Raw genomic sequence first — 57671 nt, 5'->3', positions numbered from 1 at the left:
CCTTCATCGGACCTGAAAATAGACGTTTCAGTGCACACCTGTACTTCTTTCACCGGGTGCACTGTGACTTTCACCACAACGCAATAGTCTACCTGTAGGCTGCCGTCTCGGACGCGATGCGTATCGGGCCGGCCGGGAAGATTCATCCCCTGCCGCAGGGGGTTATTGAGGAGCTCGCATGACCAAACAACACGCCTTTACTCGGGAAGACCTGCTGCGCTGCAGTCGCGGTGAGCTGTTCGGCCCAGGTAATGCGCAACTGCCCGCGCCGAACATGCTGATGGTCGATCGCATCACCCATATCAGCGAAGAAGGCGGCAAGTACGGCAAAGGTGAATTGGTCGCCGAGCTGGATATCAATCCGGACCTGTGGTTCTTCGCCTGCCACTTCGAAGGCGACCCGGTAATGCCGGGCTGCCTGGGCCTCGACGCCATGTGGCAGCTGGTAGGTTTCTTCCTCGGCTGGCAGGGCCTGCCGGGCCGCGGTCGCGCCCTGGGTTCGGGCGAGGTGAAGTTCTTTGGCCAGGTACTGCCGGAAGCCAAGAAAGTCACTTACAACATTCACATCAAGCGCGTCCTGAAGGGCAAGCTGAACATGGCCATCGCCGATGGCTCGGTCAGCGTCGACGGCCGCGAGATCTACACTGCCGAAGGCCTGCGGGTCGGCGTGTTCACCTCCACTGACAATTTCTAAGGGTTATTCGCATGCGCCGCGTCGTTATCACTGGTCTGGGCATCGTATCGTGCCTGGGCAATGACAAAGCTACCGTCACCGAAAACCTGCGCAACAGCCGTCCGGGTATCCGTTACAACCCGGAATACAAGGAAATGGGGCTGCGTAGCCAGGTTTCCGGGTCCATCGACCTCAACCTCGAAGAACTGATCGACCGCAAGGTCTACCGCTTCGTCGGCCACGCTGCTGCCTACGCCTACTTGGCGATGCAGGACGCGATCAAGGACGCCGGCCTGACCGAAGAGCAGGTTTCCAACCCGCGTACCGGCCTGGTGGCTGGCTCCGGCGGCGCCTCGACCCTGAACCAGATGGAAGCGCTGGACACCCTGCGCGAGAAAGGCGTCAAGCGCGTCGGCCCGTACCGCGTTACCCGCACCATGGGCAGCACCGTTTCGGCGTGCCTGGCCACCCCGTTCAAGATCAAGGGCATCAACTACTCGATCTCGTCGGCCTGCGCCACTTCGGCACACTGCATCGGCACCGCCCTGGAGCAGATCCAGTGGGGCAAGCAGGACATCGTCTTCGCCGGTGGCGGTGAAGAAGAGCACTGGAGCCAGTCGTTCCTGTTCGATGCCATGGGCGCCCTGTCGACCAAGCGCAACGAAACCCCGGACCAGGCCTCGCGCGCCTACGATGCCGACCGTGATGGCTTCGTCATCGCTGGCGGTGGCGGCATGGTGGTGGTCGAGGAGCTGGAACACGCCCTGGCCCGTGGCGCCAAGATCTACGCGGAAATCGTCGGCTACGGCGCCACTTCCGACGGCTACGACATGGTTGCCCCGAGCGGCGAAGGTGCCATCCGCTGCATGCAGCAGGCGCTGTCGACCGTCGACACCCCGATCGACTACCTGAACACCCACGGCACCTCGACCCCGGTCGGTGACGTTGCCGAGATCAAGGGCGTTCGCGCCGTGTTCGGCGACAAGGCACCGAAGATCAGCTCGACCAAGAGCCTGTCGGGCCACTCGCTGGGCGCTGCTGGCGTACACGAGGCGATCTACTGCCTGCTGATGATGGAAAACAACTTCATCGCCGGCTCCGCCAACATCGACGAGCTGGACCCGGAGGTCGCCGACCTGCCGATCCTGCGCAAGACCGAAGAAAACGCCAAGATCGACACGGTCATGAGCAACAGCTTCGGCTTCGGCGGCACCAACGCCACCCTGGTGCTCAAGCGCTGGGAAGGCAAGTAAGACGCTGCTGCGGTAAACGAAAACGCCCCGACTGGTTCGGGGCGTTTTCATTTGTGTTGCCTGTACCGGCCCTATCGCCGGCAAGCCAGCTCCCACAGGTACTGCATAGGCTTCGGAACCTGCGCAGTACCTGTGGGAGCTGGCTTGCCGGCGATAGGGCCAGCACAGGAAAACCCTTATTTCTGTCTGGGCAGTACAGCCAGAAAATTCTCCCTGGCCACCTTGTTGGCAACTTGTTCCGGCAATGCATCCAGAAACGGCCTGAACCCGTGCATCTGCTCCCCAAGGCTACCAAACCGCCCCACCACATCCGAACCCAGCATGAACCGCTCCGGGTATTTCTCGACCAGTGCCAGCCACGCCTTGCGCGGCACACCCCGGTCATCCAGCAGATAAGGCTCCAGCACGCTCCACGACAAATCGACATACAGGTTCGGGTAATCCTCCAGTAACCGCGTCAGCACCGGCAGCAGAAAGTCCATCTGCGTCTGGTGCCGGTGAATCTCCATGCTGCTGCCGGCGTGCGCCCAGATAAACCGCGTGTGCGGGTGATTGCGCAGCGGCTCTTCGATCTCCGCCAGGTACAAGGGGTTGCGCTCGCGTTTGGAGGTGATGTTGGAATGCAGCAGCACCGGCAAGTCGCGCTCGGCTGCCAGGTGATAGATACGCGTCATGGCTTCGTTGTTGGCGCGCGGCGTGTCACCGCTGGTCAGTGCCGTCAGGTCATCGTGGCGGGTGAACACCTCGCCAATGCCCTGCCACAGCCCCGGATGCATATCGAGCATGCGCTCGATATGGCTGGCGGCGTTCTTGTCCACCGGATTGAAGCCGGCCAGGAACGGATGAAAGCGCTTGCGCTGCTCGTCGGGCAGTTGCTGCAACGCCGCGGCTACGTAGGTGTCGGTGGCGCTGTACCAGTAGGCTTCGGCGTCATCCCCAGCGTAATAGCGCGGGCGCTTGGGCTCGTCTTCATGCCACTTCTTGGCCACCGGCACGCCGGAAATCATCGACTGCTCGATACCGGCGGCATCCATGGCCTTGATCAGCGCGGGCATGCCTTCGCTTTCCTGGAAGAAGTCGACGTAGTGCAGGTGGGCATCACTGTAGCGGTAGTCGCGCGCCTGCGCCGCTTGGCACAGCCAGGTGGATAACAGCACGCAGGCCAGCGCTCTGACGATCATGATGAAGCTTCCTTTTCCGGGTACCACACCTCTAGACCGGCCAGCCAACGAGACGGTTCAGCCGCAGCGGGCAAACGCTATGCTTGGGGCATTTCCACCTTGCCTGGAGCCTTCCCATGAGCAGCCCCCTGGTCATCCGCCCACGTGCCGAATCGGTCGAGGGCCAGCCGATCCTGCGCCCGCTGCCGTCGGCCCAGTGCCGCAGCGTCGGCCCGTTCGTGTTTTTCGACCACATGCTCGAAACCGACTATGCCCCTGGGCATGGCATGGACATCCGCCAGCACCCGCATATCGGCCTGTCGACCCTTACCTACCTGTTCGAAGGGGCAATCCTGCACAAGGACAGCCTCGGCTCGGCGCAACGGGTGCTGCCGGGCGATGTCAGCTGGATGACCGCAGGCAGCGGCGTGGCCCATGTCGAGCGCACGCCTGAAGATGTCCTGGCCCATGGTTCACGCCTGCACGGGTTGCAGGTATGGCTGGCGTCGCCACGCGAGCATGAACAAGGCCCGCCAAGCTACAGCCACCACCCGGCGGCAAGCCTGCCGGTCAGCGACAGCCTGGGGGTGCGCATCTGCATGATTGCCGGCAGCGGGTTCTGCCTGGAGTCGCCGGTGCCGGTGCTCTCTCCTACCCTTTACGCGCATGTGCGGATGCAGCCGGCGACTACCTTGCAGGTGCCGAATGAGCATGCGCAACGGGCGCTGTACGTACTGGATGGCGAATTGCTGATGAACGATGAGGAGGTGGAGCCGTGCAGCCTGGTGGTGCTGCCGGAGGGCGAAGAGGTGACACTGTATGCGGAAGGTGAGTGCCAGCTGGTGCTGATTGGTGGCGCGCCACTGGATGGGCCGCGGCGGATGAACTGGAACTTTGTCTCCAGTGACCCGGATCTGATCGAGCGGGCCAGGGCGCGATGGGCAGCGGGGGATTGGCCGGTGGTTTCGGGGGAGACCTCCAGGATCGAGTTGCCGCGCTGATTTTGGGGCTGCTTTGCAGCCCATCGCGACACAAGGCCGCTCCTACAGGGACCGCGCATGCCATGGGTCATGCTACCCCTGTAGGAGCGGCCTTGTGTCGCGATGGGCCGCATAGCGGCCCCCTGCATTGTCAGCGCTGGAACACTTCGGTCAGCAGGTTATGCATCGAGCGGAACGCCCGCTCCGAGGTACGCCGGTCATATTGCATCTTGCCCGGCACATTGGCACTCGGGTCGGTAAACGAGTGCACCGCGCCGCCATAGCTGAGCAATTGCCAGTCAACCTTGGCCGCGTTCATCTCCTCCTCGAAGGCCGGCAGCTGCTCCTTCGGCACCAGTGGGTCGGAAGCGCCGTGCAGCACCAGCACCGAACCCTTGATGCGCTTGGCATCTTCCGGGTTCGGCGTGTCCAGCGTGCCATGGAACGACACCGCCGCACGCAAATCGGCACCGGTACGGGCCAGTTCCAGTGCACAGCAGCCACCAAAGCAGAAACCAAACGTGCCGACCTTGCCCGGCTCCAGCAGCGCCTTCGACTGCCCCACCAGTTGCGCCAAGGCTTCCTGCATGCGCTTGCGCAGCTCGCCACGGTCGTTCTTCAACGGCATCATCGCCGCGCCGGCCTCGTCGGCGTTGGACGGACGCACCGATTGCCCGTACAGGTCGGCAATCAGCACCACATAGCCCTTCTCGGCCACTTCCTTGGCGATGCGCTCGGCACCTTCGCCGATACCCATCCAGTTCGGCGCCATCACCAGGCCTGGCCGCCCCAGCGCGCCCGGCTCGTAGACCAGGCGGCTTTCATACGCCTTGCCGGACAGGTGATAGACCAGCGATTCGACGATTACTTTGCTCATCAAGCACTCCTTTGGCACTCGTCATCAATATGCTCGCCATGAAAAAAGCCCGCCGAAGCGGGCTTTCCTATGCATCAACTCAAGCAGACAGCTCGACCAGCAGCTTGTTCAGGCGACGAACGTAAGCCGCCGGGTCCTTCAAGCTGTCACCGGCCGCCAGGGCCGCCTGATCGAACAGGATGTGCGACAGCTCGGCGAAGCGGTCTTCGCTCTGCTCGTTGTCCAGCTTCTCGATCAGCGGGTGGGTCGGGTTGAACTCGAAGATCGGCTTGGACTCCGGCACCTTCTGCCCGCTGGCTTCGAGGATCTGGCGCATCTGCAGGCCCAGGTCCTGCTCACCGATGGCCAGGATCGCCGGCGAGTCGGTCAGGCGGTGCGACACGCGCACTTCGGCCACGCTGTCACCCAGCGCGCCCTTCAGGCGCTCGACCAGGCCTTCCTTGTCCTTGGCGACTTCTTCCTGGGCCTTCTTGTCTTCTTCCGAATCCAGCTTGCCCAGGTCCAGGTCGCCACGGGCGACGTCGACGAAAGCCTTGCCGTCGAACTCGTTGAGGTAGCTCATCAGCCACTCGTCGATACGGTCGGTCAGCAGCAGCACTTCGATGCCTTTCTTGCGGAAGACTTCCAGGTGCGGGCTGTTCTTGACCTGCGCGTACGACTCGCCGGTGAGGTAGTAGATCTTGTCCTGGCCTTCCTTGGCGCGTGCCAGGTAGTCGACCAGGGCGACGCTCTGCTCGCCGCTGTCGTCCTGGGTGGAAGCGAAGCGCAGCAGGCCGGCGATCTTTTCCTTGTTGGCGAAGTCTTCGGCCGGGCCTTCCTTCAGCACCTGGCCGAAGTTCTTCCAGAAGCCCTTGTACTGCTCGGGCTCGTTCTTCGCCAGCTTCTCCAGCATGTCCAGCACGCGCTTGGTCAGCGCGGTCTTCATCGAGTCGATGATCGGGTCTTTCTGCAGGATTTCACGCGACACGTTCAGCGACAGGTCGTTGGAATCGACCACACCCTTGATGAAGCGCAGGTACAGCGGCAGGAACGACTCGGCCTGGTCCATGATGAACACGCGCTGCACGTACAGCTTCAGGCCGCGTGGCGCTTCGCGCTGGTACAGGTCGAACGGCGCGCGGGCCGGCACGTACAGCAGCGAGTTGTATTCGAGCTTGCCTTCGACCTTGTTGTGGCTCCAGGCCAGCGGGTTTTCGAAGTCATGGCCGATGTGCTTGTAGAACTCCTGGTACTCCTCGTCCTTGATCTCGGTACGCGGACGGGTCCACAGGGCGCTGGCACGGTTGACGGTTTCCCACTCTTCGGCCGGCTGTTCTTCACCTTCGGCGGCAGCTTGCTCTTTCGGCAGCTGGATCGGCATGGCGATGTGGTCTGAGTACTTCTTGACCACGTTGCGCAGGCGCCAGCCATCGGCGAACTCCTGCTCGTCCTTCTTCAGGTGCAGGACGATGCGGGTACCGCGCTGTGGCTTGTCGATGGTGGCGACTTCGAACTCGCCCTCGCCTTTCGACGACCAGTGCACGCCTTCGGCGGCCGGCTGGCCGGCACGGCGGCTGTACACGTCGACCTTGTCGGCAACGATGAACGCGGAGTAGAAGCCCACACCGAACTGACCGATCAGGTGCGAGTCCTTCTTCTGGTCACCGGTGAGGTTCTTCATGAAGTCGGCGGTGCCGGACTTGGCGATGGTACCCAGGTGGGCGATGACGTCTTCGCGGCTCATGCCGATGCCGTTGTCCTCGAGGGTCACGGTACCGGCGTCCTTGTCGAAGCTCAGTCGAATCTTCAGGTCGGCGTCGCCTTCGAACAGCTCTGGCTTGGCCAGGGCCTCGAAACGCAGCTTGTCGGCGGCGTCGGAGGCGTTGGAGATCAATTCACGCAGGAAGATCTCCTTGTTCGAATACAAGGAATGGATCATGAGGTGCAGCAGCTGCTTTACCTCGGTCTGGAAGCCCAGCGTTTCTTTTTGAGTCTCCACACTCATGGTCTTCAAAACTCCGATCTGATGGCAGTTGACGCCTGGCGGCCAGGTTGGCCTGCGTTAGCGGCGGATGTCATGCAGATGGGGGCTGCACGGATGATTTCAAGGGCTTTTCCGGTTCGATCTTGAAATGCGCGCGAGCCGTGGCGATCGGCGACTGCCTGTCACCCTGCCAGGCGGTGATGGCCACATTGGTCACCCGCCGGCCCTGGCGCCACAGCTGGCACTGGGCATAGGTATCGCGAAAGTGCCCGGCGCGCAGGTAATCGATGGAAAAGTCGATGATCTTCGGAATGCTCGCGCTCTCGCTGAAGATCAGCAGGTACAGCGCTGCCGACAGCTCCATGAAGCCCGCGATCACCCCGCCGTGGATGGCCGGCAGCAGCGGGTTGCCGATGTTGTCCTGGCTGGCCGGCAGGCGGAATAGCAGGTCATCGCCCTCGCGCTCGCATTCGATGCCGATCAGGCCGGCATAGGGGATCAGTGCCAGCAAAGGCCGATAGTCTCCCACTGCGTGGGCGGCGTTGAGCTGTTGGCGAACCTCGTGCGGAATCATGCCCCGCCCTCCTTCAGGCTGTTGCCGAAACGGATGCCACCCTTGATCTCCTGGCCCAGGCGCATGAACGTGCCCACCACCTGGCAGATCGGCTGGGCGGGGTCGTCCTGATAGGCCGTGCCACGGGTGAAGATCACATCGCGGGTGACCCGATAGCATTGGGCATGGCCGTAGATGTCCTTGCCGGCCTCTGCCGGGTGCATGTAGTCGATGCGCAGGTCCAGTGTCGGGCACACCTCGAAGCGCGGCAGCACGCACAGCGTGGCCATGCCGCAGGTGGTGTCCATCAGCGTGGTCAGCGCGCCGCCATGCACGGCGCCGGTCTGCGGGTTGCCGACGATGGCCGGTGACCAGGGCAGCACCAGGGTCATGCCATCGGCATTGGTTTGCGCCACGCGCATTTGCAGCAACTGACAATGTTTCAGGGCCGAGAGAAAACGCTCGGCCATGGCCATCAAGGTTGAATCGCTCATTGGCTGTTTCCCTGCGTATTGCCGCAGCGGCATAAAATCGTTAAAAAGTCCATATAGAACGGGGCGTTATATATGTGTAATCTTCGCGGAACTTATTCCGCGTAGTTGCACTCGAAGGAACAAGTCACTTATTCCACCAAGGAGAAACACCCCCATGCGTAAACCTTTTGCTTTTGCTCTGATGCTGGCCGCTGCCATGGGCCTGGCCGCTTGCGATAAAGCGAGCGAAGACAAAGCCCAGGACGCACAGCAACACGCCGAGCAAGCCCAGGAAAAAGCGGGCGAAGCTCAGGATAAAATGAACGAGGCTGCCAAGGAAAACGCCGAAGCCGCCAAAGATCAGGCCGAAGCCGAGCAGAAGGCCGCCGAAGAAGCCGCTCCGGCTACTCCGGCTCCGGAAGCCGCTCCAGCTACCCCAGCTGCTCCAGCCGAACCTGCCAAGCAGTAATCGGCTAAAACAAGAAAACCCGACATTGTCGGGTTTTTTTGTGCCTGAAACTTATGGATTAAACGTTTCAGGTTCCAGAAACGGTGTTTTCCTTGGCGGGTTCGATCGAAACACTTTCGGTACGTGTGAACACCATCACATCCAACACATCCGAATGGAACTCGCGGCGGTACAGAATCAGCACTACCCCGACACTCATGACCATGAACAACCATGGGCTGATGAACCAGCTCAACATGGCCATGCCGAAGTAATAGGAACGCAGGCCCAGGTTGAACTGGTTGGCGGCAAGCGACAGCACCCGCGCCGCCCGCGAGGCGAATGCCTTGCGTTCAAGTTCATTGACCAGCCGTTCACCGATCATCGGCGCCGAACCCACCAGCACTGCGGCGAAGTTGTATTGGCGCATGCACCAGCTGAAGGTGAAAAAGGCATAGACGAAGACCATGGCCAGGCACAGCAGCTTGATCTCCGACATGCCCTGGGACGTCTGCTGCACCAGCGGCAGGTCGGCCAGCAGCGACAGCGCCCGGTCGGAGGCCCCAAGCACGGTGAGGATACCGGCAAGGATGATCAGGGTGCTGGAGGCGAAGAACGAGGCGTTGCGCTCGAGGTTGCCGATCACGCTGGCATCGGCAATGCGGTTGTCGCGCAGCAGCATGCGGCGCATCCAGTCTTCGCGGTACAGGTGCAGCACGCTGGCCAGGCACGCGGTGTCGCGGCCCTTCCAGATGGCATAACGGGTGTAACCGCCCCAGCACAGGGCGAACCAGGCGATGGCCAACAGGTTGTTGAAGTTGCTTTGGATGAAGTTCATGCAGGGTTCCCGGGAGGGCCAGATACCTGAAGGATAGGGACCGGATTTCGACGCTGGCAAGCGGCAAAAGGCACACATCCATTCTGATATTTGCACTGCTCATCCGGCCTCTTCGCGGGCACGCCCGCTCCCACAGGTACAGCGCCAATTCTGAGGTTTGCGCTTGACCTGTGGGAGCGGGCGCGCCCGCGAAGAGGCCGGTACAGGCAAAGAAAAAGCCCCGCATCCTCTCGGATGCGGGGCTCTTGAGTTTCCACCCTTGGCGAGCACCCTTCGGCTTGTGGCCGGTGCCGCCCTCAGGCTTCGACTATCAGGCCAGCGCTTCGCGCGGCTTGCCGAGCATGCGGTCGCAGGCCACGGCGCCAACCAGGGTCACCACCGAAGGCACCAGCCAGGCCAGGCCCTGGTCGCTCAACGGCAGGTGGGCCATGAAGTCCGGCAGCACGTGGGCAATGCCGCTACCCTTGATCGCATCGACCATGCCGAACAGCAGCGACACCAGCATCACTGGCGCCAGGATGCGGGTTGGCGAGTTCCACAGGTCCTTCACGAAGCTGAGCCCGACCACCACGATGCACGGCGGGTAGATCGCGGTGAGCACCGGGATCGAGAACATGATCAGCTTGGTCAGGCCGAGGTTGGAGATCAGCAGCGAGAAGCCCGCCAGGATCACCACCAGTGCGCGGTACGACAGCGGCAGCATCTGGCTGAAGTACTCGGCGCAGGCGCAGGTCAGGCCAACCGCGGTCACCAGGCAGGCCAGCGCGATCAGCACGGCGAGGAAGCCGCTGCCCAGCGAACCGAAGGTGTGCTGCACATAGGCATGCAGTACCGCCGCGCCGTTGGTGGCGTCAGCTGCGATATCGTGGCTGGTTGCACCCAGGCGGAACAGGCTGATATACACCAGGGCCAGGCCGACACCGGCGATCAGGCCGGCGATGATGGCATAGCGGGTGATCAGCTTCGGCGACTCGACACCGCGCGAGCGGATGGCGTTGACGATGACGATACCGAACACCAGGGCACCCAGGGTGTCCATGGTCAGGTAACCATCGGAGAAGCCCTTGGAGAACGCTGCGGCGGCATAGGCCGGCTGCGCGTCACCAATGGTGCCGGCAGGCAGCGCGAAGGCGGCGATGCCCAGCACCGCCAGGGCGATGATCTTCAACGGCGCCAGGAAGCGGCCCACGGTGTCGAGCAGCTTGCCTGGGTACATGGACACGGCCAGCACCACGAGGAAGTACACCAGGCTGTAGATGAACAGCGCCAGCGGGCTTTCGCCGGTCAGCGGCGCAACGCCCACTTCGAACGATACGGTCGCTGTGCGCGGGGTGGCGAACAGCGGGCCGACCGACAGGTAGCACACGGCCGCCAGCAGGCCACCGAAGAACTTGCCGATCGGGCTGCTCAGGGCATCCATGCCGCCGCCGACCTTGGCCAGGGCGACCACGGTGATGACCGGCAGGCCCACGGCGGTAACCAGGAAGCCCAGGGCCGCCATCCATACGTGCGGGCCAGACTGCAGACCGACGATAGGCGGGAAGATGATGTTGCCAGCGCCCACGAAAAGCGCAAACGTCATAAAGCCAAGCGCCAGGATATCCTGGCCTTTGAGAACTTTCATTTAAGGTAGTACCACACTGCTGAAATCGGGATTCGAGAGGGGATTTCCCTTTGGATGAGGGGAAATGCTGCCCGGCTTGATAGGCCAGACCCGTTTAGCGTGTCGTTCCCTTTTGGGGTACGGGCACAGAGTGAACGCGTAATGTAACTGTTTTGTCAGTCAAACGCACTGGCACAGTGCTGCTTGTCCGATGTGCGTACATGTTTGTCGTCTGTGCGACCGAGGACAGCGAGAATTATCCTCGGATTGAAACATTCGTCTGCGTGAAAATTCCTATCAAACTCATCGAAAAATCCATGTTGCCTGTGCCGGCCTCTTCGCGGGCTTGCCCGCTCCCACAGGGGATCACCACAGGCCCGGAATGTGGAGATCTCCTGTGGGAGCGGGCAAGCCCGCGAAGAGGCCGGCACAGGAATCCCCCCCAGAAACGACAAAGGCCACCCGAAGGTGGCCTCTGTGCGCGTGGGGGGTGTAGCAGTATTACTTCTTGACTTCCCAGCCAGTCAGCTCGGCCAGGGCCTTGCCGATGTCAGCCAGGGAACGCACGGTCTTCACACCAGCGTCCTGCAGGGCGGCGAACTTCTCGTCCGCAGTGCCCTTGCCGCCGGAGATGATGGCGCCAGCGTGGCCCATGCGCTTGCCCGCAGGTGCGGTAACACCAGCGATGTAGGAAACGACAGGCTTGGTGACGTTGGCCTTGATGTAGGCCGCAGCTTCTTCTTCAGCCGAACCGCCGATCTCGCCGATCATGACGATCGCTTCGGTCTTCGGGTCTTCCTGGAACAGCTTCAGGATGTCGATGAAGTTGGAGCCCGGGATCGGGTCACCGCCGATGCCGACGCAGGTCGACTGGCCGAAGCCGGCGTCGGTGGTCTGCTTCACAGCTTCGTAGGTCAGGGTGCCGGAACGCGAAACGATACCGACCTTGCCTGGCAGGTGGATGTGGCCTGGCATGATGCCGATCTTGCACTCGCCCGGGGTGATGACACCTGGGCAGTTAGGGCCGATCAGGGTCACGCCCAGCTCGTCGCACTTGACCTTGGCATCCAGCATGTCCAGGGTAGGAATGCCTTCGGTGATGCACACGATCAGCTTGATGCCGCCGAAGGCAGCTTCCAGGATCGAGTCCTTGCAGAAAGGAGCCGGAACGTAGATGACCGAAGCGTCAGCGCCGGTAGCTTCCACAGCTTCTTTCACAGTGTTGAACACTGGCAGGCCCAGGTGGGTGGTGCCACCCTTGCCTGGGGTTACGCCGCCGACCATCTTGGTGCCGTAGGCGATGGCCTGTTCGGAGTGGAAAGTACCCTGCGAGCCGGTGAAGCCCTGGCAGATGACTTTGGTGTCTTTATTGATCAGGACGCTCATTACTTGCCCTCCGCAGCTTTGACAACTTGTTGAGCAGCGTCGGTCAGGCTGGTTGCCGCAATGATGTTCAAACCGCTTTCTGCCAGTACTTTAGCGCCCAGTTCGGCGTTGTTGCCTTCAAGGCGAACGACGACCGGAACTTTCACGCCGACTTCTTTCACTGCACCGATGATGCCTTCGGCAATCATGTCGCAGCGAACGATGCCGCCGAAGATGTTGACCAGAACGGCCGCGACATTGCTGTCGGACAGAATGATCTTGAACGCTTCGGTAACGCGCTCTTTGGTAGCACCACCGCCAACGTCGAGGAAGTTGGCCGGCTTGCCGCCGTGCAGGTTGACGATGTCCATGGTACCCATGGCCAGGCCGGCACCGTTGACCATGCAGCCGATGTTGCCTTCGAGGGCAACGTAGTTCAGTTCGAACTTGGCAGCGTGGGCTTCACGGGCGTCGTCCTGCGACGGGTCGTGGAAGGTTTTCAGCTTAGGCTGACGGTACATGGCGTTGGCGTCGATGTTGATCTTGGCATCGAGGCAGTGCAGGTCGCCGTCGGCCTTGATCACCAGCGGGTTCACTTCCAGCAGGGCCAGGTCGTGATCCTTGAACAGCTTGGCCAGACCAACGAAGATCTTGGCGAACTGTTGAACTTGCTTGCCTTCCAGGCCCAGCTGGAATGCCAGCTCGCGACCCTGGAACGGCTGAGCGCCGACCAGCGGGTCGATGGTGGCCTTGAGGATCTTCTCAGGCGTTTCGTGAGCGACTTTCTCGATGTCCACGCCACCTTCGGTGGAAGCCATGAACACGATACGGCGGCTCGAACGATCGACTACAGCGCCCAGATACAGCTCTTTGGCGATGTCAGTGCAGGATTCGACCAGAATCTTGGAGACGGGTTGACCGTTGGCATCGGTCTGGTAGGTAACCAGATTCTTGCCCAACCACTGTGCAGCGAACGCCTTGGCGTCTTCTTTGCTGCGAACCAGCTTGACGCCGCCCGCTTTACCGCGACCACCCGCGTGAACCTGGGCTTTTACCACCCACTCGTTCCCGCCGATCTTGTCGCAGGCTTCTGCAGCTTGCTCAGGGGTATCGACAGCGAAACCCTTGGAAACTGGCAGGCCGTATTCAGCGAACAGCTGCTTACCCTGATACTCGTGAAGATTCATGCTTTTTACCGTCTTCGTTAGGTACTGCGCTTCGGCGCTGCGCCATCACTGGCGCCGCACCACCTGTGACCGTTGACCCCGGGTTTTCCCGTGTGATCCGGTCCGGCGGACTTTCCGCGGTGAGTCATGCACGCAAGACTCACGACGGGCAGCCCGCCGTGGTTTCTTATAATTAACGCTTCTTACGGTTGGCCACGTGAATGGCGCCGCCATTCACTGCCAGCGCTGCTTCATGCAACGCTTCGGACAGGGTCGGATGGCTGAAGACCATCATGCCCAGATCCTCGGCACTGGTGCCGAATTCCATTGCGATTGCGCCCTGCTGCACCAGTTCGGCAGCCGATGGGCCAATCACGTGTACACCCAGGACGCGGTCGGTCTTGGCATCGGCGATGACCTTGACGAAACCACCGGTGTCGTTGGCAGCCATCGCACGGCCGCTGGCCGCGAACGGGAAGGTGCCCACGTTAACCTCAACGCCCTCGGCCTTCAAGGCCTGTTCGGTCTTGCCGACCCACGCGATTTCCGGGTGGGTGTAGATGACCGACGGGATCAGGTCGTAGTTCATCTGGGCCTTGTGACCCTTGATGCGCTCGACCACCATGATGCCCTCTTCCGAGGCCTTGTGGGCCAGCATCATGCCGCGTACCACGTCACCGATGGCGTACACGCCAGGCACGCTGGTAGCGCAGTAGTCGTCGACGAAGATGTAGCCACGCTCGTCGATGGTCACGCCGCTGTCGGCAGCCAGCAGGTCGGTGGTCACCGGGCGACGGCCGACCGCGACGATCAGCTTGTCGAAGGTGATCTTCTGCTCGCCGTTGGCGTCGGTGTAGGTCACTTCGACTTCGTTGCCGTTGACTTTCGAGCCGGTGACGCGCGCGCCCAGCTTGATGTCCAGGCCTTGCTTGGTCAGGGTCTTCTGGGCTTCTTTCGACACGGCGGTGTCGGCAGCCATCAGGAAGGTGTCCAGGGCTTCCAGGACGGTGACTTCAGCACCCAGGCGAGCCCATACCGAGCCCAGCTCCAGGCCGATCACGCCAGCACCGATAACGCCCAGGCGCTTCGGCACGGCCTGGAATTCCAGGGCGCCGGTGGAGTCGACGATGACGTTCTGGTCGACCGGAGCCGGCGGAATGTCGATCGGGCGCGAGCCGGAAGCCAGGATCACGTTCTCGGCTTCGATGACTTCGGTGGTGCCGTCAGCCTTGGTGACTTCGACTTTCTTGCCGGCCAGCAGCTTGCCGTGGCCCTGGATCGAAGTAACGCCGTTGGCCTTGAACAGGGTGGCAACGCCACCGGTCAGGTTCTTGACGATGCCAGCCTTGCGGCCAACCATCGCGGCGACGTCCATCTTCACTTCACCAGTGGAGATACCGTGGACGTTGAAGCTCTCTTTGGCTTCCTTGTACTTCCAGGAGCTGTCCAGCAGCGCCTTGGAAGGAATGCAACCTACGTTCAGGCAAGTGCCGCCCAGGGCCAGCTTGCCCTCGGCGTCGGTGTACTTCTCGATACAGGCAGTCTTCAGACCAAGTTGTGCGGCCTTGATGGCAGCCACATAGCCGCCAGGACCTGCACCAATCACCACTACGTCGAATTTCTGGGTCATAAAAGATTCCTTATCAGCTACAAGCTACAAGCCGCGGACCGCGCGGCATGGCTTCCTGCGAAGCCAGGGCCGGCACGGTACGCAGCCAGAGGGTTAGATGTCCAGCAGCAGGCGAGACGGATCTTCCAGCAGGTTCTTGATGGTGACCAGGAAGGTTACCGCTTCCTTGCCGTCGATCAGGCGGTGATCGTACGACAGCGCCAGGTACATCATCGGGCGAATCACCACCTGGCCATTGATAGCCATAGGGCGCTGGATGATGTTGTGCATGCCGAGAATGGCGGCCTGCGGCGGGTTGACGATCGGGGTCGACATCATCGAACCGAAGGTACCACCGTTGGTGATGGTGAAGGTGCCGCCGGTCATCTCTTCGATGGCCAGCTTGCCGTCACGGGCCTTCTTGCCGAAGGTGGCGATGCCGTTCTCGATTTCCGCCAGGCTCATCGACTCGGCGTTACGCAGTACCGGTACCACCAGGCCACGGTCGCTGGACACGGCTACGCCGACGTCGGCGTAGCCGTGGTAGACGATGTCGTTGCCGTCGATCGAGGCGTTGACAGCCGGGAAGCGCTTCAGGGCTTCGGTGGCGGCCTTGACGAAGAACGACATGAAGCCCAGGCGTACGCCATTGTGGGTCTTCTCGAACAGGTCCTTGTATTTCGAACGCAGGGCCATGACTTCGGTCATGTCGACTTCGTTGAAGGTGGTCAGCATGGCCATGCTCGACTGGGCTTCGACCAGACGCTCGGCGATCTTGGCGCGCAGGCGGGTCATCGGCACACGCTTCTCGGTGCGGTCGCCAGCGGCAACGACAACCGGGGCAGCAGCGGCAGCGGCGGCAGGCTTGGCAGCTGCAGCAGGCGCCGACTTCTTGTTGGCGACGGCAGCGACGACGTCTTCCTTGGTGATGCGACCACCTTTGCCGGTGCCGGCAACGGTAGCCAGGTCGATGCCGTTCTCTTCAGCCAGCTTGCGCGCGGCCGGGGCGGCAACCGGGTCTTCTTCGCCAGCGTCGGCAGCGGCGGCGGCAGCCGGGGCAGCAGCGGCCGGGGCGGCAGCTGGTGCAGCGGCGGCAGCACCGCCTTCAACGATCGAACCCAGTACTTCGTCGGACAGGACGGTGTCGCCCTCGCCCTTGACGATGGCGCCCAGCACGCCGTCGGCGGTGGCCAGTACTTCCAGGACGACCTTGTCGGTCTCGATGTCGACGATCAGCTCGTCACGCTTGACGGCATCGCCCGGCTGCTTGTGCCAGGTGGCAACGGTGCCATCGGCAACCGATTCCGGGAAGGTTGGGGCTTTGATCTCGATAGCCATTATCTGTGTTTCCTTAAATTCGGTTTCAGGTGCGCGAAGGCATTAAACAGTGAAGGCGTCTTGCAGCAGTTTTTCCTGCTGTTCGGCGTGCTTCGATGCGTAACCACAGGCTGGCGCGGCGGAAGCGTCGCGGCCGGCGTATTCCAGGACCAGTGCCTTGTTGTGGCGGCCCAGGATACGGCGCATGTGGTGCTGGCTGCTGTACCAGGCGCCCTGGTTCATCGGCTCTTCCTGACACCAGACCGCATGCTTGAGGTTGGTGTAAGGCGCCAGGATTTCGACCAAGTCGTCCTCAGGGAACGGATACAGCTGCTCGATACGCACGATGGCGATGTCTTCGCGGCCTTCGGCACGGCGTTTTTCCAGCAGGTCGTAGTAAACCTTGCCGCCGCACAGGACCAGGCGTTCGACCTTGGCCGGATCGAGGCTGTCGATTTCCGGGATCACGGTCTGGAACGAGCCTTCTGCCAGGTCTTCCAGGGTCGAGATGGCCAGCTTGTGGCGCAGCAGCGACTTCGGCGTCAGCACGATCAGCGGCTTGCGCAGCGGACGGATGACCTGGCGACGCAGCAGGTGGTAGATCTGGGCCGGGGTGGTCGGTACGCAGACCTGGATGTTGTGCTCGGCGCACAGCTGCAGGTAACGCTCCAGGCGCGCGGAAGAGTGCTCCGGGCCCTGCCCTTCATAACCGTGTGGCAGCAGCATGGTCAGACCGCACAGACGGCCCCACTTGTGCTCGCCGCTGGTGATGAACTGGTCGATCACCACTTGCGCACCGTTGGCGAAGTCACCGAACTGGGCTTCCCAGATCACCAGCGCGTTCGGCGTGGTGGTCGAGTAGCCGTATTCGAAGGCCAGTACCGCTTCTTCCGACAGGAAGGAGTCGTACAGTTCGAACTGAGGCTGGCCCGGGAACAGGTTCTTCAGCGGTACGTAGGTGCTGGCGTCCTTCTGGTTGTGCAGCACCGCGTGACGGTGCGAGAAGGTGCCACGGCCGATGTCCTGGCCGGTCATGCGGATCGGGTGACCTTCGAACTGCAGGGTGGCGTAGGCCATGGTCTCTGCATAACCCCAGTTGATCGGCAAGCCACCGGCCTGCATCTTCTGACGGTCTTCGTAGATCTTGGCGACCTGGCGCTGGACGACGAAACCTTCCGGGATCTCCAGCAGCTTGGCCGACAGTTCCTGCAGGGTCTTGAGGTCGAAGCGGGTGTCGTGACGCGCGGTCCAGGCATGGCCCAGGTACGGACGCCAGTCGACGAACAGCTCGCGGTTCGGCTCCTTGACCAGGCTCTTCACCACGTGCAGGCCGTTGTCCAGCGCGTTGCGGTACTCGTCGATCTTGGCCTGGGCGCGCTCGGAATCGATGCGGCCGGCCTGGATCAGCGCCTCAGCGTACAGTTCACGCGTGGTGCGCTGCTTGCTGATCTGCTGGTACATCAAAGGCTGGGTGCCGTTCGGCTCGTCGGCCTCGTTGTGGCCGCGGCGACGGTAGCAGACCAGGTCGATGACCACGTCACGCTTGAACTGCATGCGGTAGTCGATGGCCAGCTGGGTCACGAACAGCACGGCTTCCGGGTCGTCCCCGTTCACGTGCAGGATCGGCGCCTGGATCATCTTGGCAACGTCGGTGGCGTACTCGGTGGAGCGCGCGTCCAGCGGGTTGCTGATGGTGAAACCAACCTGGTTGTTGATCACGATGTGCACGGTACCGCCGGTCTTGAAACCGCGGGTCTGCGACATCTGGAAGGTTTCCATGACCACGCCCTGGCCGGCGAATGCTGCGTCGCCGTGGATCGAGATCGGCAGTACCTTGTCGCCAACGGTGTCGTTGCGGCGGTCCTGACGGGCGCGCACCGAACCCTCGACCACTGGCGAGACGATTTCCAGGTGGGACGGGTTGAACGCCATGGCCAGGTGCACTTCGCCACCCGGGGTCATCACGTTCGAGGAGAAGCCCTGGTGATACTTCACGTCACCGGAGCCCAGCTCGTTCATCTTCTTGCCTTCGAACTCGTCGAACAGCTCGCGCGGGTTCTTGCCGAAGGTGTTGACCAGAACGTTCAGGCGGCCACGGTGGGCCATGCCGATCACGACTTCCTTGGTGCCGTAGGAACCGGAACGCTGGATCATCTCGTCCAGCATCGGGATCAGGCTTTCGCCGCCCTCGAGGCCGAAACGCTTGGTGCCCGGGTACTTGGTGCCCAGGTATTTCTCAAGGCCTTCACCGGCGGTGACGCGCTCGAGCAGGTGGGCCTGCACGTCAGCGGAAAACTCCGGACGGCCGCGCACGCTTTCCAGGCGCTGCTGGAACCAGCTGCGCTGCTCGGAATCGACGATGTGGGTGAACTCGGCGCCAATGGTGCGACAATATGTCTTCTGGAGCGCCTCGAAGATCTCGCGTAGGCTCGCCTCCTCTTTGCCGATGAACAGGTCGCCGGCACGGAAGGTCGTATCAAGATCGGCATTGGTCAAGCCGTAGTGATTGATCGACAGGTCTACGGGCGCAGGACGCTGCCACAACCCCAACGGGTCGAGCTTGGCAGCCTGATGGCCGCGCATACGATAGGCCTGGATCAGTCGCAGAACTTCAACCTGCTTCTTCTCGTGTTCACTGCTCACGCTCCCGGCGGATACCGGTTGGGCGCGGCGCTGGTTCTTTGCCAGCAGTACGAAATGGTCGCGGATTGTCGAGTGCGATACATCGGTAGCGGTGCTGCCGTCGGCGGGCAACTTCTGGAAGTAGGTGCGCCACTCTTCTGGCACAGCGTTAGGGTCGTGCAGGTAGAGCTCATAAAGCTCTTCCACATATGCAGCGTTACCACCTGAAAGGTGGGCGCTTTCCCACATGCGCTGCATCACGCTTTCTTGCATGCTTGGTCACCCTCGGTTAGGGGACTGATCGGCGAGAGCCACAGCAAACCTGGAAAAGTCCGAATACAGCGACTGAACCACGCCACTTGGATCCTGCTGATTTTCCGGGTACCAGCCCGGAAAGCCCCTGCTGGTCTCATATCTTCATAGGTAATGAACGTGGGCTTTGTGGGCCCTTGTTCGGGTTTTACCTCAGTGCGGGCTCACCACCCGCACCTCGGCTTACTGCAGGTACAACACTTTGTATCAGGTGCCGCTTTGCAGCAGCATGTTACGTACGTGGCCGATTGCCTTGGTCGGGTTCAGACCTTTCGGGCAAACGTTGACGCAGTTCATGATCCCGCGGCAGCGGAATACGCTGAACGGGTCATCCAGGGACGCCAGGCGCTCCTGGGTCTTGGTGTCACGGCTGTCGGCCAGGAAGCGATAGGCTTGCAGCAGTGCGGCCGGGCCCAGGAACTTGTCCGGATTCCACCAGAACGATGGGCAGGAAGTCGAGCAGCAAGCGCACAGGATGCACTCGTACAGGCCGTCCAGCTTGTCGCGGTCTTCCGGCGACTGCAGGCGCTCGATGGCCGGCGCAGGAGTGTCGTTCTGCAGGAACGGTTTCACCTTCTCGTACTGCTTGTAGAAGATGCTCATATCGACGACCAGGTCACGAATGACCGGCAGGCCCGGCAGCGGGCGCAGAACCAGCTTGTTGCCCTTCACCACCGCCGACAGCGGGGTGATGCAGGCCAGGCCGTTCTTGCCGTTCATGTTCATGCCGTCGGAACCGCAAACGCCTTCACGGCAGGAGCGACGGTACGAGAAACCTTCGTCCTTTTCCTTGATCAGCGCCAATACATCGAGAACCATCAGGTCCTTGCCGCCGGTATCGACGTCGAACGACTCCATTTTGGGCGCCGAGTCGGTGTCCGGGTTGTAACGATAAACTTCGACTTTCAACATAGCAGCCACCCTTAGTAAGTCCGGACTTTTGGTTCGAAGGCTGGAACAGTCTTCGGCGCAAAGTTGACGCCGCGCTTGGCAACGCGCTTCTCACCCGGGTAGTACAGGGTGTGGCACAGCCAGTTTTCGTCGTCACGGTCTTCGAAGTCTTCACGGGCGTGGGCGCCGCGGGACTCTTTACGGGCTTCGGCCGCGATGGCGGTAGCTTCGGCGACTTCCAGCAGGTTCTGCAGCTCCAGCGCTTCGATACGCGCGGTGTTGAAGGCCTGGGACTTGTCGTTGATCTTGACGTTGGCAATACGGTCACGCAGGCCGGCCAGCTGCTCGATACCCTTCTGCATGTATTCGCCAGTACGGAATACACCGAAGTAGTTCTGCATGCAGCTCTGCAGCTCGCGCTTGAGGCTGGCAACGTCTTCGCCAGCGGTACGCTCGTTGAGCTTGTTCAGGCGGTTCAGGGCAACATCGATATCGGTGTCGCTGGCGTCGCGGTATTCCACGCCGTCGGACAGCGATTTTTCCAGGTGCAGGCCAGCGGCACGACCGAATACCACCAGGTCGAGCAGCGAGTTGCCGCCCAGGCGGTTGGCACCGTGGACCGATACGCACGCCACTTCACCCACTGCGAACAGACCCGGGATGATGTGGTCCTTGCCTTCGGCGTCCATGGTGATGGCCTGGCCATGAATGTTGGTGGCAACGCCGCCCATCATGTAGTGGCAGGTCGGTACGACCGGGACCGGAGCGACGACTGGGTCGACGTGGGCGAAGGTCTTGGACAGCTCGCAGATACCTGGCAGGCGGCTGTGCAGCACTTCCTCGCCCAGGTGGTCCAGCTTCAGCAGCACGTGGTCCTTGTTCGGGCCCACGCCGTTGCCGGCGATGATTTCCTTGACCATGGAACGGGCAACCACGTCGCGGCCGGCCAGGTCTTTCGCGTTCGGCGCGTAACGCTCCATGAAGCGCTCGCCGTGGGCGTTGATCAGGTAGCCACCTTCACCGCGGCAACCTTCGGTAACCAGTACACCGGCGCCGGCGATGCCGGTCGGGTGGAACTGCCACATCTCGATGTCCTGCACCGGCACGCCGGCACGCAGCGCCATGCCGATACCGTCACCGGTGTTGATCAGGGCGTTGGTGGTGGAGGCGTAGATACGACCGGCACCGCCAGTGGCCAGAACGGTGGCCTTGGACTTGATGTACATGGTTTCGCCGGTTTCGATGCAGATTGCGATCACACCGACGAACGCGCCGTCCTGGTTCTTCACCAGGTCAACAGCGTAGTACTCGTTGAGGAAGGTAGTGCCTGCCTTCAGGTTGCCCTGGTACAGGGTGTGCAGCAGCGCGTGACCGGTACGGTCGGAAGCAGCACAGGTACGGGCGGCCTGGCCACCTTTACCGAAGTCCTTGGACTGGCCACCGAACGGACGCTGGTAGATGCGGCCGGTTTCGGTACGCGAGAACGGCAGGCCCATGTGGTCCAGCTCGAAGACCGCAGCCGGGCCTTCCTGACACATGTATTCGATAGCGTCCTGGTCACCGATGTAGTCGGAGCCCTTGACGGTATCGTACATGTGCCAGCGCCAGTCGTCGTTCGGGTCGGCCGAAGCGATGGCGCAGGTGATGCCGCCCTGGGCGGATACAGTGTGCGAACGGGTCGGGAAGACCTTGGTGACCACGGCAGTCTTGTGGCCGCCTTGAGCCAGCTGCAGCGCTGCGCGCATGCCGGCGCCGCCGCCACCGATGATGATGGCGTCGAAGGAAATGGTTGGAATGCTAGCCATGGATCAGATACCCCAGAGAATCTGCACACCCCAGACGAAGTAAGCGAACATCGCAACGCCGCATACCGCCTGGAACAGGAAACGAATCGCAGTTGCCGACTTGCCGAACGACATTGGCGTCAGGTAGTCGGTCGCAATGGTCCACATGCCGACCCAGGCGTGAGCGCCCAGGGCAACGAGGGCCAGCAGACTGAAGATCCGCATCGCGTTGTTGGAGAACAGACCATGCCACTGGGTGTAGTCGATGCCTGGGTGGGCGACCACGTAGCCGATCAGGAAGAGGAAGTAAGCCGCGAGAACGACCGCAGAAACGCGCTGCGCCATCCAGTCATAGAGGCCCGAACGCGACAGGTTCGTGACATTGGTTACCATACCCAAACTCCCACCAGAACGATCAGCACCACGGAGATGACGATCACGATTTTCGAGCCCAGCTTGCCGCCTTCCAGCGTCTCACCGATGCCCATGTCCATGATCAGGTGACGTACACCTGCCACGAGGTGATAAAGCAGGGCGGATAGCAGGCCCCAGGTCACGAACTTGGCCAGCGGGCTGGTCAGACACGCCTTCACCTCACCAAAGCCTTCCTCGGAACCCAGCGACTTGCCCAGTGCATAAAGCATGATGGCAAGGCCAAGGAACAGGATGACGCCGGAGATACGATGCAGGATGGACGTGTACGCAGTGACGGGGAGCTTGATGGTCCTTAGGTCTAGGTTTACAGGTCGTTGGCTTTTCACGGCTTTTTTCACACTGAAGAGCCCCTAGCGAATCAGGGCAAAGTTGTTGGTAAGTGTACTGGTCAGGTACCCACCACCCAGGGAACGGCGACCCCCAGCAGTTCGGGCTTGCAAGCCCCTGGCGGTCGGGTTGCGAGTATAGACAGTTAGGCTGCTTATGACAACGTGACGGGGTAGCCCAAATAGCGCATTGCCTTTAACGCACAAAAGGCGTAAATGGGCGAGAATTTCGCGAAAAATCAGGCCTCAATGCCTGTTTCAACAAGCCTTTAGGCAAATTGACATCTGAATTTATCCCTCTATAGTGGTGCGGGCCCTGCGTGGGGGGTCTGTCTGATGATTTCAAGCATTAATAGGAGGCCACATGGCTGACAAAAAAGCGCAGTTGGTCATCGAGGGCGCTGCCCCCGTCGAGCTGCCCATTTTAACCGGCACCGTTGGTCCTGATGTAATCGACGTCCGCGGGTTGGGGGCCACTGGTCACTTCACCTTCGACCCTGGTTTCATGGCGACCGCCTCGTGCGAGTCGAAGATCACCTACATTGACGGCGACAAAGGTATCCTGCTGCACCGCGGCTACCCGATCGAGCAGCTCGCCGAAAAGTCCGACTACCTCGAAACCTGCTACCTGCTGCTCAACGGCGAACTGCCGAATGCCGAGCAGAAGGCCCAGTTCGTCAGCACCGTGAAGAACCACACCATGGTTCACGAGCAGCTGAAGTCCTTCTTCAACGGCTTCCGCCGCGACGCCCACCCGATGGCGGTGATGTGCGGCGTGGTCGGCGCCCTGTCGGCGTTCTATCACGACTCCCTGGACATCAATAACCCGCAACACCGCGAAATTTCCGCGGTGCGCCTGGTCGCCAAGATGCCGACCCTGGCCGCGATGGTTTACAAGTACTCCATGGGCCAGCCGATGATGTATCCGCGCAACGACCTGTCGTACGCGGAAAACTTCCTGCACATGATGTTCAACACCCCGTGCGAGATCAAACCGATCAGCCCGGTGCTGGCCAAGGCGATGGACCGGATCTTCATCCTCCACGCCGACCACGAGCAGAACGCCTCCACCTCTACCGTTCGCCTGGCCGGTTCGTCGGGCGCCAACCCGTTCGCCTGTATCGCCGCCGGTATCGCCGCACTGTGGGGCCCGGCCCACGGCGGTGCGAACGAAGCGGTACTGACCATGCTCGATGAAATCGGCGATGTCTCGAACATCGACAAGTTCATCGCCAAGGCCAAGGACAAGAACGACCCGTTCAAGCTCATGGGCTTCGGTCACCGCGTGTACAAGAACCGCGACCCGCGCGCCACCGTGATGAAGCAGACCTGCGACGAAGTCCTGCGCGAGCTGGGCATCAAGAACGACCCGCAGCTGGAACTGGCCATGCGCCTGGAAGAGATCGCCCTGACCGATCCGTACTTCATCGAGCGCTCGCTGTACCCGAACGTCGACTTCTACTCGGGGATCATCCTCAAGGCGATCGGCATTCCGACCAGCATGTTCACCGTGATCTTCGCCCTGGCACGTACCGTGGGCTGGATCTCGCACTGGAAAGAAATGCTCTCCAGCCCGTACAAGATCGGCCGCCCGCGCCAGCTGTACACCGGCGAGCAGAAGCGCGACATCGTTGCGCTGCAGGACCGCAAGTAAGCTTCCATAGCCGAACGCAAAAAGGCTGCCCTCGGGCAGCCTTTTTTATTCATGCTCGACGCGATGCGGATTTGTGGGAGCGGCCTTGTGTCGCGAAAGGGGCGCGGAGCGGCCCCGGGATCTTAGGCTTACCGCAATATTGCCGGGGCTGCTCCGCAGCCCTTTCGCGACGCAAGGCCGCTCCCACAAGAAGCAGCCCCCACCAGGGCCGCCACCTCACAGAGCCGACACAATGCCTCAGTTTTTCTCAGCCCGCTCTCGCAACCCTTTCAGGGTATTGAACGGCGCATCCACCACGAACTTGTTGGCCACCATCGCCGGCACGCTACCACCCGGCTCGGTGTGCACCTGATAGGTCACTTCCGTGCTGTCACCCTTGGGCACCAGCTTCCAGAAGCCTTCGACCTTCGCCACCCGCACAAAGCCCTTCTCTTCCGGGACGTAGGTCGGCTCTTCCTTCAGATTACGCACCAGGCTGCCATCAGCCCCCTTCACCGTGGTCACATGTAACACCGAGTCCCGCGGCGTGACCGGCCACGGCGTATTGAACTGGGTGTAGGTCCAACTCTGGTCACCCTCGTGCTTGAGCAGCTTCTGCGACTTGCATTCGTGAATCCACGCACAAGCCCCGACCACGTCCTCCTGCAACGCCTGCACCTTGGCCAGCGGCGCCTTGATCACGGTGACGCCTTGATAGGCCTTGTACTTGGAACCGGCCACTTCACTGAGGGAAACCTTGATCCCCTCCTCGTCCTTGGCCACCTGCCAGTTTTCGGCCCAGGCCGCGGGCGACAGCAGAACACCCATGCCACACAGCAGAGCAATACGCTTGAACGATCTCATCATGTTTATCCTTGTTGTCGAAGATCCAGCCTGTCACGCCGCCGTCATCTGCTCCCACCAGCCAAGAATCCTGATGGCCTCGTCACGATCACTGCCGCATACCTCCACATCCGCCTTGAAACCGCCACACACTGCCGGCCGCTCGGGCTTGCCGAACAGGTCGCAGAGGTTGTCGACGGTCAGGTGCAGGCAGCGCTCGGCAGCCGGCTTGCCATTGGGCATGCGCGGCATCGCAGAGGTGATGGACGGGGCAATGCAGCAGGCACCACAGCCCTCACGGCAGTTCATGGCTATTCACCAAAATCAGGACTCCCTGGAACAAAACGGGACGAACGTCCCTGGATAGTAACCGCTCAAACAGGCGTTTGAAATTGCTGGCATGATGAAATCTGCCGTGACCCGGCAGTCAGTTCGCCAGCTACTGGCGGTACTCGAAATCGATGGCCGCCCCTTCCACGTCGCGACGGCTGTCATTGCGCAGTTGCAGCTGCATTTCGTTGCTGATCAACCGGCCATTGAGCTGGAACGGGCTATCGCTGGTCTCCGGCTTTTCAGTGAACATGGGTGGCAGCAAAGGCTTGCGTCGCTGTATCGGCGAAGGGCTGCCCACATTCGGCTCAAGGTCATCGACCATATCGGCCGGCAGGCTGAGGTCCAGCTTCGCCTTGGGTAGCGGCTTGGCAACCTCCTTGCTCACCTGCTTGCGCGCCGGCCTGGCCTTGCTGTTACCGGCTTTTTTTGCAGGCTGCTTGTGCGCTGGCCTGGCTGCGGCTTTCTGCACCGGCTTGGCTTTCTGCACCGGCTTGGCTTTCTGCACCGGCGCCGCCTGCGCCTGGCCTGCCGGCTGCGCAGCCTGGGCAACACCAGCCAGGCTGCCGAGCGGTACAAGGCACAAGATCAGGGCAAAACGGCGCAAAGCATTCATGGCAAATAGACAGACTGGCAGGAAAAGTGCGTATGCTCCCTGTTCCACGGGCGCGTGGCAAGCCTACAAAAGTGCCGCTGCTGGCTCCCGGCACAATTGCTGAGCCAGCAAACCGAGCGTGATCACCGCGCGCTCGGCTTCCTTGTTCCAGGGTATACCGCAATTAAGGCGGATGCAGTGGTTGAACTGCTCGGTGTTACTGAAGATCAACCCCGGCGCAATACTGATGCCCTGCTCCAGCGCGCGCACATGCAGCTCCTGGGTATTGACCCGGCCCGGCAGGCTCACCCACAGGATGAAACCGCCTGTCGGCCGGGTCATCTGGGTACCCTCGGGGAAGTGCTGCTGCACCGCCAGCTGGTAGGCACTGAGGTTCTTGCGGTACTCCTGGCGGATGTAACGCAGGTGCCGGTCGTAGCCGCCATTTTCCAGGTAGGCCGCCACACCCATCTGCGTCACGCTGCAGGCCGAGTGGGTGGTGAAGGTTTGCAGGCGCTGGATTTCGTCCTGATAGCGCCCGGCGATCATCCAGCCAACGCGCACGCCGGGGGACAGGGTCTTGGAAAAACTCGAGCAATAGATCACCCGGTCCAGCCGGTCGAATGCCTTGAGCGCCTTGGTCTTGCCCTGCTCGAACATCAGCTCGCCATAGATGTCATCCTCGACGATCTGGATATCGAAGTCCGACGCCAGGCGCAGCAACTGCTTCTGCCGCTCTTCCGGGACAGTGCCACCCAGCGGGTTGCTGAGGCGCGCAGTCAGAACCAGGGCCTTGATCGACCACTGGTTGGCCGCCAGCTGCAGCGCCTCGAGACTGATACCGGTGGACGGGTCGCTGGGGATCTCGATCACCTTCAGGCCCAGCAGGTCGGCCAGTTGCAGCAGCCCGTAATAGGTGGGCGATTCGGCGGCGATCAGGTCGCCGGGACGGGTCAGCACGCGCAGCGACATCTGCAGCGCATCGACACAGCCATGGGTCACGATCACTTCACGCGGGTCGACCAGAACACCGGCATCACGCATGCGAATGGCGATCTGCCGGCGCAGCGGCTCGAAACCGGGGCTGAACATGTAGCTGAAGGCACGCGGGCTGTGGAAGCGCGTGACCTTGGCAATCTGCTGGTGCAAGGCACGGACCGGCAGGTAGTCGACGTGCGGCACTGCGGCGCCGAATGGGAACACGCCATCACGACGAGCCTCGGTCAGCACCTGCTGGATGATACTGGCGCGGGTGACCAGGCCGGGGCGCTCGACCCGGGCGATGTCCGGGGTCTGCGCGGTCAGGGCCGGGGTCTGGTGCACGTAGTAGCCGGACTGCGGCCGCGCACGGATCAGCCCCTGGTCCTCGAGATTGGCATAGGCCTGCAGCACCGTGGCATGGCTGACATTGAGCTGGGCGCTCATCTTGCGCACGGAGGGTACCCGCTCGCCTGGCTGGTAGACACCACGACGGATGTCATCGGCCAGTTGCTGGGCGATACGCTGGTACAACAGCAGGTTGGTCATGGCTGGCTCTCGACGCGCGGACGGGCTCGTTGTTCTTGTGTCGCTCACTGACGGTAGAGGATACCGTAACAGTTGCAAAGTGTACTGGGACAGATCGCAGGATAGTCAACAATACAGTTGCGTGACAGCCATGGAAACGATCAAGCCTGGGTATGCCGACGAAAAGCCGGGGGCGCTTTGCGCCCCTTTCGCGACACAAGGCCGCTCCTACAGGTACTGTGCATACCTTGAAGTTAACACTGTACCTGTGGGAGCGGCTTTAGCCGCGAACACCGGCAAAGCCGGTGCCATCCACCGCGCCGCCAAGCGGTCAGCGTGCTGGCGCCAGCTTGCCCTTGTCATCGGAGAACACGATTTCCACCCGACGATTCTGCGCCCTGCCCCGCTCCGAGGCATTGGCTTCGATCGGGTACTGGTCGCCATAGCCCTCGACCTGCAGGCGCTTCTCGTCGATGCCCAGGTCTACCAGCATGTCGGCCACGGCCTGCGCCCGATCACGCGACAGCTTCAGGTTGTCCTCAGCCGGGCCGGTGCTGTCGGTATAGCCCTCGATCCGCACCACCCGGCGCGGGTTGAGCTGGAGGAACTGCACCAGCTTGAGCACGGTACGGCTGGCCGAGTTCTTCAGGTCGGCGCGGCCGGTGTCGAACAGCACGTCCCCCAGAGTCATCACCAGACCACGGTCGGCCTGCTCCGAGGCCAGCGCGGCGATCTGCGACTCGACCCACTTGCCCTGCTGCTGAACACTGGCCAGCTTGGCCTCGCGCAGGGCCAGCTGCAGGCGCTGGCGCTCCAGGTCGAGCTTGGCCTGGCGTTCCTGGTTCAGCGCCAGCTTGGCATGCTCGCTGGCAATTTCGCTGTAGCGCTGGCTCAGGTAGGCGTAATGGCGCACGTCGGCACCGGTGCCGATGTAGCTGGACAGGCGCTCGGCACGGGCCAGCGACTCGCCTGCGCGAATCACGTCACGCGGCGCACTGCGCAACACATTGGAATCATCCTTGACCTTCTGGAAAGCTGCAGTGGCATCATCCAGCGCTGCGCTGCTGCGCTGGCTGGCGCAGCCTTGCAAACCTGCCGCCAGCGCCAGCACTGCCAGCGCGGCCAATGGCACACGACGGATCATGGCTGCACCTCCAACTGCTTGCGCAGGCGCTGGACCCGCGACTGCAGCAGTTGCAGCTGCTCTTCGCTCTTCTGGTTCAGTACCTGGGCCTCGGCCAGGCGCGCATCCAGTTCGGCCTGCTCGGCACGCATGCGCGCATCGCGGTAGTCTTCGGTGAGCATGTTGGCCTTGGCCCGGGCCAGCTTGTCTTCAGCCAGCTTGAGCGCATCGACCTGCTCGGTGGCACCGACGGCCCTGGCCTGCTCCAGTGCCTGTTCGGAAATGCGCATCTGCTCGTTAGGGGCCGGATCGTTGGCGCAGCCAGCCAGGCCGAGCACGGCCAGGGCAAGGATTAGTGGTTGGGTTCTCACGCAATCTTCCTAGTGTTTGGGGGCGTCCGACGGCACCTGCAGCTGCGCTTTCCAGCGCTCGACATTACGTTGCAGCACGGCCTCGGATGCTCCGGAGATCGGCAATTCTGTCAGTTTTTTCGCCAATTGCCCACGCAACCAGCTGTCATTGCAGGCCGAATTGTGCGACAGGGCCAGGTACAGGCCCGGCCGATCCACCGGCAGGCCGCGGGCGATCAGGTCATTGCTCATGCCCAGGCTCTGGGCCATGGCCATGCCCGAATAGCGGCCAGCGAGCACATAATCCACCTGGCCGAGCACCAGCTTCTGGAACGCCTGGGTCAGGTTCTGTGCCGGCACCAGTTTCAGCTGGGCCTTGGCGAAAGCGGTAAAGGCCGGGGTCAGCCGCGCACGCTCGGACAAACTGCCCTGGTACTGGGCCAGGTCCGCCGGGCCCTCGAAGGCCAGTGTGGCGTCGTGACGCGTCCACACTAGGTATTCGTTGAGCTGCAGGGGTGGATGGATGTAGTCCAGCGCAGTCAGTTGCTCCACCTGCATGGGGGTGTCGAGCAGCAGGTCCATGCGCCCGCTACGTACTTCTTCCAGCGCCTGGTCACGACGGCCGGCGCTCAGCACCTCCACCTTCACGCCCAGCTCGCCAGCCACCTGGCGCAGCAGGTCGACGTTGGCGCCGATCAGGTGTTTCGGGTCGTTCGGGTCCTGCCACGAATAGGGCGGCGCGTCAGGGCTGCCGGTTGCCACCAGGCGTTCGCACTTGCCTGCCGCCATGGCCAGCGGCGAAACCAGCACCGCCATGTATGCCAGCACCCTGCCTGCTTTACGCAGCACCATTGCTCACTCCTTGTATTGCTTTGCCCGGCCCAATCGCCGGCAAGCCAGCCCCCACAGGTACAGCGCAGTTCTCAAGGGCGGTGCTGTACCTGTGGGTGCCGGCTTGCCGGCGATCGGGCCGGAACTGACCACAAAAAAACCCGGCCCCCTGTACGAGGGCCGGGTTCTTTATAAGTGAAGCAGGCGGATCAGACCAGCTTTTCCAGCTCCGGAACCGCTTCGAACAGGTCAGCGACCAGGCCGTAGTCGGCTACCTGGAAGATCGGCGCTTCTTCGTCCTTGTTGATCGCCACGATCACCTTGGAGTCCTTCATGCCGGCCAGGTGCTGGATCGCGCCGGAGATACCGACGGCGATGTACAGCTGTGGCGCAACGATCTTGCCGGTCTGGCCGACCTGCATGTCGTTCGGCACGAAGCCGGCGTCGACCGCGGCGCGCGAAGCACCGACGGCGGCGCCGAGCTTGTCGGCCAGGCTGTAGAGGTGCTTGAAGTTGTCACCGTTGCCCATGCCACGGCCGCCGGAAACGACGATCTTGGCAGCGGTCAGCTCTGGGCGGTCGGACTTGGCCAGCTCTTCACCAACGAAGGCCGAGATGCCGGCGTTGTGCGCAGCGCCAACGGCTTCGATGGCAGCCGAACCACCTTCGGCGGCCACGGCGTCGAAGCCGGTGGTACGCACGGTGATGACCTTGATGGCAGCGCTCGATTGCACGGTGGCAATGGCGTTACCGGCATAGATCGGGCGCTTGAAGGTGTCGGCGGACTCGACCGAGATGATCTCGGAGATCTGGTCCACGTCCAGCAGCGCGGCAACGCGCGGCAGGATGTTCTTGCCGTTGGTGGTGGCCGGAGCCAGCACGTGGCTGTAGCTCTTGGCCAGCTCGACGATCAGCGGCGCAACGTTTTCTGGCAGGGCGTGGGCGTAGGCAGCGTTATCGGCAACCAGCACCTTGGCCACGCCAGCGATCTTGGCTGCGGACTCGGCAACGCCGCCCACGTTCTGGCCAGCGACCAGCACGTGCACATCACCACCAATCTTGGCGGCAGCGGCAACAGTGTTCAGGGTGGCCGGGGCTACGGCACCGTTCTCGTATTCAGCGACAACCAGGATAGTCATTTAGATTACCTTCGCTTCGTTCTTCAGCTTCTCGACCAGTTCGGCCACCGATTTGACCTTGATGCCAGCGCTGCGGGCAGCCGGGGCTTCAACCTTCAGGGTCTTGTTGGTGGAGGCGAGGGAAACGCCCAGCGCGTCTGGAGTAACGGTCTCCAGCGGCTTCTTCTTGGCCTTCATGATGTTCGGCAGCGACGCGTAGCGTGGCTCGTTCAGGCGCAGGTCGGTGGTGACGATGGCCGGCAGGTTCAGTGCAACGGTCTGCAGGCCGCCGTCGATTTCACGGGTGACGTTCAGCTTGTCGCCAGCAACTTCCACCTTGGAGGCGAAGGTGCCTTGGGCGAAGCCGGTCAGCGCAGCCAGCATCTGGCCGGTCTGGTTGTTGTCGCTGTCGATGGCCTGCTTGCCGAGGATGACCAGCTGAGGCTGCTCTTTGTCGACAACGGCTTTCAGCGCCTTGGCCACAGCCAGGGAGTTCAGTTCGTCAGCGACTTCGACCAGGATGGCACGGTCGGCACCCAGGGCCAGGGCGGTACGCAGTTGCTCCTGGGCAGTGGTCGGGCCGACGGAAACGACGACGATCTCGGACGCTACGCCCTTTTCCTTCAGGCGTACGGCTTCTTCCACGGCGATTTCGCAGAAGGGGTTCATGGACATCTTGACGTTAGCAAGGTCGACGCCGGAGTTGTCCGCCTTGACGCGAACCTTGACGTTGTAGTCGACCACTCGTTTGACAGCTACAAGAACCTTCATGGATTCCTCGTTACTCTCCGGTGAATAGATAGTCGCCAGGGGCAGAGCCCTGCGATGCGCGTGGGTACAAGGGCACCTCTAAAAACGTACCGGGAGGCGGTAACTTCACAGTGACCGAACAGTCTTGTCCGGACTCTTGCGACAAATACTCACGGGTCATTTTCTGTCGTGGCGTGTAAACTCCACTACAAACCGGCCCAAGGCCGCAAAACCCTGCTCCACACCTGGTCTTTAGAGGTGTACCTGCGCCCGGCTGCAAGCCTACGGCGAACGTAAAACCGCTCGTATCTTGACCGTAACACCCAATCCGGTCAATACGGCAAATCGGTCACCCTCCAGCCGCGTTCCTGTGATTTTACTGGCCTGCGGCAAATTCAAACAAACGTTTGTATTGGACCCGCCAAGTGGTGTAGATATAATGCGCGGCCAAGACAAAACGGTGTAGTCCGTCATTTGCCCAGCTACAGTTCCGCCGTTGCGTAGAACCGCTGCGAATGCCCCGCGCACCCATAAGACAAAGCAACAGCACGAGCCTTGATGAGTAGGAGAGAACCAGTGGAACGCGAATACATGGAATTCGACGTGGTCATCGTCGGCGCCGGCCCGGCGGGCCTGTCCGCCGCCTGCCGCCTGAAGCAGAAGGCCGCCGAAGCCGGTAGCGAAATCAGCGTCTGCGTGGTGGAAAAAGGCTCTGAAGTCGGCGCCCACATCCTCTCCGGCGCGGTGTTCGAACCCCGTGCCCTGAACGAGCTGTTCCCAGACTGGAAAGAGCTCGGCGCGCCGCTGAACACCGAAGTGAAGCGCGACGACATCTACGTGCTCAAGGATGCCGGCAGTTCGACCAAGGTGCCTGACCTGTTCGTGCCCAAGACCATGCACAACCAGGGCAACTACATCATCTCGCTGGGCAACCTGTGCCGCTGGCTGGCCCAGCAGGCCGAGAACCTGGGCGTGGAAGTCTACCCGGGCTTCGCCGCCCAGGAAGCGCTGTTCGATGAAAACGGCGTGGTCCGTGGCATTGTCACCGGCGACATGGGCGTCGACCGCGAAGGCAACCCGAAAGATGGCATGTACACCCCTGGCATGGAGCTGCGTGGCAAATACACCCTGTTCGCCGAAGGTTGCCGTGGCCACATCGGCAAGCAGCTGATCAAGCGCTTCAACCTGGATAGCGAAGCCGACGTCCAGCACTACGGCATCGGCCTGAAGGAAATCTGGGAAATCGACCCGGCCAAGCACGAGCAGGGCCTGGTGGTGCACACCGCCGGCTGGCCGCTGGACGTGATGGCCAAGGACAACACCGGTGGTTCGTTCCTCTATCACCTGGAAAACAACCAGGTGGTGGTCGGCCTGATCGTCGACCTGTCCTACGCCAACCCGTACCTGTCGCCGTTCGACGAATTCCAGCGCCTCAAGCACCACCCGGTGATGGCGCAATATCTCGAAGGCGGCAAGCGCATCAGCTACGGTGCCCGTGCCATCTGCAAGGGCGGCTTCAACTCGCTGCCGAAGATGGTCTTCAACGGCGGCGCGCTGATCGGCTGCGACCTGGGCACCCTGAACTTCGCCAAGATCAAGGGCAGCCACACCGCGATGAAGTCCGGCATGCTGGCCGCCGAAGCGGTGGCTGACGCACTGCTCGCCGGCAGCGAAGGCGGTGACCAGCTCAACGGCTACGTCAGCGCCTTCAAGGCCAGCTGGCTGTACGAGGAGCTGTTCGCCAGCCGCAACTTCGGCCCGGCCATGCACAAGTTCGGCCCGCTGCTGGGCGCTGCGTTCAACTATGTGGACCAGAACTGGTTCGGCGGCAAGCTGCCGTTCACCCTGCACGACACCAAGCCGGACTACGCCTGCCTGAAGCTGGCGGCCGAGTCGCAGAAGATCGACTACCCGAAACCGGACGGCAAGCTCAGCTTCGACAAGCTCAGCTCGGTATTCCTCTCCAGCACCAACCACGAAGAGGAACAACCCTGCCACCTGAAGCTGACCGACCCGAACGTGCCGATCGCCAGCAACCTGCCGCTGTACGACGAGCCGGCCCAGCGCTACTGCCCGGCGGGCGTGTACGAAGTGGTCACCCAGGAAGACGGCAGCAAGCGCTTCCAGATCAACGCGCAGAACTGCGTGCACTGCAAGACCTGCGACATCAAGGACCCGGCCCAGAACATCACCTGGGTCACCCCTGAAGGCGCTGGCGGGCCGAACTACCCGAACATGTAAGGCCCCTGCCCTGCGCTAACGAAAAGCCCCCGGTTCTCACGAGCCGGGGGCTTTTTGTTTTACCTGTTCTGGCTGTACTGGCCCGTGTAGGAGCGGCCTTGTGTCGCGATGGGCTGCGCAGCAGCCCCGATGGTTTGCGCTGGAGCATAGGTCCTGGGGCTGCTGCGCAGCCCATCGCGACACAAGGCCGCTCCTACAAAGTCCGCGTGCCATCCCACTGTGGTGCCGGCTCAGGAAGTCTGTCTCAGCTCCCAAGACCATTACACGCTCATTTGTCACCACACATGATGGGCATCGGCTCCGCGGCAAACGCCAATGGCTCCCGACGCCCGAAATACAAGGCCGTCAGCAACCCCACCGTACCCATGACCAGACAAAAGCCGACACACACCCACGGGCTCCACGGCATCAGCGCAATCAGCGCCAGCGGTGTGGTGCTGGCCCAAAGCGCGTAGGCCACGTTATAGGTAAAGGAGATGCCCGACACGCGGATCTCGGCCGGGAACAACCCGACCATCACTGACGGCACCACGCCCACCACGCCGCAGGACAGGCCCGCCAGCGCATAGGCCAGCCAGGTCATGCCCCACTGCCCCACCAGGCTGGCATACAACGCGCCGATGCCCACTGGCAGCAACAGGCTGTAGAACATTAGTGCGCGCCAGGCGCCTGCACGGTCGACCAGCAGCCCGGCCAGCACGCAGCCGATGTTGAGGAAGACGATGCCCACGCTGCTAAGGGCAAAGGTGTGCCCGGCACTCATGCCGAAGCGCTGCTGCATCACTGTCGGAGTAATCACCACCAGCACCACCACGGCGGAAGTCAGCACGCAGGTCAGCAGCGCCGCCGGGATCAACGCCCGGCGGTGTTCGCCCAGCACCCGCCGCAGCGGGAAGCTCACCGGCTGCTCCTGGCGCGCGCGCAGGGCAAGGAACACCGGTGTTTCGCTGAGCCAACGACGCAGCCACACGCCGATCACGCCGAATACCCCGCCGAGCAGGAACGGGTAGCGCCAGGCGTAGTCGAGGATTTCCTGCTGGGTGAACACTTGCGCCAGCAAGGTCGCGGTCAGTGCCCCCAGCAGATAGCCAAAGGTCAGGCCGGCCTGCAGGAAGCCCAGGGCATAACCGCGCCGCCCGGCTGGCGCGTGCTCGGCGACGAAAGTCCAAGCGCTCGGCACCTCGCCGCCCACCGCCGCGCCCTGCAGGATACGCAGTGCCAGCAGGATCAGCGGCGCGGCATAGCCGATATCGGCGTAGGTCGGCATTACCCCGATCAACAGGCACGGCAGGGCCATCATCAGGATGCTCAGGCTGAAGACCCGCTTGCGTCCCAGGTGGTCGGCGAAGTGCGCCATCAGGATGCCGCCCAGCGGCCGCGCCAGGTAGCCGGTGACGAAGATTCCGAAGCTTTGCAGCAGGCGCAGCCATTCGGGCATCTCGGGCGGGAAGAACAGCTGGCTGAGGGTCAGCGCAAAGAATACGAAGATGATGAAGTCGTAGATTTCCAGCGCGCCGCCCAACGCCGCCAGGCCCAGGGTCCGGTGGTCGCCGCGGCTGAACCGGGGCGGGCGAGCGGTATCGATGGCAGTCATGGCAGGGTCCGCAAATCGGCAAAGGGCAAGAGGATAGCAAATAGCTGCCCCCTTGCCCTGCCCGCTGCGGCTTTAGCGGTTGAACATGGTGTTGACGAAATTGGCCTTCGGCCGTGGCCGCACCGTGGCAGCCGGCATGGCGCCCGGCAGCGGCAGCTTGCCGACCAGCAGCGGCGTATCGATGATCGCCATGAACGCCTCCAGTGCCTCGTTGTCCGGCACCTGGGGCAGGCTCAGGCTGACGGCCTGGCGCTCGGTCTGCGGCACCAAGGGCACTTGCAACTGGGTAGAGTGATAAAGAAGGGCGTGCTGGATCTGCGTGCTGACGCGACAGAAGCGCGCCAGGTCGACCCCGACATGGCTGGCCAGCTCGATATTGCCCAACAGCAGGTGGAAAGGCTGCAAGGCACTCAGCACCAGGCGCTGCAGCTCCTCGAAGCTGTCCACTGGCGCTATCCGGTAGTAGCCCAGGCCGTTGAGCAGCCGCTCCAGTTGCAGGCGCTGGCAGGGGTGTGCGTCGGCGATGAGGATGCGCAGGGTCTTGTTGGCCATGGCGGGACCTGGGCAGTTGGGTAATGGGTAGGCTCCATGACCATACTGCGCCAGTAACGGCTGCTGCCAAGGCTACGCCTGGCAGGGGTCTTATTTGATAGAAGTCGGGAAAACCGTGGAAATCAAGTGATCGACTGACGGAATTTTCATCTGCATTCAACCCGGCGATCAGGATTCCCACTCGCGCATGCGCACCCGGCAGTGCTTCATGGCATTGACGATGTGCTTCTCCACCAGGCTGCGGGAAATACCCAGGTGCTCGGCAATCTGCTGGTGTGACAGGCCTTCGAGCTTGCGCAGCAGGAAGCAGTCGCGGCAGACCTTGCTCAGCTCATCCAGCGCGCGCTGCATCAGCGCCAGGCGCTGGTCGAGCTGCATGTCGTGGGTCGGCGCCGGGGTATGCCAGCGCTCGTCGCTGTCCAGCACCTCCAGCGGCTCGGCCTGGCGTACCTGATGCCGCCGGTGGCGGTCGACCACCAGGTTGAGCGCGGTGCGGTAAAGGAAGGCGCGCGGGTGCTCGATGCGCTCGGCGTCGGTGCGCTCCAGCACCCGCAGGTAGGCATCGTGCGCCACATCTTCGGCGGCCTGACGATTGCCCAGGCGCGCGGAAAGGAAGCCCACCAGTTCGCGATAGTAATGTTCCACGACGTTACCTGAGATCGTCCTGCCAGCCTATGCCAGAAAGCCCTTTCAGGCAGCAACGCGGGACCGAGTGATGTCAGCGTGCGATCTTACAAATTATAATTATTCTCAGCAACAAGGTGCATGGAGCAACACCGCCACCACCCCAAGTGTGTGCGCCCGTCTGTGGGAGCGGCCTTGTGTCGCGAAAGGGCCGCAAAGCGGCCCCGGCAATCTGCAGTGATGCGAAGATCCTGGGGGCGCTTCGCACCCCTTTCGCGACACAAGGCCGCTCCTACACAGACCGCGCCAAACTCACTGCGCTAAATCCCCTTCTGCCGCTTTCGTCTATCTGGCACCCCCTCGGCTGGATGTCTGCATGAGACCTTTAACCAACACCCGTCGCCGGCTCCTGTTCAGCGGCCTGGGCCTGCTCGGCCTGGGCTGCCTGCTGGCCTGGAAGGCCCTGCCCTACGGCGCACAGCCGCTCAGCACGGTTGCCGTGACCCGCGCCGACATCGAAAGCAGCGTCACCGCACTGGGCACCCTGCAACCAAGGCGCTACGTGGACGTCGGTGCCCAGGCGTCGGGGCAGATCCACACCCTGCATGTGGAGGTTGGCGACACGGTGCGCAAAGGCCAGCTGCTGGTCGAGATCGACCCTTCGACCCAGCAGGCCCGGCTGGATGCCGGCCGCTACTCGATCGACAACCTCAAGGCCCAGCTGGCCGAACAACGCGCGCAGTTCCAACTGGCCCGGCAGCAGCTCAAACGCCAACGGGACCTGGCCGCCGCCGGTGCCACCCGCGACGAGGACGTGCAAACGGCCGCCGCACAGCTGAAGGTCACCCAGGCGCGCATCGACATGTTCCAGGCGCAGATCCGCCAGGCCCAGGCCAGCCTGCGCAGCGACGAGGCCGAGCTGGGCTACACGCGCATCTACGCGCCGATGGACGGCACGGTAGTGGCGGTGGATGCCCGTGAGGGGCAAACCCTCAATGCCCAACAGCAAACCCCGTTGATCCTGCGCATCGCCAAGCTCTCGCCGATGACCGTGTGGGCCCAGGTGTCGGAGGCCGACATCGGCAAGGTCACCCCGGGCATGACCGCCTACTTCACCACCCTGGCCGGCGGCAAGCGCCGCTGGACCAGCACCGTGCGGCAAGTGCTGCCGATCCCGCCCAAGCCCCTGGAGCAGGCCAGCCAGGGTGGCGGCAGCCCGGCCAGCGTCAGCAATGGCAGTGCCGGCAGCCAGGTGGTGCAGTACAGCGTGCTGCTGGATGTCGACAACCCGGACGGCGCGCTGATGGCCGAGATGACCACGCAGGTGTTCTTTGTCGCAGGCAAAGCCAGCCAGGTGCTGACCGTGCCACTGGCCGCGCTGGACGACGGCGATGGCCTGCGCCTGGCGCATGTGCTGACCCGCGACGGCAAGGTGGAACAGCGCCAGGTACGCACCGGCCTCAGCGACCGCCTGCGCGTGCAGGTGCTGGACGGCCTCAACGAAGGCGAACGCCTGGTGATCGGCGCCCCTGGCGTCAGCGGAGGTTGAATGAACACACCCCTGATCGAGCTGGTCGACATCCGTAAATCCTACGGCGGCGTCGAAACGCCCAAGGTCGATATCCTCCATGGCATCAGCTTGCGCATCCATCCCGGCGAGTTCGTCGCCATCGTCGGCGCCTCCGGCTCCGGCAAGTCGACCTTGATGAATATCCTCGGCTGCCTCGACCGCCCCACTTCCGGCAGCTACCGCTTCGCCGGCAAGGATGTGGCCGAACTGGGCAGCGACGAACTGGCCTGGCTGCGCCGCGAGGCGTTCGGCTTCGTGTTCCAGGGCTACCACCTGATCCCCTCGGGCTCGGCCCAGGAAAACGTCGAAATGCCGGCCATCTATGCCGGCCTTGCCGCCAGCGAACGCCACGCCCGTGCCAGCGCCCTGCTCGGTCGCCTGGGCCTGGCCAGCCGCACCGGCAACCGCCCGCACCAGTTGTCTGGCGGCCAGCAACAACGGGTGTCGATTGCCCGGGCGTTGATGAATGGCGGCCATATCATCCTCGCCGACGAACCCACCGGCGCCCTCGACAGCCACAGCGGCACCGAAGTGATGGCGTTGCTCGACGAGCTGGCCAGCCAGGGCCACGTGATCATCCTGATCACCCATGACCGCAACGTCGCGGCGCGGGCGCAGCGCGTGATCGAAATTCGTGACGGCCTGATCATCAGCGATTCGGCCGCCGAAAAGCCCACGGTCGACAACGGCCGCGGGCTGCAGGCCGACCAGCTGCGCCAGCGCCTGGACCGTGGCGCGACCTTGCACGGGGCGTGGAAAGGCGAATTGCTCGAAGCCCTGCAGGCGGCCTGGCGGGTGATGTGGGTCAACCGCTTCCGCACCGCCCTGACCCTGCTGGGCATCGTCATCGGCGTGGCCTCGGTGGTGGTGATGCTGGCAGTGGGCGAAGGCAGCAAGCGCCAGGTCATGGCGCAGATGGCAGCCTTCGGCTCGAACATCCTCTACCTCAACGGCAAGCCGGCGAGCCTGGGCGAGCAGGCCGGCACCATCACCCTCGACGATGTCGCTGCCATCGGCCAACTGCCGCAGGTCAAGCACGTGATGCCGGTGATCGGCGAAAAGATGATGGTGCGCCACGGCAACAACAGCCAGCGGTTCTATGTGGGCGGCAACAACACCGGGTTTCCCGAGATTTTCAACTGGCCGGCGGTGCAAGGCAGCTTCTACACCGATGCCGATGAAGCCAACGCTGCCGCGGTGGCGGTGATCGGCCAGAAAGTGCGGGAAAAGATGCTCGACCCTGGGCGCGACCCTCTGGGGCAGTACCTGCTGATCGGCAATGTGCCGTTCCAGGTGGTCGGCATCCTGGCCGGCAAGGGCGCCAGCTCTGGCGACCAGGACAGCGACGGGCGCATCGTGGTGCCCTACTCTGCCGCAGCCATCCGCCTGTTCGGCCAGCGCGACCCGGACTACATCGCCGTTGCCGCCCTGGACTCCACGCGGGTCAACGAGGCCGAAGCGGCCATCGACAAGCTGCTGCGCCAGCGCCACAACGGCCGCCAGGACTTCGAGCTGACCAATGACGCGGCGCTGATCCAGGCCGAGGCGCGCACGCAGAACAGCCTGTCGCTGATGCTGGGGGCGATCGCCGCGATCTCGCTGCTGGTGGGCGGCATCGGCGTGATGAACATCATGTTGATGACGGTGCGCGAGCGCACCCGTGAAATCGGCATCCGCATGGCCACTGGTGCGCGCCAGCGCGACATCCTGCGGCAATTCCTCAGCGAGGCGGTGATGCTGTCGATGGTCGGCGGCCTGGCCGGCATCGTCTTGGCCCTGGCCATCGGTGGCGGCCTGATGCTGGCCGAAGTGGCGGTGGCCTTTGCCCTGCCCGCCATGCTCGGCGCCTTCGCCTGCGCCGTCGTCACCGGCATCGTGTTCGGCTTCATGCCAGCGCGCAAGGCCGCCCGCCTCGACCCGGTCAAAGCCCTTACCAGCGAATAACCCATGACTCTGCCTAGCCGCATCAGCCTGTTGACCTTATGCGTATGCCTCGCCGCCTGCAGCACGCCGCCAACACCCGCCAGCGGTATCGCCGCGCCATCCGCCTGGCAAGGCGAGGCCGCATCACCCTCGGCACAACTGCCAACGACACAGTGGTGGCAAGCCTTCGCCAGCAGCGAGCTCGACCGCCTGGTACAGCACGCCCTGCACAATGCCCATGACCTGGCTGCCGCCACGGCGCGGGTACGCCAGGCCCAGGCCCGCGCGGTCATTGCCGGCGCGCCGCTGTTGCCGGAGCTGAAGCTGGGCCTGGACGGCAGCCGCCAACGCCTGCTGCACGGTGACGGCTATGACCAACTGGATGTCAGCCGCAGCGAACCCACCAGCACCTCGTTCGACATGCAGCTCAGCGCCAGCTACGAAATCGACTTCTGGGGCGGCCTGCGGGCGACCCGTGACAGCGCCCTGCGCAGCCTGGATGCCAGCCGCTTCGACCGCCAGACCGTGGCGCTGACCCTGGTCAGCGCGGTGGCCGACAGTTACCTGCAGGGCCTGGCTTTGCAGGAACAGTTACGCATTGCCCACCTCAACCTGCGCAATGCCCAGGACGTGCTGGGCCTGGTCGAGGCACGCCAGCGCAGCGGGTCCGCCACGCGCCTTGAACTGGCCCAGCAGCGCAGCCTGGTGGCCGCGCAGCAACGCCAGCTGCCGTTACTGGAACAGAAGTGGCAAGACAGCCGGGTCACCCTGGCGACCCTGCTCGGCGACCCGGTGCAGTCGCTACCCACCAGCCAGGACGCGATCAACACCCTGCAATGGCCCACCATTGGCAGCGGTGTGCCCAGCGAGCTGCTCACCCGCCGCCCGGACATTGCCGCGGCAGAAGCACGGCTGGCCGCTGCCAGCGCCAACGTGCAGGTCGCCCGCGCCGCCATGCTGCCCAAGCTCACCCTCGGGGCCAACCTGGGAGCTGGCGCCAATACCTTTGCCCATTTGTTCGACAGCTCCTACTACACCCTCACCAGCGGCCTGGTCGCGCCGATCTTCAACAACGGCCGGCTGCGTGCCGCGCGTGAACTGGCCGAGGCTGAACAGATGGAGTTGCTGGAGACCTACCGCAGCAGCATCCTGGCCGCTTTTGCCGATGTCGAGAAAGCGCTCAATGCGATCCAGGGCGTGGACCGCCAGCGGCAGTGGCAGGATGAAGAGGTGGTGCAGGCGCGGTTGGCGTTCGACCTGGCGCAGCAGCGTTATGGCGCGGGAGCGGAGACGCTGTTGAGCGTGCTGGAGACCCAGCGCACCTTGTATGTGGCGCAGGACCAGCAGGCACAACTGCGCCTGGCCCGGTTGCAGGGTAGCGTGGCGTTGTACAAGGCATTGGGGGGTGGGTGGCAACTAGAACACCTGCGCGCCCCGTTGTAGGAGCGGCCTTGTGTCGCGATGGGCCGCAAGGCGGCCCCGGCATTATCCGCATCAACGCTGAAATCCGGAGGCTGCTGCGCAGCCTATCGCGACACAAGGCCGCTCCTACAAAAAGGCGGCGCATGCCTCGGGGGCTTCAACGCGAGCGCTGCGCCACCTTCAGGTTGCGCGCATACCACGGCCGCTGCGGTACCTTGGGCCGCAGCTTGTCGAGCAGGTCTTCATCGCTGTAGATGATGCGCAAGGCCAGCTTCATGGTCTCCGGGTCCATTTCTACACTGCGCCCGGGCCGCAAACCCGGCACCGTCGAGCAGCCATGGGTATCCGGCCCCAGCCACGGGTCGGCCACCTCCACCCAGCGCCCTGGCGCAAACCATGGCACGCCATTGACTTCCAGGCGCCGTACCTCGCCCGGGTGCAGCCGCTCATGAGCGTGGAACCAGTCCTCGACGCGGTCGTCGATCCAACCATGAAAGTGCCAGAACACCGGGTTCACATGGGATGAAAACGGGTCACCGAGAAAATCGTTCTGTTCGGCGAACCAGCGTTCGGCAAAATCATCCGGCGTGCGCGCCGTCGGCACCGGCATGCCGTTGGAGGGGTCGCGCGGCACCGATGCCCAGCGCATGTGCAGCCAGTCGTGCAGGCCCAGCTCCACTTCCGAACCGAACTGGCCCAGGGTCAAGGTGCTCAGGTACTCCGGGTCGGTGTAGCGTGACTCCCAGACCAGGAAGTTGCCATGGAAGGTATCCGGCGTCTTGATGTCGCGCACCCACTGGGTGTATTCCGCATCACCGCTGGCCAGCCAGGTGGGCGGCAGGGCATTGCCGTCATGGTTGTCGAAGTAGCGGGCGAATCCGGCCCGGTCGCGCTCCAGTTCCGGCTGCGGCAGCGGGAAGCGCGTCCATGACGGCAAGTCCTGCAAGGCACGCGCCCTGCCAAGCATGTGCCGGTGCATGAAGAAAAAGTCTTCGCCCGAGCCGTTGCGGTCCTTGTGCCGGCCCCGCGCGTCACGCTCGCGATCACGCGGCCCGGGCTGCCAGCCCAAGCCACGCAGGGCGCCCTGTTTGTCCTTGCCCAGTTTGTGCCATTTGTCCCGCGACGAGTGCCACAGCTGGTGGAACAGGCGATGCTCCGGGGCGGTCAGCCAGGCCAGCAGTTGCGGGTTCAGCGGGGTACGCTCGCGCGCCTCGGGGAAGGTGCGCTTCAACGCCAGAAACTGGTTGTCCTCCACGGGCAATGTCAGCGCGCGGTCCAGGCGTGCAATGCGCCCGTTGAGGGTCGCCGGCCCGGCGTTGCCGAACCGGCCCCAGACCTCGTCGAGCACGATATGGCATTCATAGCGGGCCTGGGCCGAAAACAGGCGCCAGCGCAGGGTACCCGGCTTGTCCGCCAACAGGTCGCCTACCACGCGGTAGCGCGGCTCTTCCTGCCCTCGCAGGCGCTCGGGGGTGTCCAGGTAGCCGCGCAGGGCGCGCCCGCTGGTTGCCACATCCAGGAACAGCTCCAGTTCACCCGTGGGCAGGCCGTCCAGGCCCGCATCCTTGCCCTGCAGGGTCCAACGCCAGATGCCGCGCAGGGTATCGCCCAACTGCTGCAGGCGGGTATCGGCCAACTCGACGACGGCCTCGCCAGGGGTTTCCGGGAATTCCTCGGCGGCACGCTGGCGCTGCACATACAGCGCCCCCAGCGCACCGGGCACCGCCACACCCGTCAATGCCACACCGGCGATGAAACCGCGTCGGGAAATCGTCATTGCATACCTGTGCATTCATTGCGGCCATGGAGCACGGCCCGTCCAAGGCTAGAACGTTGTACGGCAGGCGAAATTTAGCGGCTTGCCAACCCCAAACCTTGAAGGCAACTCGGTCAATGTAGGAGCGGCCTTGTGTCGCGAAAGGGCCGCAAGGCGGCCCCGGCAATTTTGCAGAGGTGCGAAGATCCTGGGGGCGCTGCGCACCCCTATCGCGACACAAGGCCGCTCCTACAGGGCCCTGCGCCAGCGACCTGATAGCGGCTAAATTTCTCGGCTGCGAGCTCGTTCACTGCAGGTAGCGGCGGCCTCTGTGCCCATCCCTCGACGGTGAACCTACTGAGACCAAGATGACGACTCCACGCTGGAAGAAAGCCCTGTTTATCAGCCTGGCCGCGGCGGTTGCCGCTGGCGCCGGGTTTGCCGCCTGGCATTACTTCGCCACACCCGCCGGCTATCCCAGGGAGGTGACCCGCCAGGCCAACGACCTGCAGGAACGCATCATCTCGTTCGACAGCCATGTCACCCTGCCGCTGACCTTCGGCACCGAAGGCAGCGAGGCCGACAAGGATGGCAATGGCCGCTTCGACCTGGCCAAGGCCGCACGCGGGCGTTTGTCTGGCGCGGCCCTGACCATCTTCGCCTGGCCAGAGTCCTGGACCGGTGACGGTGGCCCGCACCGCCCTACCCCAGGCTTCGTCGAAGCCGCCCGCCACACCCAGGAGGTGCGCTACAACGCCATCACCGCCATGGTTCGCGACTTCCCGCAGCAGGTGGGTATTGCCTATACCCCGCAAGACATGCGGCGCCTGCACGGCGAAGGCAAGTTCGCGGTGTTCCTCAGCATGCTCAACGCCTATGCGCTGGGCGATGACATCGACCAGCTCGACCGTTGGGCCGCGCGCGGCGTGCGCATGTTCGGCTTCAGCTACGTGGGCAACAACAGTTGGGCCGACTCTTCGCGCCCGCTGCCGTTCTTCAATGACACCGCCGATGCCCTGGACGGCCTGTCGCCGCTCGGCAAGCGCGCTGTGCAGCGGCTGAACGACCTGGGCGTGATCATCGATGTGTCGCAAATGTCCAGCAAGGCGCTGGCCCAGGCCGTTGCCCTCAGCCGCGCGCCGGTGGTGGCCTCGCACTCGGCGCCACGGGCGATGGTCGACATCAGGCGCAACCTCTCCGACAAGGAGCTGCAGCTAATCAAGGACAGCGGCGGCGTGGCCCAGCTGGTGGCCTTCTCCACCTACCTCAAGCCCTTGAGCAGCAAGACCCAGGACAAACTCAACGCCCTGCGCGCCCGCTACGCCCTGCCGCCACTGGCCAACCTCGACTACGCACTGATGCCCGGTGACCCGGTGATCGCCGGCTGGCCCGAGCAGAAGGTCGGCCAGTACGCCAACGCGCTGTACGGCATTCTCGAGGAGGAACCGCCGGCCACGCTCAAGGACTATGGCGACGCCATCGACTACACCGTGCGCAAGGTGGGCATCGACCATGTCGGCCTGAGTTCGGACTTCAACGAAGGCGGCGGCATCGACGGTTGGCAGAACGCCAGTGAAGCACGCAACGTCACCGCCGAACTGATCAGCCGCGGCTACTCCGAAGCGGATATCGCCAAGCTCTGGGGCGGCAACTTCCTGCGGGTGTGGGAGCAGGTGCAGCGCGCCGCGCAACCTGTCGCCACCTCATCCCCCTGACCCTTGCGAGCCAATTGATGAACGATCGTCGCACCTTTCTCAAACAGGCCGGCCTGTTTGCGGCCGCCCTGCCCCTCACAAGCCCGCTGCTGCCTGCCGCCCGAGCGACGGCGGCGCAGCCTGCCACCGCCAGCGACTGGGCCGGGTTTCGCAACCTGTTCGAGCTGGACCCGGCCTACGCGCACTTTGCCAACTTCCTGATCACCTCGCACCCACGGCCCGTGCGCGAAGCCATCGAGGCGCTGCGTGCCCGCTTCGACCGCCACCCGGCCCGCATGGTCGACTGGGACAGCCAGTCGGAATGGAAGCACGAAGCCGCCGTGCGTGAATGGGCGGCCCGCTACCTCGAAGTGACGCCCCGGCAAATTGCCCTGACCGGCAGCACCACCGAAGGCCTGGGGCTGATCTATGACGGGCTGAAGATTGCCCCGGGGCAGGAAATTCTCACCACCGTGCACGAGCATTCGGCCGCCCGCCATACCATGGGCTTTCGCACCACGCGCGATGGCACACCGGTGCACCGGTTGCGCCTGTTCGACGACCCCGCCAAGGTCAACAGCGACCAGGTACTGGCCACCATCGCGGCGGCCATCGGGCCGAAAACACGGGTGCTGGGCATGACCTGGGTGCACTCGGGCAGTGGCGTGAAACTGCCCGTGGGCGAGATCGGCGCGCTGGTGCGCGAGGTCAATCGCCAGCGTGACGAGCAGGACCAGATCATCTACGTGATCGACGGTGTGCATGGCTTCGGCGTCGAAGACATGCGCTTTGCCGATCTCAACTGCGACTACTTCATCGCCGGCACGCACAAGTGGATGTTCGGGCCGCGGGGTACCGGGATCATCTGCGCGGCGTCCACCGAACTGAAGCAGCTGAACCCGACCATTGCCACGTTTTCCGAGAACGAGGACTTTGCCACGGTGATGACGCCCGGGGGTTACCACGCGTTCGAGCACCGCTGGGCATTGGGCAAGGCGTTCGAGCTGCACCTGCAGTTGGGCAAGGCGGCGGTGCAGGCGCGGATTCATGGGCTTAATGGCTATCTCAGGCAGCGGCTTGAGGCGCTGCCGGGGGTCGAGCTGGTGACACCGCGCAGCACGCAGTATTCGGCGGGGTTCACCTTCTTCCGGGTCACGGGGCAGGATGCTGACGAGGTGGCCCGGTATCTCAACAGCCAGCGCATCGTGGTCGATGCGGTTTCGCGGGATGTCGGGCCGGTGGTGCGGACGGCGCCTGGGCTGTTGAATACCGAGGCGGAGATCGAGCGATTGGTCGATGTGTTGAAGAAGCACCTTCGCGGGTGAGGCCCTGGGGCCGCTGTGCGGCCCATCGCGACACAAGGCCGCTCCTACAGGTACAGCGCCAAGTTCGAATAGACGCGGTCTTCTGTAGGAGCGGCCTTGTGTCGCGAAAGGGGCGCGCAGCGCCCCCGGCAATCTCGGCCCATCACCGGCCAATGAGCCGCTTCAACCACTCCCCGACATCCCGGTAAATCCCCTCCACCTGCCCCACGATCCCCGACATGCGCAAGAAGTCATGGGTCAACCCCTCCACCCGGGCAAAGGTCACCGCCGTCCCACCCGCCACCAGCCGGTCACGATAGGCCATGCCCTCATCATGCAACGGGTCATACTCGGCCACGAACAGGCAAGCCGGCGCCAATGGCTCGCACAGCGTCGACAGCAACGGCGACACCCGCCAGTCCAGGCGCTGCTCGCGCTGCGGCGCATAATGCTGGTAGAACCACTCCAGGGTAGGCGTCTCCAGCAGGTAACCCTCGGCATGCTGGCGATGGGACTCACGCCAGCAGGAGATATCGGTCACCGGGTAGAACAGCAACTGTGCCAGCGGCTTGAACGCCAGCGCCTCGGGCTGCTCCACCGCCGTAATGGCCAGCACCGCCGCCAGGCTGGCGCCCACACTGTCCCCTGCCAGCACCACCCGGCGGTTGTCCAGGCCCAGCGAGGCCGCCTGCTCAGCCAGCCAGTTGGCGGCGTCCAGCACATCGTGCAGGGCTTTCGGGAACTGCTGCTCCGGTGCCAGCCGGTAGTCCGCCGCCAGCACCGCGAACTCGCCCAGGGCCGCCAGGCGACGGCACACCGAGTCATGCGAATCGAGGCTGCCGACCACATAGCCGCCGCCATGCAGGTACAGGATCACTGGCTGCAAGGCAGCACCAGCATCGCCCTGGCGGTACAGACGAGCAGCCAGGCGGGCACCGTCGCGCGCGGTAATCTGCAACTCGCTGGCCGTGACGTTGCCGGGCGGGCTCGGGTCGAGTACCTGCGAGCTGCCTTCGAACTCGGCACGGGCCTGGGCCACGTCCATCGCGTGCATGGGCAGGCTCCTGCCCGTCAGCCGGCCAAATTCGACCAGTTCCAGAAATGCCGCCAGATCAGGGTGCAGTGCCATGTGGGTTCCTTGGGTGAACAATGTGACTCGAGCATCCCTACGGGACGTAGCAGCACACCGAAAAATTACCCGCCCACACGGCTAAATCGTTGGTGCAGGCACTCGTTATCCCAGCACAACGAAAGACCGCCAGAGGCATACCGTGGACCTTCAGAGCATCCTCAGCAAACTGTTCGCCAACGCCCATGCCGTCGGCATCGAAGGCGTTTTCCAGTTCGTCTTCGGCCAGGACCGGGCCTTCTGGTCGGAGGTGCGTGACAGCAGCCGCACCGGTGCCGGCCGGCACAGCGCCCCGGACGTCACCATCGAGGTGGCCGAGCGTGACTTCCTCGGCATCATGGGCGGCACCGCCAACGTCGAAGAACTGTTCGCCAGCGCCCGCCTGAAGATCAGCGGCAACATGGGTTTGGCCACCCTGCTGCCGCAGATCATCAGCAACGCCCGGCGCGGCGCGCCGGCGACCAAGGTGTCGATGAACCACCGCTACCCGACACCGGCACGCCTCAGCGAACGGGTTTCGGCCGCGCAACCGGTGCAGCGCGAGGTGGCACGCATTGCCCGCGCCGACATGCCGCTGGCGCGCTTCCAGGGCGAATACCTGGCGCACGGGACGCCGGTGGTCATCAGCGATGCCCTGCAGGACTGGCCGCTGTTCACCATGGGCCGCGAAGCTTCGCTGGAGCATTTCGCCGAACTGCAGGGCATCACCCGGCACGGCGACTACGTGAAGAAGACCTTCTCCACCGACCGCGACTTCCGTTCCACTTCCATGGCCGACTTCATCGCCTCGCTGGACACCCCTGCCAAACCCGGCGAAACCCCGGCCTACATGGGCAACAACATCGTGCCGGAAAAGCTGCTGACGCTGATTCGCTACCCGCAGTACTTCGCCCGCGAGAAGTTCATTGCGCCGCGCATCTGGATCGGCCCCAAGGGCACACTGACGCCACTGCACCGCGACGACACCGACAACCTGTTCGCACAGGTATGGGGGCAGAAGTCGTTCATCCTTGCCGCGCCGCACCATCGCCCGGCCCTGGGTACCTGGTCGACCAGCCCCAAGGGCGGCCTGGACGGCTGCGACTTCAACCCCGACGCCCCGGATTACCAGCGCTTCCCGGCGGCGCGCGAGGTGCCGTTCCTGCGCGTGGTGCTGCAGGCCGGTGACCTGTTGTTTCTGCCCGAAGGGTGGTTCCACCAGGTGGCGTCTGTGACCACCTCGCTGTCGGTGAACTTCTGGGTGAATTCCGGGCGCGGTTGGTAGCCGGGATTAGCAAGGGGCGCTTTGCGCCCCTATCGCCGGCAAGCCAGCTCCCACAGGTACAGCGCAAGCCTTCCGGTCGGCGCAGTCCCTGTGGGAGCCGGCTTGCCGGCGATAGGGCCGCGCAGCGGCCCCGGCAATCGATCAGACCGCCGCGATCAGCGCCTCGGTAAAGCGCTGCGCGACCTCATCGATCTGCTCGCCACTGATGATCAACGGCGGCAGGAAGCGCACCACCGCCCCATGCCGCCCACCAAGTTCCAGGATCAGCCCGCGCTTGAGGCACTCGCGCTGCACCTTCGCCGCCAATTCACGGTTGGCCGCCGGATGCCCAAGCGCATCCCGCTGGCCTTGCGGGTCCACCAGCTCCACCCCAAGCATCAGGCCACGCCCGCGAATATCACCCAACTGCGGATAATCCCGCTGCAACTGCTGCAGGTGCTGGCGCAGGCGCTGGCCCATGGCCTCGGCATGCTCTGCCAGGCGATGCTCGACCAGGTAATCGATCACCGCCGAACCCGCCGCCATGGCCATCTGGTTACCACGGAAAGTGCCGGCGTGGGCGCCCGGTTTCCAGGTGTCCAGCCAGTCGCGGTACACCACCACCGCCAGCGGCAGGCTGCCGCCGATGGCCTTGGACAAGGTGACCACGTCCGGGATGATGCCGGCATGCTCGAAGGCGAACATGCGCCCGGTACGGGCGAAACCGCTCTGGATCTCATCGACGATCAACGCCACGCCGGCCTGCTCGGTGATACGGCGTACACCCTTGAGCCACTCGATATCGGCCGGAATCACCCCGCCCTCGCCCTGCACCACCTCGAGGATCACCGCCGCCGGCAGCGGCACGCCGCTTTCCGGGTCGAGCAGCAGGGTTTCCAGGTAATGCAGGTTGGCCCTGACCCCGGCTTCGCCACCCAAGCCGAACGGGCAACGGTAGTCGTAGGGGTACGGCATGAACTGCACACCGTTGCCGAGCAAGGCACCCAGCGGCTGCTTCGGGCCATGGCTTCCCATCAGGCTCAGCGCACCCTGGCTCATGCCATGGTAGGCGCCATGGAAGGCCAGCACGGTGCTGCGGCCGGTGGCGCTGCGCACCAGTTTCAGCGCTGCTTCCACCGCATCAGTACCGGTCGGGCCGCAGAACTGGACCTTGGCCTCACGGCGCAACGCCTCGGGCAGCACGCCGAACAGGTCCTGGACGAAGCGGTCCTTGACCGGCGTGGTCAGGTCCAGGGTGTGCAACGGCAGCTCATCGGCCAGTACCCGATGGATCGCCTCGACCACCACCGGGTGGTTGTGGCCCAGCGCCAGGGTGCCGGCGCCGGCCAGGCAGTCGATGAACTGGCGGCCTTCGACATCCTCCACATGGATGCCACGGGCGCGCTTGAGCGCCAGCGGGATGCGCCGCGGGTAGCTGCGGGCGTTGGACTCCTGTTGTTGCTGGCGTTGCAGCAAGGGTGAATCGGTGAACTCGTACAAGGCACGCGGCGCGCTGGCCGGCGGGACCTGGGCAAGGCAGGAAGCGGTGGACATGGGTGAATCCTCGCAAGCAAGCGAAAGTGCGGTGTTCGTCGCTTGGAGAACGCTTGAGTGCGAGGAGGATTTAGCGGTTGCTGTGGGATTTTTGAAAGCAGGCCCGGCCTCTTCGCGGGTAAACCCGCTCCCACAGGATTGGCACAGATCTCAGGGTTGATGCAGTACCTGTGGGAGCGGGTTTACCCGCGAAGAGGCCGGCACAGGCAATAAAAATCAATGCCCCGAGCGCGCCGGCACTTGCAACAACACCCGCAACCCATCACTGCGGCTGTCGAACTTCAGGCTACCGGCACAACGCTGCACGATCGCCTGCACGATCGCCAGCCCCAGCCCGCATCCACCACTCTGCCCGTTACGCCAGAAGCGCTCGGTCAGGTGTTCCAGGTCCGCCTCGGCAATCCCCGGCCCATGGTCCCGCACCATGAAGCCCACCTGGCCGTCAGCCATCTGCACCTCAAGCTCCACCGCCTCGTCGCCGCCATGGCGCAAGGCGTTGTCCAGCAGGTTGCGCAGCGCCGCCACCGCCAACGGCGCAGGCATGCCCAGGTAGATCTGCGTAGCGGCTTCAGGCAAGCGCAGCACGATGCGCCGGTTGTCACCGCCGCCGGCATCCTGCACCGCCTGCCGGGCCACCTGCTCGGCGCTGCACTGCACGCCATCCTCGAACGACAGGCTGCCCTCCACCCGCGCCAGCATCAACAACTGCTCCAGCGTGCGGTGCATGCGGTCGGCGCCCTGCTCGGCATGTTCCAGCGCCTGCTCACGCACGGCGCCATCGGTCATCCGCGCTACCTGCAGGTGGGTCTTGATCGCCGTCAGCGGGCTGCGCAGTTCATGCGCGGCATCGTCGGTCAGGCGCCGCTCACGCTCGATGGTCTGGGCAATGCGCAGGAACAGCTGGTTCTGGGTTTCCAGCAACGGTTGCAGTTCGCTGGGCATGCCCGCCACCTGCAGCGGCTCGACGCTGTCCGCGCGCCGGCGGCGCAGGGCATCGCGCATGCGGTTGAGCGGCTCCAGGCCCTTGCCCAGGCCGATCCACAACAACCCCAGGCTGCCAAGCAGGGCCATCAGCACCGGCGCCGAGGCTGCCAGCAGGATCGACTGGTTCAGCGCCTCGCGCTCCATGTGCCGGTCGGCGGTAGTGATACGCACATCGCCATGGTTGTAGGTGAAGGTGCGCCACAGCGCGTCGTCGATGGTCTGGTCACGGAAACCGCTGCGTTCATCGTCCATGACGCCATCGTGCTTGTGGTTGCTGGCGAGAATCTCGCCACGCAGCGAGCTGACCTGGCAGGCCATGCCGTCCGGCACGCTGAACTGGTCGGCGGAAAAGTGCGCCTCCCCGCCCTTGGCGGTCAGCGGCTGCGGCAGTTGGTCGATCAGCCCGGCGACCATGCGCGCCGAAGCCACCAGGCGCTGGTCGAGGGAGAACATCATCTGCTGGCGCAGGTCGCGCAGCATCCACGCGGCGGCCAGCGCCCAGATGATCACGAAGGCGCTGCCCAGGATCAGGCTCAGGCGTACCCGCAGGCTCATGATGCGGCCTCCTCCGGCGCCTGCGCCGGGCCAAGGCGGTAGCCCAGGCCGCGCACGGTCTCGACTATGCCGTTGCCCAGCTTGCGCCGCAGATGGTGGATATGCACGTTCAGGGCATTGCTCTCGACTTCGTCGCTGAAGCCGTACACGCAGTCTTTGAGCTGCTCGCCGGACAGCACCCGCCCGGGGTTCTGCAGCAGCGCCTGGAGCAATGCCTGTTCACGCCGGGACAGGTCGACCGGCTGGCCGGCCAGGGTTGCCTCGCAGCTGCTCGGGTCGTAGCGCAGCGGGCCGTGTTCGATCACATTCACCGCCCGCCCGGCCACCCGTCGCAGCAGGGTGTGCAGGCGAGCAGCCAGCTCGCGCAGGTCGAACGGCTTGAGCAGGTAATCGTCGGCGCCGGCCTGCAGGCCATCGACTCGGTCGGTGACCGCATCACGGGCGGTGAGCACCAGCACTGGCAGCGTCTCGCCTTTCTCGCGCAGGCGGCGCAACAGCTTCAGGCCGTCTTCGTCGGGCAGGCCAAGGTCGAGAATCATCACGTCGAACTGCGCGGCCTGCAGCATCGCCCGTGCATCGGCGGCGTTGCCCACACGGTCCACGGTCAGGCCCTGGGCGGTAAGGCCGGCGCAGATGCCGGCGGCGATCAGGTCGTCGTCCTCACAGAGCAGAACGTGCATGGCGGGGCTCCCGGAATGGTGTGGCTGGCATTGCACCTTGGGCAGATTAAGGGGGGATTATGGACCTTTTGTGGGGTGGATTGGGGTGTTCGTCTTGGGTGCGATGGCGAACACCAGGGCCTAAATCAACCCCTGCGGCGTATCTACATCCAGCAACACCCCAGCATCCTCCACTTCAACCACCACGCAACGATCCCGATGCGCCTGCACCACCGACCGGGCCCCTTCATCCCCGGCAAGCTGCCCCAGCGCCGGCCAGAAGTCGCGGCCGAAGACCACCGGGTGCCCCTGCTGCCCCGCATGGCGCGGCAATACGATGGTCGAGGCGGTGGCCGCCTCGGCCAACCGACGCAAGGTTACCGATTCGATCCAAGGCATATCACCCAGCAAGATCGCCACCGCCTGCGCCTGGCTGTCACCCAACGACCTGGCGCCGGCAGCCAGGCTATGCCCCATTCCCGACGCCGCATCCGGACTGGCGATAACCCGGCAATCGGCAGGCAAGGCAAAATCCTCGCTCCACTCGCCCGCGCGCAACACCACGCGCACATCATCGAACACCGCTTGGGCCCGTTCCACACTATGCGCCAGCAGGCTGCGACCATCAGCCAAGGTCGCCCGGCGCTTGTCTGAACCGAAACGCGTGCCGCGGCCTGCCGCCAGCACCAGCGCAACCACGCTCACAGCGCGCCCCGCTCGATGCCGTTGCGCACCCGCAGAATGTCGGCGAGCACCGCCAAAGCGATCTCGGCCGGGGTCTTGCTGCCCAGGTTGAGGCCGATCGGGGCGTGGATGCGGCCCAGTTCGACCTCGCCCAGGCCACCGATCCGCCTCAGGCGTTCGCGGCGCTTGTCGGAGGTCACCCGGGAGCCCATCACACCGATATAGAACGCCTCGGTGCGCACCGCTTCGAGCATCGCCAGGTCATCGATCTTCGGGTCGTGGGTCAGCGCCACCACGGCTGTGTCGGCATGGCAACCGCCATGGGCGATGAACTCTGACGGCAGCTCGCGACGCACTTCGATGCCATCCAGCCGCACGCCGTCGAGCACTTCGTCACGGGGCTCGCAGAGGATGACCTCGAAGCCCATGCCCTTGCCGAACTCGGCACAGAAATGCGCGACGCTGGAGTACCCGGCCAGCAGCAGACGCTGGGCGGCCCCCACACGCAAACGTACACAGGCACGTTCACGCTGCACACGCGGCCCCTGGCTGTGGTCATCGGCAAGCAGGCGCCTGCCCTCGGGCAGGCTCACTTCACGCAGCACGCGGCGCTGGCCCTGCAATGCGCTTTCCAGCTCACGCAGGTGCGCCTGCACCTCGCATTCGGCCGGCAGGTTCTCCACCAGCACTTCCAGCACGCCGCCACAGGGCAGGCGGATGCTCGAACGCGAGTCGCTGCCATCGCCATAACGCACGATGGCCACTGGCTCGGGAAACTCCCCCCGGCCCACGCGCTCGAGGAAGTCGTCTTCCACGCAGCCACCGGACAGCGAACCCAGCCACTGCCCGCTGGCGTTCACCGCCAGCAGCGAGCCCGGCGCACGGGGCGCCGAGCCATAGGTGGCGAGCACCGTGCACAACCACACCCGCTGGCCGCCGCACGACCACTGCAACGCCTGGCGGACCACCTGTAGATCGAGATGCTGCACCCTTTACTCCGCCTTCAGCTCGGCGAGCTGCTGTACGCTCAGGTCACCGGGCAATCCACCCCAGGCCTGGCGCAGGTAGTTGACCATATCCGCCACCTGCTGGTCATCGAGCTTGTCGGCAAAGCCCGGCATCGGCTGCATGCGCTCGAAGCCGGTGAACTGCTGTTCACGGATGCCTTCGAGGACCACCTTGACCAGGTTGCGCGAGTCGGCCTGGCGCAGCACCGTGTTGCCGCGCATGGCCACGGCGATGTGCGGCTTGCCCTCGCCGTCCACCCCATGGCAGCCGGCGCAGACATTCAGGTATTGCTGGCGGCCGCGCTTGGCGCTGTCGCTCATCTGCTCCAGTGCCACCGCCTGGATGGCCTTGGCCGGTGGCGGCTGGTCGCCCAGCAGGTAGGTGGCCATGGCCGCCAGGTCGGCATCCTCCAGGTGTTGGGTGCTGTGGTGCACCACCGGGAACATTTCGTTGAACATGCTGCCCTGGGCACTGATGCCGTGCTTGAGGAAGGTGGTCAGGTCCGGCTGGGTCCAGCCGCGCTCGGCCAGGTCCTGGGCCAGCAGGCTCGGGGCCAGGTAGCCACCCAGCAGGCCGCCGCTCAGGCGCTGGTCCTGCTGCAACGCACCGATCGGGTTGCGCGGGGTATGGCACTCGCCGCAATGGCCCATGACTTCGACCATGTACTGCCCACGCTGCCAGGCCGGGCTTTTGCCCTCGGTCGGCTGCAACTGCACACTTTTACCGTACAGCATGTTCCAGCCGCTCAGCCCCTGGCGCACGTTGAACGGAAAGCGCAACGCAGTCTGCGGTGCCGGGCGGTTGATTGGCGGCACGGTCATCAGGTAGGCGAGGATCGCGTCCGAATCTTCGCGCTTGATCAGGTGGTACGAGGTGTACGGCATCGCCGGGTAGAGGTTGGCGCCGTCCTTGCGCTTGCCCTCGGTTACCGCCGCGAAGAATTCGTCGGCGCTGTAGTTGCCGATGCCGTACTGCTTGTCCGGGGTGATGTTGCTGCCGTAAATGGTGCCGAACGGCGAATGGATCGGCAGGCCGCCGGCGTACGGCGCGCCGCCTTCGGCGGTGTGGCAGGCCATGCAGTCGGCCGCGCGGGCCAGGTATTCACCGCGCTTGACCTGCGCCTGGTCGGCTGCCTGGCCAAGCGAGGTAATGGCAAGGCCGAGAGCCAGCGCCAGTGCGCTACGAACAAGACCCATGCTCAACCCTCCTTGACCAGGCCGAGGTCGTTGAGCACCGTGCGGGTGGCGTCGTAGTAACGCACGTAGCCGGTGCAACGGCAGATGTGGTGGCCCAGGCTCGCCTCGATGCGGTCTTCCACCTCGCTTTTCTTCAACGGCTGGCGCTGGGCGGTTTCTACCAGCACCGTGGCGGCATTGACGAAGCCCGGCGCGCAGTAGCTGCACTGGAAGGCGAACAGGTCGACGAACTTCTGCTGGATCGGGTTCAGCGTGAGGTTGCCAGCCTCGTCCTGTCTGGCATGGCCCTCGATGGTGCGGACCTTCTTGCCCTCGAAGTAATGCGCGCCGGTAATGCAGGTGCGCACCTCCTCGCTGGTGCCGTCGGGGTTGTCGACGATCACCACGCAGGCGTGGCAGATGCCCTGGCCGCAGCCCAGGCGCGAGCCGGTGAGGTTCTGGTGTTCGTGCAGGTAGTCGATCATCGCCAGGTCGTCGGGGACCTCGACCGGGCCGACCGGTTGACCGTTGAGGGTCAGTTGCAGTGGACGGTTAGCCATTGAGGGCCTCCTTGATACGGGCTGGGGTGATGGGGAGATCGCGAACGCGCTTGCCGATGGCATGCGCGACGGCATTGCCGATGGCACCGACGACCGGGATCATCACCACTTCGGCGATGCCCTTGGACGGGTCGGTCGGTGACAGCGGCGGGAGGATTTCGCTGGTCTGCTGCCACACCGCCACGTCGCGCGCATGCGGCAGGCGGTAGCGGTTGAAGTTCCAGTCGCCCTCCCCGGGCCCGCCCTCGTACAACGGCATTTCTTCGGTCAAGGCATGGCCGATGCCCATGGCGATACCGCCCTCGAGCTGGCCCTTTACCAGTTCCGGCACCAGCACCCGGCCGCACTCGACCCAGCTGTGGTGGTTGAGCACCTGCACTTCGTGAGTGCCCTTGTTCACCTTGACTTCGACAATGGTCGCCACCGGGCTGTAGTAGGTGACCATGGCGTTGTTCAGCTGGGTGTCGGGGTAGGCGGCGTTCTGCCGGTCGAGCAGGTGGTAGCCGTGGCTGCTCATCTGCGCCTTCTTGGCGTTCACCGCGCCATCGCCGTACTTCACCGCCACCGCGTCGAGCGGGAAGCGCTCGCGCACACCGTCGATGACGAAGTCGGCCTCGGCCCAGCTCCAGCGGTTGAAACCGTGCACGCTGACGCCGGTGACCAGGCCCATGTCATGGGCCTTTTGTGCCAGCTGGGCGAACGGGATCGGTGACAGGCCATTGCCGGTCAGCTCGCCGTTGACCCATACCGCATTCTCGCGGCGCACCACCAGCGGGTTGGCCTGGCCGCCGTACGGGCCCTGGCGCCAGATGGCCATGGCCGCCGGCCACAGACCGTGGTTGAACAGCACGCGTGCCGCTTCGCGGGTGGCATGGCTGAAGTAGAAGGCCGAGTTGGTCGCCGACGACGGCGAAGCAAGCTTGCCGACCCAGCGCGGGTTGCGCAGCGCGGCGTCCTGCTCGGGCTGGCTGATCAGGTACGGGTTGCCGCTGGTGGTCAGCTGCAGCTCCGGCCATTCGGTGACCGCGGTCTTCACCTCGTCGGCCGAGCGGCCAAGGAAATCGCTGACCACCAGGGCCTGGGAGGTGGACATGCCGGTACCCAGCTCGGTGCCGATGTGGCGCAGGCTGATGCGCCCATCGCGGCTGAATTCGATGCTGGCCATGGGGGCTTCGGAGCCGGTGCCGAAGTCTTTCTGGCAGATGGCAAAGCCCACGCCATACCAGTGGTCCGGGTCCTTGGCGTCCATCTGCTGCTTGCGCGCGTCGCGGTTGCGCCACCAGTCGTGCACGGCGGCCTTGTCGAGAATCTCGTACAGGCGCAGGGCGCCGGCCGGGACCGCGCCCTGGGTGTTCTTCATGCCCGACTTCAGCGCGTTGGCGCGGCGCAGGTCGATGGCATCGACGCCCAGGCGCCCGGCGATCTCATCCACCATCATTTCGGTGGCGGCCATGGTCTGCAGGGTGCCGTAGCCGCGCATGGAGCCGGCCTCGACGCCACGGGAATGATAGGCAGTGACCGACAGGTCGTTCTGCGGCATGTAGTAGATCGACTGCGCCGCCGTGGCACCCACCGCTGCCACCGACGGGCTGTAGTTGATACGCCCGCCGCCGTCGCAGCTCATGTCGGCGCGGAAGATCTTGAAGCTGTTGTCCTTCTTGTCCACCGCCAACTGGTAGCGGATATCGAAGGCATGGCGCTTGATGCCGCTCT

Annotated in this window: 50 protein-coding genes (1 of these 50 cut by a window edge); 12 read left to right on the top strand and 38 right to left on the bottom strand. The window is 63.8% G+C overall.

Features of this window, described 5'->3' with window-relative positions; genetic code table 11:
• The first annotated feature begins 178 nt into the window (after positions 1-178).
• Positions 179-694, top strand: a complete 516-nt coding sequence (gene fabA / locus CAG46_RS05150) for a 3-hydroxyacyl-[acyl-carrier-protein] dehydratase FabA (protein WP_003251509.1) — start codon at positions 179-181, stop codon at positions 692-694.
• Between the two features lie 11 nt (positions 695-705).
• Complete coding sequence (gene fabB / locus CAG46_RS05145; protein ID WP_075045838.1) at positions 706-1926, top strand: beta-ketoacyl-ACP synthase I; 1221 nt, start codon at positions 706-708, stop codon at positions 1924-1926.
• A gap of 176 nt (positions 1927-2102) precedes the next feature.
• Here the strand turns inward: fabB and CAG46_RS05140 are convergent, their stop codons facing one another.
• On the bottom strand, positions 2103-3107 hold the full coding sequence (locus tag CAG46_RS05140) for an amidohydrolase family protein (RefSeq protein ID WP_085614437.1): 1005 nt from the start codon (positions 3105-3107) through the stop codon (positions 2103-2105).
• A 116-nt stretch (positions 3108-3223) separates the two neighbouring features.
• Between CAG46_RS05140 and CAG46_RS05135 the strand changes: the two genes are divergently transcribed.
• Positions 3224-4087, top strand: coding sequence for a pirin family protein (locus tag CAG46_RS05135; RefSeq protein WP_085614438.1), 864 nt, complete (start codon positions 3224-3226; stop codon positions 4085-4087).
• Positions 4088-4217: 130 nt separating this feature from the next.
• On the opposite strand, the gene CAG46_RS05130 is transcribed toward CAG46_RS05135, so the two are convergent.
• From CAG46_RS05130 to CAG46_RS05115, 4 genes are all read right to left on the bottom strand, one after another.
• Positions 4218-4943 carry a dienelactone hydrolase family protein gene (locus tag CAG46_RS05130; RefSeq protein ID WP_085614439.1) on the bottom strand — a complete coding sequence of 242 codons (726 nt, stop codon included), beginning with the start codon at positions 4941-4943 and terminating at the stop codon, positions 4218-4220.
• Positions 4944-5022: 79 nt separating this feature from the next.
• Positions 5023-6927 (bottom strand): molecular chaperone HtpG, encoded by a 1905-nt coding sequence (gene htpG / locus CAG46_RS05125; RefSeq protein ID WP_085614440.1) that lies wholly within the window; start codon positions 6925-6927, stop codon positions 5023-5025.
• 70 nt (positions 6928-6997) lie between these two features.
• Positions 6998-7480 (bottom strand): PaaI family thioesterase, encoded by a 483-nt coding sequence (locus CAG46_RS05120; RefSeq protein ID WP_085614441.1) that lies wholly within the window; start codon positions 7478-7480, stop codon positions 6998-7000.
• Positions 7477-7953 carry a PaaI family thioesterase gene (locus tag CAG46_RS05115; RefSeq protein ID WP_075045842.1) on the bottom strand — a complete coding sequence of 159 codons (477 nt, stop codon included), beginning with the start codon at positions 7951-7953 and terminating at the stop codon, positions 7477-7479. Before CAG46_RS05115 ends, CAG46_RS05120 begins: the two co-directional genes overlap by 4 nt.
• Positions 7954-8107: 154 nt before the next feature.
• Here CAG46_RS05115 and CAG46_RS05110 point away from each other — a divergent pair, with 154 nt between their 5' ends.
• A complete protein-coding gene (locus CAG46_RS05110; RefSeq protein ID WP_015271093.1) occupies positions 8108-8401 on the top strand; it encodes a hypothetical protein in 294 nt (97 codons plus the stop codon).
• 67 nt (positions 8402-8468) lie between these two features.
• Here CAG46_RS05110 and CAG46_RS05105 read toward each other — a convergent pair whose 3' ends face one another.
• The 11 genes from CAG46_RS05105 to sdhC all read right to left on the bottom strand — a co-directional run bounded on the left by CAG46_RS05105 (position 8469) and on the right by sdhC (position 22660).
• Complete coding sequence (locus tag CAG46_RS05105) at positions 8469-9218, bottom strand: DUF599 domain-containing protein (RefSeq protein WP_085614442.1); 750 nt, start codon at positions 9216-9218, stop codon at positions 8469-8471.
• A gap of 310 nt (positions 9219-9528) precedes the next feature.
• Complete coding sequence (brnQ, locus tag CAG46_RS05100) at positions 9529-10842, bottom strand: branched-chain amino acid transport system II carrier protein (protein ID WP_075045845.1); 1314 nt, start codon at positions 10840-10842, stop codon at positions 9529-9531.
• A gap of 480 nt (positions 10843-11322) precedes the next feature.
• Complete coding sequence (sucD, locus tag CAG46_RS05095) at positions 11323-12207, bottom strand: succinate--CoA ligase subunit alpha (RefSeq protein ID WP_004376004.1); 885 nt, start codon at positions 12205-12207, stop codon at positions 11323-11325.
• Positions 12207-13373: an ADP-forming succinate--CoA ligase subunit beta gene (sucC, locus tag CAG46_RS05090; protein ID WP_003254205.1), complete on the bottom strand. Its 1167-nt coding sequence runs from the start codon at positions 13371-13373 to the stop codon at positions 12207-12209. Before sucC ends, sucD begins: the two co-directional genes overlap by 1 nt.
• A 172-nt stretch (positions 13374-13545) precedes the next feature.
• Positions 13546-14982: a dihydrolipoyl dehydrogenase gene (lpdA, locus tag CAG46_RS05085; RefSeq protein ID WP_013973439.1), complete on the bottom strand. Its 1437-nt coding sequence runs from the start codon at positions 14980-14982 to the stop codon at positions 13546-13548.
• Positions 14983-15075: 93 nt separating this feature from the next.
• A complete protein-coding gene (gene odhB / locus CAG46_RS05080) occupies positions 15076-16299 on the bottom strand; it encodes a 2-oxoglutarate dehydrogenase complex dihydrolipoyllysine-residue succinyltransferase (protein ID WP_085614443.1) in 1224 nt (407 codons plus the stop codon).
• A gap of 42 nt (positions 16300-16341) precedes the next feature.
• Positions 16342-19173, bottom strand: a complete 2832-nt coding sequence (locus CAG46_RS05075; RefSeq protein WP_025339970.1) for a 2-oxoglutarate dehydrogenase E1 component — start codon at positions 19171-19173, stop codon at positions 16342-16344.
• A gap of 246 nt (positions 19174-19419) precedes the next feature.
• Positions 19420-20124 carry a succinate dehydrogenase iron-sulfur subunit gene (locus CAG46_RS05070; protein ID WP_016711649.1) on the bottom strand — a complete coding sequence of 235 codons (705 nt, stop codon included), beginning with the start codon at positions 20122-20124 and terminating at the stop codon, positions 19420-19422.
• Between the two features lie 11 nt (positions 20125-20135).
• On the bottom strand, positions 20136-21908 hold the full coding sequence (sdhA, locus tag CAG46_RS05065) for a succinate dehydrogenase flavoprotein subunit (RefSeq protein WP_085614444.1): 1773 nt from the start codon (positions 21906-21908) through the stop codon (positions 20136-20138).
• A 3-nt stretch (positions 21909-21911) separates the two neighbouring features.
• The gene (gene sdhD, locus CAG46_RS05060; RefSeq protein ID WP_003254214.1) at positions 21912-22280 is read right to left on the bottom strand and encodes a succinate dehydrogenase, hydrophobic membrane anchor protein; all 369 of its coding nucleotides are present in this window, start codon (positions 22278-22280) and stop codon (positions 21912-21914) included.
• Entirely contained in the window at positions 22274-22660 is a 387-nt protein-coding gene (gene sdhC / locus CAG46_RS05055; protein WP_012315350.1) for a succinate dehydrogenase, cytochrome b556 subunit, read from the bottom strand. The genes sdhD and sdhC overlap by 7 nt, the downstream gene beginning before the upstream one ends.
• Positions 22661-23012: 352 nt before the next feature.
• On the opposite strand from sdhC, the gene gltA reads away from it, so the two are divergent.
• Positions 23013-24302: a citrate synthase gene (gene gltA / locus CAG46_RS05050; RefSeq protein ID WP_013973445.1), complete on the top strand. Its 1290-nt coding sequence runs from the start codon at positions 23013-23015 to the stop codon at positions 24300-24302.
• A 237-nt stretch (positions 24303-24539) separates the two neighbouring features.
• On the opposite strand, the gene CAG46_RS05045 is transcribed toward gltA, so the two are convergent.
• The 9 genes from CAG46_RS05045 to CAG46_RS05005 form a co-directional block, all read right to left on the bottom strand.
• On the bottom strand, positions 24540-25145 hold the full coding sequence (locus tag CAG46_RS05045; RefSeq protein ID WP_075045846.1) for an START domain-containing protein: 606 nt from the start codon (positions 25143-25145) through the stop codon (positions 24540-24542).
• A 33-nt stretch (positions 25146-25178) separates the two neighbouring features.
• Positions 25179-25433, bottom strand: coding sequence for a YkgJ family cysteine cluster protein (locus CAG46_RS05040; RefSeq protein WP_085614445.1), 255 nt, complete (start codon positions 25431-25433; stop codon positions 25179-25181).
• Between the two features lie 130 nt (positions 25434-25563).
• Entirely contained in the window at positions 25564-26070 is a 507-nt protein-coding gene (locus CAG46_RS05035; RefSeq protein WP_085614446.1) for a hypothetical protein, read from the bottom strand.
• A gap of 63 nt (positions 26071-26133) precedes the next feature.
• Positions 26134-27576 (bottom strand): PLP-dependent aminotransferase family protein, encoded by a 1443-nt coding sequence (locus CAG46_RS05030; RefSeq protein WP_025339975.1) that lies wholly within the window; start codon positions 27574-27576, stop codon positions 26134-26136.
• A gap of 310 nt (positions 27577-27886) precedes the next feature.
• On the bottom strand, positions 27887-28699 hold the full coding sequence (locus tag CAG46_RS05025; RefSeq protein WP_085614447.1) for an OmpA family protein: 813 nt from the start codon (positions 28697-28699) through the stop codon (positions 27887-27889).
• Positions 28696-29049: a DUF4398 domain-containing protein gene (locus CAG46_RS05020; protein ID WP_023661849.1), complete on the bottom strand. Its 354-nt coding sequence runs from the start codon at positions 29047-29049 to the stop codon at positions 28696-28698. The genes CAG46_RS05025 and CAG46_RS05020 overlap by 4 nt, the downstream gene beginning before the upstream one ends.
• 9 nt (positions 29050-29058) lie before the next feature.
• Entirely contained in the window at positions 29059-29880 is an 822-nt protein-coding gene (locus CAG46_RS05015; protein ID WP_085614448.1) for an ABC transporter substrate-binding protein, read from the bottom strand.
• 188 nt (positions 29881-30068) lie between these two features.
• Positions 30069-30998, bottom strand: coding sequence for an electron transfer flavoprotein subunit alpha/FixB family protein (locus CAG46_RS05010; protein ID WP_085614449.1), 930 nt, complete (start codon positions 30996-30998; stop codon positions 30069-30071).
• Positions 30999-31748 (bottom strand): electron transfer flavoprotein subunit beta/FixA family protein, encoded by a 750-nt coding sequence (locus CAG46_RS05005; RefSeq protein ID WP_085614450.1) that lies wholly within the window; start codon positions 31746-31748, stop codon positions 30999-31001.
• A gap of 537 nt (positions 31749-32285) precedes the next feature.
• Here CAG46_RS05005 and CAG46_RS05000 point away from each other — a divergent pair.
• A complete protein-coding gene (locus tag CAG46_RS05000; RefSeq protein WP_085614451.1) occupies positions 32286-33968 on the top strand; it encodes an electron transfer flavoprotein-ubiquinone oxidoreductase in 1683 nt (560 codons plus the stop codon).
• A gap of 268 nt (positions 33969-34236) precedes the next feature.
• Here CAG46_RS05000 and CAG46_RS04995 read toward each other — a convergent pair whose 3' ends face one another.
• The 3 genes from CAG46_RS04995 to CAG46_RS04985 form a co-directional block, all read right to left on the bottom strand.
• Positions 34237-35562, bottom strand: a complete 1326-nt coding sequence (locus tag CAG46_RS04995; RefSeq protein WP_085614452.1) for an MFS transporter — start codon at positions 35560-35562, stop codon at positions 34237-34239.
• 72 nt (positions 35563-35634) lie between these two features.
• Complete coding sequence (locus CAG46_RS04990) at positions 35635-36114, bottom strand: histidine kinase (protein WP_075045851.1); 480 nt, start codon at positions 36112-36114, stop codon at positions 35635-35637.
• Positions 36115-36282: 168 nt separating this feature from the next.
• Positions 36283-36759, bottom strand: coding sequence for a sigma-70 family RNA polymerase sigma factor (locus CAG46_RS04985; protein ID WP_025339983.1), 477 nt, complete (start codon positions 36757-36759; stop codon positions 36283-36285).
• A gap of 355 nt (positions 36760-37114) precedes the next feature.
• On the opposite strand from CAG46_RS04985, the gene CAG46_RS04980 reads away from it, so the two are divergent.
• From CAG46_RS04980 to CAG46_RS04970, 3 genes are read left to right on the top strand one after another with little or no spacing between them, the layout of a single operon-like run.
• Positions 37115-38287, top strand: a complete 1173-nt coding sequence (locus tag CAG46_RS04980) for an efflux RND transporter periplasmic adaptor subunit (RefSeq protein ID WP_085614453.1) — start codon at positions 37115-37117, stop codon at positions 38285-38287.
• A complete protein-coding gene (locus tag CAG46_RS04975) occupies positions 38288-40252 on the top strand; it encodes a MacB family efflux pump subunit (RefSeq protein WP_085614454.1) in 1965 nt (654 codons plus the stop codon).
• Positions 40253-40255: 3 nt separating this feature from the next.
• On the top strand, positions 40256-41674 hold the full coding sequence (locus CAG46_RS04970) for an efflux transporter outer membrane subunit (RefSeq protein WP_085614455.1): 1419 nt from the start codon (positions 40256-40258) through the stop codon (positions 41672-41674).
• A 136-nt stretch (positions 41675-41810) separates the two neighbouring features.
• Here CAG46_RS04970 and CAG46_RS04965 read toward each other — a convergent pair whose 3' ends face one another.
• Positions 41811-43430, bottom strand: coding sequence for a PvdJ/PvdD/PvdP-like protein (locus CAG46_RS04965; protein WP_085614456.1), 1620 nt, complete (start codon positions 43428-43430; stop codon positions 41811-41813).
• 347 nt (positions 43431-43777) lie between these two features.
• Here CAG46_RS04965 and pvdM point away from each other — a divergent pair, with 347 nt between their 5' ends.
• Positions 43778-45124: a pyoverdine-tailoring dipeptidase-like protein PvdM gene (gene pvdM, locus CAG46_RS04960; RefSeq protein ID WP_085614457.1), complete on the top strand. Its 1347-nt coding sequence runs from the start codon at positions 43778-43780 to the stop codon at positions 45122-45124.
• Positions 45125-45141: 17 nt separating this feature from the next.
• The gene (locus CAG46_RS04955; RefSeq protein ID WP_085614458.1) at positions 45142-46428 is read left to right on the top strand and encodes an aminotransferase class V-fold PLP-dependent enzyme; all 1287 of its coding nucleotides are present in this window, start codon (positions 45142-45144) and stop codon (positions 46426-46428) included.
• Positions 46429-46570: 142 nt separating this feature from the next.
• On the opposite strand, the gene CAG46_RS04950 is transcribed toward CAG46_RS04955, so the two are convergent.
• Positions 46571-47536, bottom strand: coding sequence for an alpha/beta hydrolase (locus tag CAG46_RS04950; protein ID WP_085614459.1), 966 nt, complete (start codon positions 47534-47536; stop codon positions 46571-46573).
• 142 nt (positions 47537-47678) lie between these two features.
• Here CAG46_RS04950 and CAG46_RS04945 point away from each other — a divergent pair, with 142 nt between their 5' ends.
• Positions 47679-48800 carry a cupin-like domain-containing protein gene (locus CAG46_RS04945; protein WP_085614460.1) on the top strand — a complete coding sequence of 374 codons (1122 nt, stop codon included), beginning with the start codon at positions 47679-47681 and terminating at the stop codon, positions 48798-48800.
• Positions 48801-48941: 141 nt separating this feature from the next.
• Here the strand turns inward: CAG46_RS04945 and CAG46_RS04940 are convergent, their stop codons facing one another.
• The 8 genes from CAG46_RS04940 to CAG46_RS04905 all read right to left on the bottom strand — a co-directional run.
• A complete protein-coding gene (locus CAG46_RS04940) occupies positions 48942-50333 on the bottom strand; it encodes an aspartate aminotransferase family protein (protein WP_085614461.1) in 1392 nt (463 codons plus the stop codon).
• A gap of 216 nt (positions 50334-50549) precedes the next feature.
• Complete coding sequence (locus CAG46_RS04935; protein WP_025339993.1) at positions 50550-51872, bottom strand: ATP-binding protein; 1323 nt, start codon at positions 51870-51872, stop codon at positions 50550-50552.
• Entirely contained in the window at positions 51869-52552 is a 684-nt protein-coding gene (locus CAG46_RS04930; RefSeq protein ID WP_025339994.1) for a response regulator transcription factor, read from the bottom strand. The genes CAG46_RS04935 and CAG46_RS04930 overlap by 4 nt, the downstream gene beginning before the upstream one ends.
• A gap of 120 nt (positions 52553-52672) precedes the next feature.
• The gene (locus tag CAG46_RS04925; protein ID WP_085614462.1) at positions 52673-53236 is read right to left on the bottom strand and encodes an NTP transferase domain-containing protein; all 564 of its coding nucleotides are present in this window, start codon (positions 53234-53236) and stop codon (positions 52673-52675) included.
• Positions 53233-54204, bottom strand: coding sequence for an XdhC family protein (locus CAG46_RS04920; protein ID WP_085614463.1), 972 nt, complete (start codon positions 54202-54204; stop codon positions 53233-53235). The genes CAG46_RS04925 and CAG46_RS04920 overlap by 4 nt, the downstream gene beginning before the upstream one ends.
• Before the next feature lie 3 nt (positions 54205-54207).
• Positions 54208-55419 carry a cytochrome c gene (locus tag CAG46_RS04915; RefSeq protein ID WP_085614464.1) on the bottom strand — a complete coding sequence of 404 codons (1212 nt, stop codon included), beginning with the start codon at positions 55417-55419 and terminating at the stop codon, positions 54208-54210.
• A 2-nt stretch (positions 55420-55421) separates the two neighbouring features.
• Complete coding sequence (locus CAG46_RS04910; RefSeq protein ID WP_025339998.1) at positions 55422-55958, bottom strand: (2Fe-2S)-binding protein; 537 nt, start codon at positions 55956-55958, stop codon at positions 55422-55424.
• Positions 55951-57671, bottom strand: the 3' portion of a protein-coding gene (locus CAG46_RS04905) for a xanthine dehydrogenase family protein molybdopterin-binding subunit (protein WP_085614465.1). It continues 1111 nt past the right edge of the window; only the last 1721 of its 2832 coding nucleotides appear in the window; its start codon lies beyond the right edge, outside the window; it ends in the stop codon at positions 55951-55953. The genes CAG46_RS04910 and CAG46_RS04905 overlap by 8 nt, the downstream gene beginning before the upstream one ends.

Source organism: Pseudomonas sp. B23(2017), from assembly GCF_002113725.1.
In the GTDB taxonomy this organism is placed as follows: domain Bacteria; phylum Pseudomonadota; class Gammaproteobacteria; order Pseudomonadales; family Pseudomonadaceae; genus Aquipseudomonas; species Aquipseudomonas putida_Z.
Note: the sequence above shows the minus strand (reverse complement) of the source record. Positions and strands in the feature narration are given on the sequence as shown.

Excerpts from the sequence above, each read along its gene's own strand:
- CAG46_RS04915 (WP_085614464.1), bottom strand. The coding sequence starts at position 55,419 with ATGGGTCTTGTTCGTAGCGCACTGGCGCTGGCTCTCGGCCTTGCCATT.
- CAG46_RS05120 (WP_085614441.1), bottom strand. The coding sequence starts at position 7,480 with ATGATTCCGCACGAGGTTCGCCAACAGCTCAACGCCGCCCACGCAGTG.
- CAG46_RS05130 (WP_085614439.1), bottom strand. The coding sequence starts at position 4,943 with ATGAGCAAAGTAATCGTCGAATCGCTGGTCTATCACCTGTCCGGCAAG.
- sucD (WP_004376004.1), bottom strand. The coding sequence starts at position 12,207 with ATGAGCGTCCTGATCAATAAAGACACCAAAGTCATCTGCCAGGGCTTC.
- CAG46_RS05140 (WP_085614437.1), bottom strand. The coding sequence starts at position 3,107 with ATGATCGTCAGAGCGCTGGCCTGCGTGCTGTTATCCACCTGGCTGTGC.
- CAG46_RS05005 (WP_085614450.1), bottom strand. The coding sequence starts at position 31,748 with ATGAAGGTTCTTGTAGCTGTCAAACGAGTGGTCGACTACAACGTCAAG.
- brnQ (WP_075045845.1), bottom strand. The coding sequence starts at position 10,842 with ATGAAAGTTCTCAAAGGCCAGGATATCCTGGCGCTTGGCTTTATGACG.
- CAG46_RS05105 (WP_085614442.1), bottom strand. The coding sequence starts at position 9,218 with ATGAACTTCATCCAAAGCAACTTCAACAACCTGTTGGCCATCGCCTGG.
- CAG46_RS05000 (WP_085614451.1), top strand. The coding sequence starts at position 32,286 with ATGAGTAGGAGAGAACCAGTGGAACGCGAATACATGGAATTCGACGTG.
- CAG46_RS04910 (WP_025339998.1), bottom strand. The coding sequence starts at position 55,958 with ATGGCTAACCGTCCACTGCAACTGACCCTCAACGGTCAACCGGTCGGC.
- CAG46_RS05075 (WP_025339970.1), bottom strand. The coding sequence starts at position 19,173 with ATGCAAGAAAGCGTGATGCAGCGCATGTGGGAAAGCGCCCACCTTTCA.
- CAG46_RS04990 (WP_075045851.1), bottom strand. The coding sequence starts at position 36,114 with ATGGCCAACAAGACCCTGCGCATCCTCATCGCCGACGCACACCCCTGC.
- CAG46_RS05135 (WP_085614438.1), top strand. The coding sequence starts at position 3,224 with ATGAGCAGCCCCCTGGTCATCCGCCCACGTGCCGAATCGGTCGAGGGC.
- CAG46_RS05110 (WP_015271093.1), top strand. The coding sequence starts at position 8,108 with ATGCGTAAACCTTTTGCTTTTGCTCTGATGCTGGCCGCTGCCATGGGC.
- CAG46_RS04995 (WP_085614452.1), bottom strand. The coding sequence starts at position 35,562 with ATGACTGCCATCGATACCGCTCGCCCGCCCCGGTTCAGCCGCGGCGAC.
- CAG46_RS04930 (WP_025339994.1), bottom strand. The coding sequence starts at position 52,552 with ATGCACGTTCTGCTCTGTGAGGACGACGACCTGATCGCCGCCGGCATC.
- CAG46_RS05025 (WP_085614447.1), bottom strand. The coding sequence starts at position 28,699 with ATGATCCGTCGTGTGCCATTGGCCGCGCTGGCAGTGCTGGCGCTGGCG.
- sucC (WP_003254205.1), bottom strand. The coding sequence starts at position 13,373 with ATGAATCTTCACGAGTATCAGGGTAAGCAGCTGTTCGCTGAATACGGC.
- CAG46_RS05015 (WP_085614448.1), bottom strand. The coding sequence starts at position 29,880 with ATGGTGCTGCGTAAAGCAGGCAGGGTGCTGGCATACATGGCGGTGCTG.
- fabB (WP_075045838.1), top strand. The coding sequence starts at position 706 with ATGCGCCGCGTCGTTATCACTGGTCTGGGCATCGTATCGTGCCTGGGC.
- lpdA (WP_013973439.1), bottom strand. The coding sequence starts at position 14,982 with ATGACCCAGAAATTCGACGTAGTGGTGATTGGTGCAGGTCCTGGCGGC.
- odhB (WP_085614443.1), bottom strand. The coding sequence starts at position 16,299 with ATGGCTATCGAGATCAAAGCCCCAACCTTCCCGGAATCGGTTGCCGAT.
- CAG46_RS04955 (WP_085614458.1), top strand. The coding sequence starts at position 45,142 with ATGAACGATCGTCGCACCTTTCTCAAACAGGCCGGCCTGTTTGCGGCC.
- sdhA (WP_085614444.1), bottom strand. The coding sequence starts at position 21,908 with ATGGCTAGCATTCCAACCATTTCCTTCGACGCCATCATCATCGGTGGC.
- CAG46_RS05115 (WP_075045842.1), bottom strand. The coding sequence starts at position 7,953 with ATGAGCGATTCAACCTTGATGGCCATGGCCGAGCGTTTTCTCTCGGCC.
- CAG46_RS04950 (WP_085614459.1), bottom strand. The coding sequence starts at position 47,536 with ATGGCACTGCACCCTGATCTGGCGGCATTTCTGGAACTGGTCGAATTT.
- CAG46_RS05030 (WP_025339975.1), bottom strand. The coding sequence starts at position 27,576 with ATGACCAACCTGCTGTTGTACCAGCGTATCGCCCAGCAACTGGCCGAT.
- pvdM (WP_085614457.1), top strand. The coding sequence starts at position 43,778 with ATGACGACTCCACGCTGGAAGAAAGCCCTGTTTATCAGCCTGGCCGCG.
- CAG46_RS05045 (WP_075045846.1), bottom strand. The coding sequence starts at position 25,145 with ATGAGATCGTTCAAGCGTATTGCTCTGCTGTGTGGCATGGGTGTTCTG.
- gltA (WP_013973445.1), top strand. The coding sequence starts at position 23,013 with ATGGCTGACAAAAAAGCGCAGTTGGTCATCGAGGGCGCTGCCCCCGTC.
- sdhD (WP_003254214.1), bottom strand. The coding sequence starts at position 22,280 with ATGGTAACCAATGTCACGAACCTGTCGCGTTCGGGCCTCTATGACTGG.
- htpG (WP_085614440.1), bottom strand. The coding sequence starts at position 6,927 with ATGAGTGTGGAGACTCAAAAAGAAACGCTGGGCTTCCAGACCGAGGTA.
- CAG46_RS04935 (WP_025339993.1), bottom strand. The coding sequence starts at position 51,872 with ATGAGCCTGCGGGTACGCCTGAGCCTGATCCTGGGCAGCGCCTTCGTG.
- CAG46_RS05035 (WP_085614446.1), bottom strand. The coding sequence starts at position 26,070 with ATGAATGCTTTGCGCCGTTTTGCCCTGATCTTGTGCCTTGTACCGCTC.
- CAG46_RS04975 (WP_085614454.1), top strand. The coding sequence starts at position 38,288 with ATGAACACACCCCTGATCGAGCTGGTCGACATCCGTAAATCCTACGGC.
- CAG46_RS04980 (WP_085614453.1), top strand. The coding sequence starts at position 37,115 with ATGAGACCTTTAACCAACACCCGTCGCCGGCTCCTGTTCAGCGGCCTG.
- fabA (WP_003251509.1), top strand. The coding sequence starts at position 179 with ATGACCAAACAACACGCCTTTACTCGGGAAGACCTGCTGCGCTGCAGT.
- CAG46_RS04970 (WP_085614455.1), top strand. The coding sequence starts at position 40,256 with ATGACTCTGCCTAGCCGCATCAGCCTGTTGACCTTATGCGTATGCCTC.
- CAG46_RS04965 (WP_085614456.1), bottom strand. The coding sequence starts at position 43,430 with ATGACGATTTCCCGACGCGGTTTCATCGCCGGTGTGGCATTGACGGGT.
- CAG46_RS05010 (WP_085614449.1), bottom strand. The coding sequence starts at position 30,998 with ATGACTATCCTGGTTGTCGCTGAATACGAGAACGGTGCCGTAGCCCCG.
- CAG46_RS05070 (WP_016711649.1), bottom strand. The coding sequence starts at position 20,124 with ATGTTGAAAGTCGAAGTTTATCGTTACAACCCGGACACCGACTCGGCG.
- CAG46_RS04940 (WP_085614461.1), bottom strand. The coding sequence starts at position 50,333 with ATGTCCACCGCTTCCTGCCTTGCCCAGGTCCCGCCGGCCAGCGCGCCG.
- CAG46_RS05040 (WP_085614445.1), bottom strand. The coding sequence starts at position 25,433 with ATGAACTGCCGTGAGGGCTGTGGTGCCTGCTGCATTGCCCCGTCCATC.